Annotated in this window: 51 protein-coding genes and 1 tRNA gene (1 of these 52 running past the window's edge); 32 read left to right on the forward strand and 20 right to left on the reverse strand. The window is 61.1% G+C overall.

The genetic code is table 11. The features are described from left to right. Positions 1-191: 191 nt before the first annotated feature. Complete coding sequence (locus DW661_RS06225) at positions 192-1,955, reverse strand: hypothetical protein (protein ID WP_118935047.1); 1,764 nt, start codon at positions 1,953-1,955, stop codon at positions 192-194. A 294-nt stretch (positions 1,956-2,249) separates the two neighbouring features. Here DW661_RS06225 and DW661_RS06230 point away from each other — a divergent pair, with 294 nt between their 5' ends. The 5 genes from DW661_RS06230 (at position 2,250) to DW661_RS06250 (ending at position 6,340) form a co-directional block, all read left to right on the forward strand. Continuing rightward, the gene (locus DW661_RS06230) at positions 2,250-3,050 is read left to right on the forward strand and encodes an SDR family NAD(P)-dependent oxidoreductase (protein ID WP_006235414.1); all 801 of its coding nucleotides are present in this window, start codon (positions 2,250-2,252) and stop codon (positions 3,048-3,050) included. Between the two features lie 454 nt (positions 3,051-3,504). Beyond that, positions 3,505-4,644 (forward strand): tRNA guanosine(34) transglycosylase Tgt, encoded by a 1,140-nt coding sequence (gene tgt, locus DW661_RS06235; protein WP_055250876.1) that lies wholly within the window; start codon positions 3,505-3,507, stop codon positions 4,642-4,644. A gap of 213 nt (positions 4,645-4,857) precedes the next feature. Continuing rightward, on the forward strand, positions 4,858-5,616 hold the full coding sequence (locus DW661_RS06240) for a TIGR00730 family Rossman fold protein (RefSeq protein ID WP_118935049.1): 759 nt from the start codon (positions 4,858-4,860) through the stop codon (positions 5,614-5,616). Between the two features lie 113 nt (positions 5,617-5,729). Next, the gene (locus DW661_RS06245; RefSeq protein ID WP_055250873.1) at positions 5,730-6,029 is read left to right on the forward strand and encodes a type II toxin-antitoxin system RelB/DinJ family antitoxin; all 300 of its coding nucleotides are present in this window, start codon (positions 5,730-5,732) and stop codon (positions 6,027-6,029) included. A gap of 2 nt (positions 6,030-6,031) precedes the next feature. Continuing rightward, entirely contained in the window at positions 6,032-6,340 is a 309-nt protein-coding gene (locus DW661_RS06250; RefSeq protein ID WP_118935051.1) for a type II toxin-antitoxin system YafQ family toxin, read from the forward strand. 93 nt (positions 6,341-6,433) lie between these two features. On the opposite strand, the gene DW661_RS06255 is transcribed toward DW661_RS06250, so the two are convergent. Further along, positions 6,434-7,294: a DegV family protein gene (locus tag DW661_RS06255; protein ID WP_118935053.1), complete on the reverse strand. Its 861-nt coding sequence runs from the start codon at positions 7,292-7,294 to the stop codon at positions 6,434-6,436. 123 nt (positions 7,295-7,417) lie between these two features. Between DW661_RS06255 and DW661_RS06260 the strand changes: the two genes are divergently transcribed. The 9 genes from DW661_RS06260 to DW661_RS06300 all read left to right on the forward strand — a co-directional run bounded on the left by DW661_RS06260 (position 7,418) and on the right by DW661_RS06300 (position 17,024). Further along, positions 7,418-8,113, forward strand: a complete 696-nt coding sequence (locus DW661_RS06260) for an HAD hydrolase-like protein (protein WP_233547467.1) — start codon at positions 7,418-7,420, stop codon at positions 8,111-8,113. Positions 8,114-8,167: 54 nt separating this feature from the next. After that, the gene (locus DW661_RS06265; RefSeq protein ID WP_118935055.1) at positions 8,168-9,604 is read left to right on the forward strand and encodes a M20 family metallopeptidase; all 1,437 of its coding nucleotides are present in this window, start codon (positions 8,168-8,170) and stop codon (positions 9,602-9,604) included. Positions 9,605-9,905: 301 nt separating this feature from the next. Then, on the forward strand, positions 9,906-10,862 hold the full coding sequence (locus tag DW661_RS06270) for a phosphate ABC transporter substrate-binding protein (RefSeq protein WP_233547468.1): 957 nt from the start codon (positions 9,906-9,908) through the stop codon (positions 10,860-10,862). 25 nt (positions 10,863-10,887) lie between these two features. Continuing rightward, positions 10,888-11,796, forward strand: coding sequence for a phosphate ABC transporter permease subunit PstC (pstC, locus tag DW661_RS06275; protein ID WP_118935057.1), 909 nt, complete (start codon positions 10,888-10,890; stop codon positions 11,794-11,796). Continuing rightward, positions 11,789-12,715: a phosphate ABC transporter permease PstA gene (gene pstA / locus DW661_RS06280; RefSeq protein WP_117564462.1), complete on the forward strand. Its 927-nt coding sequence runs from the start codon at positions 11,789-11,791 to the stop codon at positions 12,713-12,715. Before pstC ends, pstA begins: the two co-directional genes overlap by 8 nt. Further along, on the forward strand, positions 12,712-13,587 hold the full coding sequence (gene pstB / locus DW661_RS06285) for a phosphate ABC transporter ATP-binding protein PstB (protein WP_117564461.1): 876 nt from the start codon (positions 12,712-12,714) through the stop codon (positions 13,585-13,587). The genes pstA and pstB overlap by 4 nt, the downstream gene beginning before the upstream one ends. A 203-nt stretch (positions 13,588-13,790) precedes the next feature. After that, positions 13,791-15,650 (forward strand): ABC-F family ATP-binding cassette domain-containing protein, encoded by a 1,860-nt coding sequence (locus DW661_RS06290; protein ID WP_118935058.1) that lies wholly within the window; start codon positions 13,791-13,793, stop codon positions 15,648-15,650. A 6-nt stretch (positions 15,651-15,656) separates the two neighbouring features. Then, complete coding sequence (locus tag DW661_RS06295; protein WP_118935059.1) at positions 15,657-16,427, forward strand: Cof-type HAD-IIB family hydrolase; 771 nt, start codon at positions 15,657-15,659, stop codon at positions 16,425-16,427. 207 nt (positions 16,428-16,634) lie between these two features. Beyond that, positions 16,635-17,024 (forward strand): metal-dependent transcriptional regulator, encoded by a 390-nt coding sequence (locus DW661_RS06300; protein ID WP_055252669.1) that lies wholly within the window; start codon positions 16,635-16,637, stop codon positions 17,022-17,024. A gap of 279 nt (positions 17,025-17,303) precedes the next feature. On the opposite strand, the gene DW661_RS06305 is transcribed toward DW661_RS06300, so the two are convergent. The 5 genes from DW661_RS06305 to DW661_RS06325 form a co-directional block, all read right to left on the reverse strand. Further along, positions 17,304-19,256, reverse strand: coding sequence for a heavy metal translocating P-type ATPase (locus DW661_RS06305; protein ID WP_187361843.1), 1,953 nt, complete (start codon positions 19,254-19,256; stop codon positions 17,304-17,306). Positions 19,257-19,355: 99 nt separating this feature from the next. Continuing rightward, positions 19,356-19,574, reverse strand: a complete 219-nt coding sequence (locus DW661_RS06310) for a cation transporter (protein ID WP_089572082.1) — start codon at positions 19,572-19,574, stop codon at positions 19,356-19,358. Between the two features lie 63 nt (positions 19,575-19,637). Then, positions 19,638-20,003, reverse strand: coding sequence for a helix-turn-helix transcriptional regulator (locus tag DW661_RS06315; RefSeq protein WP_055252065.1), 366 nt, complete (start codon positions 20,001-20,003; stop codon positions 19,638-19,640). 389 nt (positions 20,004-20,392) lie between these two features. Further along, positions 20,393-21,514 carry a hypothetical protein gene (locus DW661_RS06320; RefSeq protein ID WP_118377124.1) on the reverse strand — a complete coding sequence of 374 codons (1,122 nt, stop codon included), beginning with the start codon at positions 21,512-21,514 and terminating at the stop codon, positions 20,393-20,395. A gap of 639 nt (positions 21,515-22,153) precedes the next feature. Then, entirely contained in the window at positions 22,154-23,122 is a 969-nt protein-coding gene (locus DW661_RS06325; protein WP_118935060.1) for a 3'-5' exonuclease, read from the reverse strand. Positions 23,123-23,293: 171 nt separating this feature from the next. Here DW661_RS06325 and DW661_RS06330 point away from each other — a divergent pair, with 171 nt between their 5' ends. After that, positions 23,294-24,382, forward strand: a complete 1,089-nt coding sequence (locus DW661_RS06330; RefSeq protein ID WP_117800473.1) for a putative manganese transporter — start codon at positions 23,294-23,296, stop codon at positions 24,380-24,382. Between the two features lie 164 nt (positions 24,383-24,546). Here the strand turns inward: DW661_RS06330 and DW661_RS06335 are convergent, their stop codons facing one another. After that, a complete protein-coding gene (locus DW661_RS06335) occupies positions 24,547-25,029 on the reverse strand; it encodes a DUF188 domain-containing protein (RefSeq protein WP_055252057.1) in 483 nt (160 codons plus the stop codon). Continuing rightward, complete coding sequence (locus DW661_RS06340) at positions 25,030-25,632, reverse strand: HdeD family acid-resistance protein (RefSeq protein WP_118935061.1); 603 nt, start codon at positions 25,630-25,632, stop codon at positions 25,030-25,032. Positions 25,633-25,866: 234 nt separating this feature from the next. Between DW661_RS06340 and DW661_RS06345 the strand changes: the two genes are divergently transcribed. The 3 genes from DW661_RS06345 to DW661_RS06355 all read left to right on the forward strand — a co-directional run bounded on the left by DW661_RS06345 (position 25,867) and on the right by DW661_RS06355 (position 27,817). Then, positions 25,867-26,538, forward strand: a complete 672-nt coding sequence (locus tag DW661_RS06345; RefSeq protein WP_199584859.1) for a nitroreductase family protein — start codon at positions 25,867-25,869, stop codon at positions 26,536-26,538. An 83-nt stretch (positions 26,539-26,621) separates the two neighbouring features. After that, positions 26,622-27,164, forward strand: a complete 543-nt coding sequence (locus DW661_RS06350) for a histidine phosphatase family protein (RefSeq protein WP_117800476.1) — start codon at positions 26,622-26,624, stop codon at positions 27,162-27,164. A gap of 17 nt (positions 27,165-27,181) precedes the next feature. Then, the gene (locus DW661_RS06355) at positions 27,182-27,817 is read left to right on the forward strand and encodes a histidine phosphatase family protein (protein ID WP_117800477.1); all 636 of its coding nucleotides are present in this window, start codon (positions 27,182-27,184) and stop codon (positions 27,815-27,817) included. A 129-nt stretch (positions 27,818-27,946) separates the two neighbouring features. On the opposite strand, the gene DW661_RS06360 is transcribed toward DW661_RS06355, so the two are convergent. Together DW661_RS06360 and DW661_RS06365 are read right to left on the reverse strand one after the other, a co-directional pair. After that, positions 27,947-28,636, reverse strand: coding sequence for a DUF1015 family protein (locus DW661_RS06360; protein WP_118935063.1), 690 nt, complete (start codon positions 28,634-28,636; stop codon positions 27,947-27,949). Positions 28,637-28,675: 39 nt separating this feature from the next. Beyond that, on the reverse strand, positions 28,676-29,896 hold the full coding sequence (locus DW661_RS06365; RefSeq protein WP_118935065.1) for a M20 family metallopeptidase: 1,221 nt from the start codon (positions 29,894-29,896) through the stop codon (positions 28,676-28,678). Positions 29,897-30,119: 223 nt separating this feature from the next. Here DW661_RS06365 and DW661_RS06370 point away from each other — a divergent pair, with 223 nt between their 5' ends. Continuing rightward, entirely contained in the window at positions 30,120-31,100 is a 981-nt protein-coding gene (locus tag DW661_RS06370) for a hypothetical protein (RefSeq protein ID WP_147356433.1), read from the forward strand. A 347-nt stretch (positions 31,101-31,447) separates the two neighbouring features. Here DW661_RS06370 and DW661_RS06375 read toward each other — a convergent pair whose 3' ends face one another. The 3 genes from DW661_RS06375 to DW661_RS06385 all read right to left on the reverse strand — a co-directional run bounded on the left by DW661_RS06375 (position 31,448) and on the right by DW661_RS06385 (position 35,633). Beyond that, entirely contained in the window at positions 31,448-32,611 is a 1,164-nt protein-coding gene (locus DW661_RS06375; RefSeq protein ID WP_118935069.1) for a phosphoglycerate dehydrogenase, read from the reverse strand. A 69-nt stretch (positions 32,612-32,680) separates the two neighbouring features. Next, a complete protein-coding gene (gene serC, locus DW661_RS06380) occupies positions 32,681-33,805 on the reverse strand; it encodes a 3-phosphoserine/phosphohydroxythreonine transaminase (protein WP_118935071.1) in 1,125 nt (374 codons plus the stop codon). A gap of 226 nt (positions 33,806-34,031) precedes the next feature. Continuing rightward, the gene (locus DW661_RS06385; RefSeq protein WP_117800444.1) at positions 34,032-35,633 is read right to left on the reverse strand and encodes a potassium/proton antiporter; all 1,602 of its coding nucleotides are present in this window, start codon (positions 35,631-35,633) and stop codon (positions 34,032-34,034) included. A 253-nt stretch (positions 35,634-35,886) separates the two neighbouring features. Between DW661_RS06385 and DW661_RS06395 the strand changes: the two genes are divergently transcribed. After that, the gene (locus DW661_RS06395) at positions 35,887-36,726 is read left to right on the forward strand and encodes a metallophosphoesterase family protein (RefSeq protein WP_118935073.1); all 840 of its coding nucleotides are present in this window, start codon (positions 35,887-35,889) and stop codon (positions 36,724-36,726) included. Positions 36,727-37,040: 314 nt separating this feature from the next. Here DW661_RS06395 and DW661_RS06400 read toward each other — a convergent pair whose 3' ends face one another. Further along, positions 37,041-38,615: a lipopolysaccharide biosynthesis protein gene (locus tag DW661_RS06400; RefSeq protein WP_233539936.1), complete on the reverse strand. Its 1,575-nt coding sequence runs from the start codon at positions 38,613-38,615 to the stop codon at positions 37,041-37,043. A 379-nt stretch (positions 38,616-38,994) separates the two neighbouring features. Between DW661_RS06400 and pckA the strand changes: the two genes are divergently transcribed. The 5 genes from pckA (at position 38,995) to DW661_RS06425 (ending at position 43,609) form a co-directional block, all read left to right on the forward strand. Beyond that, positions 38,995-40,665 carry a phosphoenolpyruvate carboxykinase (ATP) gene (pckA, locus tag DW661_RS06405; protein WP_199584860.1) on the forward strand — a complete coding sequence of 557 codons (1,671 nt, stop codon included), beginning with the start codon at positions 38,995-38,997 and terminating at the stop codon, positions 40,663-40,665. A 227-nt stretch (positions 40,666-40,892) separates the two neighbouring features. Then, complete coding sequence (locus tag DW661_RS06410) at positions 40,893-41,612, forward strand: B3/4 domain-containing protein (RefSeq protein ID WP_117758343.1); 720 nt, start codon at positions 40,893-40,895, stop codon at positions 41,610-41,612. Positions 41,613-41,785: 173 nt separating this feature from the next. Further along, positions 41,786-42,235, forward strand: coding sequence for a MarR family winged helix-turn-helix transcriptional regulator (locus DW661_RS06415; protein WP_022093866.1), 450 nt, complete (start codon positions 41,786-41,788; stop codon positions 42,233-42,235). Positions 42,236-42,354: 119 nt separating this feature from the next. Next, a complete protein-coding gene (locus DW661_RS06420; protein ID WP_117641033.1) occupies positions 42,355-43,209 on the forward strand; it encodes a DegV family protein in 855 nt (284 codons plus the stop codon). Positions 43,210-43,288: 79 nt separating this feature from the next. After that, complete coding sequence (locus DW661_RS06425) at positions 43,289-43,609, forward strand: MGMT family protein (RefSeq protein WP_118935075.1); 321 nt, start codon at positions 43,289-43,291, stop codon at positions 43,607-43,609. A gap of 384 nt (positions 43,610-43,993) precedes the next feature. On the opposite strand, the gene trpS is transcribed toward DW661_RS06425, so the two are convergent. Then, positions 43,994-45,043: a tryptophan--tRNA ligase gene (gene trpS / locus DW661_RS06430; RefSeq protein WP_089572045.1), complete on the reverse strand. Its 1,050-nt coding sequence runs from the start codon at positions 45,041-45,043 to the stop codon at positions 43,994-43,996. A gap of 161 nt (positions 45,044-45,204) precedes the next feature. Then, positions 45,205-46,404: an MraY family glycosyltransferase gene (locus tag DW661_RS06435; RefSeq protein WP_117646362.1), complete on the reverse strand. Its 1,200-nt coding sequence runs from the start codon at positions 46,402-46,404 to the stop codon at positions 45,205-45,207. 524 nt (positions 46,405-46,928) lie between these two features. Between DW661_RS06435 and DW661_RS06440 the strand changes: the two genes are divergently transcribed. From DW661_RS06440 to proB, 5 genes are all read left to right on the forward strand, one after another. After that, the gene (locus tag DW661_RS06440; RefSeq protein ID WP_118935077.1) at positions 46,929-47,867 is read left to right on the forward strand and encodes a radical SAM protein; all 939 of its coding nucleotides are present in this window, start codon (positions 46,929-46,931) and stop codon (positions 47,865-47,867) included. 194 nt (positions 47,868-48,061) lie between these two features. Beyond that, positions 48,062-48,134 (forward strand) — tRNA-Ala (locus DW661_RS06445). 64 nt (positions 48,135-48,198) lie between these two features. After that, positions 48,199-48,639, forward strand: coding sequence for a hypothetical protein (locus DW661_RS06450; protein ID WP_118935079.1), 441 nt, complete (start codon positions 48,199-48,201; stop codon positions 48,637-48,639). 84 nt (positions 48,640-48,723) lie between these two features. Next, positions 48,724-50,229 carry a nicotinate phosphoribosyltransferase gene (locus DW661_RS06455; protein WP_118935081.1) on the forward strand — a complete coding sequence of 502 codons (1,506 nt, stop codon included), beginning with the start codon at positions 48,724-48,726 and terminating at the stop codon, positions 50,227-50,229. A gap of 79 nt (positions 50,230-50,308) precedes the next feature. Beyond that, positions 50,309-51,436 carry a glutamate 5-kinase gene (gene proB, locus DW661_RS06460; RefSeq protein WP_118935083.1) on the forward strand — a complete coding sequence of 376 codons (1,128 nt, stop codon included), beginning with the start codon at positions 50,309-50,311 and terminating at the stop codon, positions 51,434-51,436. A 101-nt stretch (positions 51,437-51,537) separates the two neighbouring features. Here the strand turns inward: proB and DW661_RS06465 are convergent, their stop codons facing one another. After that, the gene (locus DW661_RS06465) at positions 51,538-52,956 is read right to left on the reverse strand and encodes an alpha/beta fold hydrolase (protein ID WP_118935085.1); all 1,419 of its coding nucleotides are present in this window, start codon (positions 52,954-52,956) and stop codon (positions 51,538-51,540) included. A gap of 112 nt (positions 52,957-53,068) precedes the next feature. Between DW661_RS06465 and DW661_RS06470 the strand changes: the two genes are divergently transcribed. Next, positions 53,069-54,355, forward strand: coding sequence for a glutamate-5-semialdehyde dehydrogenase (locus DW661_RS06470; protein WP_117770210.1), 1,287 nt, complete (start codon positions 53,069-53,071; stop codon positions 54,353-54,355). 71 nt (positions 54,356-54,426) lie between these two features. Here DW661_RS06470 and DW661_RS06475 read toward each other — a convergent pair whose 3' ends face one another. Next, positions 54,427-55,026, reverse strand: coding sequence for an HD domain-containing protein (locus tag DW661_RS06475; RefSeq protein WP_118935087.1), 600 nt, complete (start codon positions 55,024-55,026; stop codon positions 54,427-54,429). Between the two features lie 117 nt (positions 55,027-55,143). Then, positions 55,144-55,629 carry a CarD family transcriptional regulator gene (locus tag DW661_RS06480; protein WP_022094807.1) on the reverse strand — a complete coding sequence of 162 codons (486 nt, stop codon included), beginning with the start codon at positions 55,627-55,629 and terminating at the stop codon, positions 55,144-55,146. Positions 55,630-55,971: 342 nt separating this feature from the next. Between DW661_RS06480 and argS the strand changes: the two genes are divergently transcribed. Continuing rightward, positions 55,972-57,460, forward strand: partial view of an arginine--tRNA ligase gene (gene argS, locus DW661_RS06485; protein WP_117635048.1) — the 5' portion only. It continues 365 nt past the right edge of the window; the window shows 1,489 of its 1,854 coding nt (coding positions 1-1,489); its start codon is at positions 55,972-55,974; its stop codon lies off the right edge, out of view.

A 57,460-nucleotide genomic window follows, 5' to 3' on the forward strand; every position in this document is an offset into this window, starting at 1 on the left:
TATGTCCTGCTCATATCGTCTGTGTCGGCACTTGGGGACAGTCCTTATGTCAAGAGATTGGTGCAAGAGGGATAGGTTGCCTTGCGTCGATTTAAATAGGTTGCGGTGAGATAGTTCTTGAATTGGCCTTATTGAGGACTAAACAGGAACTATCTCACCGCAACTGCGTTGAACGTTTTTTGGCAACTGGTTTACTTGCTCGCGAAGAGCCAGACCAGGATGATCGCTAGAATCACGGCGACGATGCAGACGATGGCACCGGTGAATTTGATGCGTGAGTCGCGGGTGCGCTCTCGTACGTCATCCTCGGTAGCCTCGAGCTGGGCCACTTCGCGCTCGGTTTCGGCGTGTTCGGCCTTATCTCGTGCCAAGGACCCGGCGAGCGATTCAGTGATCTCTGGGTGGTCGTGTACTTCGGTCGCCTGTTCGATGATCGACTGTGCATGTGCGGCATCTGCTTGGGCGTTGGCGATGGTCTGCTCCTGGTCGCGGCGTGCCTTGTCCTCCGCGGCGATCTTCTCGCGCAGTTCGCGCTGACGAGTCGCGGCGGCAGTCTTCGCCGTCTGCAACTCGTCGCGCGCGGCATCGGCTTCGGTCGTCACGGCTTGGTGCGCGCGTTTTGCGTCGGCGATAGGGGCTTGAGCCTGCTCGACGGCCTGCTCGGCTGCGGCAAGTGAATGCTCAAGGTCGGCGGTGATGCGCGGGACATCTTCTTCGGCTTTACGCAGGGCATCTGCCGTGTCGGAAATCTGCATCGAGAGCTCGCTGGTGCGCACCGTATAGTTGGCGGGATTTGCCGAGGGATTGCGTTGCAGCTCGGCATACTCATGACGCAGCGTCTCGAGCTGGGCGCGCGTGGCGTCGACGGTTTGTTGTGCGGCGGCAATGCCGGTGTCTCGCTCTGCCTTCACCTTGTCGCGGATGCGCTTGGAATCCTCAAGACGTCGAACGAGGCGGTTGCCGGTCTCGCGCGAGCTCGCCTCGCGGGCCTCCACGGCATCGAGCGCGGCCTTCAGGCGGAGCTCAGTCGCGTCATCCTCTGTCTTCATTTGTTCGAGCTGACCCTTGAGCTCTGTCGCTTTGGAGGCGTGGGCATCACGGTCAATCTCGGCGGCCGCTGCAGTCTTTTGGGCCGTGGCAATCGCCTGGCGCTGGTCGGCGACGATCTGATCGTAGCGGCCTGCGATATCCTGGCGTGTCTCGAGTTCCTCGGCCTGATCGGCAATGCGCTGCTCAAGTTCGGCCAGGTGGGCGCGGGCATCGGCAAGTGCCTTTTTCGCGGCGTTCATCTCGCGCATGGCCGAGGCACCTTGGGCGATAAAGGTGCCCACGGCGTTCGCAGTGTTCGAGACAGCGGTCCCCAGATCGCGGCTCGCGGCGGGGGAGTGCGGGGCAGTCGGGCGAGCGGTGTCGGCAGCGTCAACATCGGTAGTTTGTGGCGCGGCGATATTGCCGGTGCCGCCTTCGATCACGGAAAAGCCCGCTGCGTGCGGGTCGACTGCGTCGGCGCCGATCGTGGGGTGCTCGAGTTGCAGGAACGAGGGCATGGTGCTGCCCTGGTCGGCAACCGGAGTCTCGCCGGGTACGAAGGTCGAGGCTGCCTCGGCGGCCTCCTCTTCCCCGGCGTCAACGTCAGCGTCGGCCACGGCGTCTTTCATCGCTTTGACGGCATCCATCATGGAGTCCATGACGGCGTCGAGCTCTTCTTCCGAAGAAACCTCGATAGGGCCCGCAGCTTGCGGAGCAGCATCCTGTACAGGGGCGTCGTCCTGAGCGGGCACATCGTCATTTTGCTCGCCTGCATCTTCGGCGCCGGGGGTTTCCGCCGTAGCGCTTTCGTCCAAGATGGGGTCGTCGAGGTCAATATCATCGCAGGTCACAGCGTCAGCATCTGCGGTGACGTCTGCGGAATCATCAATATGCTGTTGAGTCTGGGGGTCCAGCTCGTCTGTCATAGGCATGTGCTCCTCATCGTTGTTTGTCACCCTATGATAAAGTCTCGCGCCGACATCCCGCGCGCTGCAGCAAAGTTTCAAAACGTGTTCGATGGCTCGCGTCGATAGCAAAAACTCGGCCACTTTATCCAGTTTGTACTTGACAATCCCTTCGCCGAAAGACGTTATGCCGTTCGCCTGCCGAGGCCTTTTCTTTTCACTTGAACCCGTTAAAGTTGCATTTCAGCTTTTGTCGCGTTTATTTGGATGCGCGCAGTCGGCGGGTGCGCCCGTCGCGATTTGAAAGGACTTTATATGGGACTTTTCACTGGTAAGACCGTGATCGTCACCGGCGGCGGCAAGGCCACGCTCAAGGACGGCTCCGCTGGCTCCATCGGCTACGGTATCGATATCGCTTTTGCCAAGGAGGGCGCAAACCTCGTCATTACCGGCCGCAACGTTGCCAAGCTCGAGGCCGCCAAGGAATCCCTCGAGGCCGAGTACGGTGTCAAGGTTCTGCCTGTTCAGGCCGATGTCTCGGCTGGTCAGGACAACGAGGCTGTCGTCCAGAACGTCATCGACAAGGCCATTGAGGAGTTCGGCCGCATCGACGCCGTCGTCAACAACGCTCAGGCCAGCGCCTCGGGCGTGACGATCGCCGATCACACCATGGACCAGTTCAACCTCGCCATTTACTCCGGTCTGTATGCCACCTACCTGTACATGCAGAAGGCCTACCCGCACCTGAAGGAGACCAAGGGCTCCGTGGTCAACTTTGCTTCGGGCGCCGGCCTGTTTGGCAACTATGGCCAGTGCAGCTACGCCGCTGCCAAGGAGGGTATCCGCGGTCTGACCCGCGTCGCTGCCAACGAGTGGGGCAAGGACGGCATCAACGTCAATATCGTTTGCCCGCTTGCTTGGACCGCTGCGCTCGAGAACTTCCAGGATGCCTATCCTGAGGCGTTCAAGGCCAACGTCCACATGCCGCCGGCTGGCCACTACGGCGACGTCGAGAAGGAAATCGGCCGCGTTGTCGTTCAGCTCTGCGGTCCCGACTTTAAGTATATGAACGGCGAGACCGTCACCCTCGAGGGTGGCATGGGCCAGCGTCCGTAGGGTTACGCGGTTTTACCAAACCGCGTAACGGGTCGACGCTGCGCGGTCACCAGGGCGACAACTTGTCATTCAAAGAGGGCGGCATGACCAGAAGGTCAATGCCGCCCTCTTTTCATGCCAATTTGTTCGCCCTGGTGACCGCTCGCTGACGTTGTCAAAACATCGGCGTTGCCAAAACATCGGCGTTGGCGTGGCTGGTAAATAGCTCCACTCATCGGGGACGTACTTAAATGAGTGCCCGCAGAATGAAAGTGGATAATCTCCCGTTTTTGGGCTGTGCTTTGGGCAAAAGTGGGAGATTATCCACGCTCATCCGGTAAGCGTCCAAAAATTCACGCTCATTTGCCGTGTCCCTGCCGTATCCTCCTCGCGCCAGTTTCTGTCGAGTCGGTGCTTCTTGCGGGTTGCCCGTATAATGGTTTGCGTATGAACCGCAACCAAGGAGTTCCAGTTTATGGACCAGAACCTTTTTAAATTCGACCTGATTGCCGAGGATCCGACGACGCACGCGCGCGCCGGCGTGCTGCACACCCCGCACGGCGACATCGAGACGCCGATCTTTATGCCCGTGGGCACCAAGGCAAACGTCAAGGGCATTCCTACCGAGACTGTCAAGAAGCTCGGCGCCCAGATCGTGCTCGCCAATACCTATCATCTGTCCATGCGTCCCGGCGAGGATACCATCGCCGAGCTGGGCGGCCTGCACAAGTTCATGAACTGGCACGGCCCCATCCTCACCGACTCGGGCGGTTTCCAGGTCTTCAGCCACAACGATGCCGTCAAGCTCACCGATGAGGGCGTGCGCTTTATTGTCAACGATTACGACGGCCGCCACGTGTTTTGGACGCCCGAGGACAACATGGAAATCGCCATGAAACTCGGCTCCGATATCTGCATGCAGCTCGACCAGTGCCCGGGCTATCCCGCCACGCGCGCCTACGTTGAGCGCGCCGTTGAGCTGTCGAGCATGTGGGCCGAGCGCTGCTATAAGGCGCATACCCGCGATGACCAGGCGCTCTTTGGCATCGTTCAGGGCGGCATGCACCTGGATCTGCGCCTGCGTTCGCTGCGCCATCTGGAGGAGTGCGGCGACTTCCCGGGCTATGGTATCGGTGGCTATTCGGTGGGCGAGGATCACGAGACCATGTTCGAGACCCTGGCGCCGCTCGTGAGCGAGTACATGCCCAAGCATAAGCCGCGCTACCTGATGGGTGTCGGCAACCCCACCACGCTCGTACGCGGCGTGGGCGTGGGCATCGACATGTTCGACTGTGTGCTGCCGACGCGCACCGGTCGCATGGGTACGGCGTTCTCCAGTGAAGGTCGCCTTAACTTCCGTAACGCGCGCTTTGCGCACGACGACGGCCCCATCGACCCCACCTGCACCTGCCCGGTGTGCACGGGCGGCTACAGCCGCGCGCTCATTCGCCACATGGTCACGCAGAAGGAGATGCTCGGCGGCATTTTGCTTTCGATGCACAATATCTACTACCTGCTCAACCTTATGCAGCGTGCCCGCCAGGCCATTATCGAGGGCCGCTACGGCGCATTCGTGAGCGATTGGATGAATAGTCCTGCCGCGGTGGATTACTAAGGGCGACAGACACGCTTGCAGAGCGTGGGCAACGGCAATGGTCGGGCGCCAGCCGGTCGTCACATTCGTTGACACCGGCTGCGCGACCGCTGACCGATAGCTTGCAAGTGCTTGATGCGTCGTGGGTACCATACCGAATAGTTGATGCTCGGGCGGGTGTTTGACGCATAGCGTCGACCCCGCCCGTTTTTCTTTTTCTCGATAGGAGTACCCATGATTAAGAATGAGAACGTCGAGGGCGAGCCTGCCTACGACGAGACGTACCGCCGCGGCCCCGTGGTCATGCGCGGCCCCATGATTCCTAAGGACAACACCTACGCCAACCTGCTGGCGCCCGAGGAGTCGACTGACTGGCTGCACGCCGACCCCTGGCGCGTGCTGCGAATTCAGGCAGAGTTTGTCGATGGCTTTGGCGCACTTGCCGAGCTTGGACCTGCGGTGACTATCTTCGGTAGCGCCCGCACGCCCAAGACCGATCCGCTCTACAAGGCGGCGCGCACCGTCGGGCGCAAGATCGCGCAACGTGGCGTGGCGGTCATCACCGGTGGCGGCCCCGGCATCATGGAAGCGGCCAACAGGGGAGCAGCGAGTGTCAACGGCAAGTCAGTTGGCCTAGGTATTGAATTGCCGCACGAGCACGGGCTCAACAAATATGTGAACCTTGGCATGGACTTCCGTTACTTCTTTGTGCGCAAGACCATGTTCGTCAAATACAGCTCGGGCGCCATCGTATTTCCCGGTGGCTTTGGTACGCTCGACGAGATGTTCGAGGTGCTCACGCTGGTGCAGACGCACAAGGTCAAGCGCATGCCGCTCGTGCTGGTGGGCAGCGAGTCCTGGCAGGGCCTGTTCGACTGGCTCAACGGTCCGGTGATGGACGCCGGCATGATCAGTCCGCTCGATCCGGATCTGGTACACATTACCGACGACCTCAACGAGGCCGTTGACATTGCGCTCAGCGGGCTGATGTAGATCAATCGTGCCCACGCGACATGAATACGCATGGCAATCTGATGTTATCTAACATCAGATTGCCATTTATATTGGGTATACTGGTGTAAAAGACGAGGGCGAGGAGGTCGCAAATGTCTACAGCAACAGTTAAGCCTACGACGGTTCGAATCGAAGAGGGGCTCAAGGAGCAGGCGACTGAGTTCTTGGATTCGGTCGGCCTCAGCCTCAATTCCTATCTCAATCTTGCCGTTCGGCAGCTGGTAAATCAGCGAAAGATTCCTTTTGAGATTGTAGGAAGGGCGGAGGTGCCCAACGAGGTGACGAGGCGCGCCATGGTGATCGCCGAGGCTCATGAGCTGGGGATTTTGCCGGACGATAGCCTGTCATTCAATAACGCTGATGAGCTTATGTCATTCCTCGATGAGGAATAGCGATGTTCGAGATTAAAGTCGAGGCTCAATTAAAGGTGGACTACAAACGAACGATGCGCATGCATCCGCAGCTAAAAAGTGAGTTTAAAGCGGCGGTTGCAGAGCTTGTGGCTCATGGGTCACTTCCGGCGGAGTATGGCGCCCACGAGCTCTCAAACCCGGGCGGAAACTACAACGGCCACATCGATTTCCACCTATCCGATGGCTTGGTCGATGTGGTCGTTCTTTATCTTCCCCATAAGACTAATCCAGTGATTAGGCTGGTGAGAATGGGCACTCATCAGGAACTGTTTCAGGGTTCGCTGGGCTGATCGCCGATTTCTAAGTTGCGGTGGAATAGGGATTGATTTGCGGCTGATAAGCCAAAAACAGTTCCTATTCCACCGCAAGTGGTAAAGGTGCCCCTAGTGGATGGGCTGGTAACGAGGACAGTAGCTGATGGCGATGGCGTCGACGCCTACATGGGTGGCGATGGTGCAGCCGATGGGGCCAGTGCCGGCGTCTACGTAATCCCGGCCTGCGAGCGCCTGGTTAACAAGTTCCTGCTCCTCGGCGGCGCCGGTCGTGAGCACACGCACGCTTGAGCCCGGGTGCTCGTCCAAAAACGCGAGGCAATCTGCCATGGTGTTGGCGACGATGCGCTTGGCGCCGCGGCCCTTTTTGATGGCCTTGATCTCGCCCGATTTCCACTCCGGCGAAACGGCCAGGCGAATGTTGAGCATCTGCGTGAGCTGGCCGGCGAGCTTGGGCGCGCGGCCGTTCTTAACGAGGTTCTCGAGCGTGCGGGGAATCAGCAGCAGGTGGGCGTCGGGCAGGGCCGCGCGGATCTGCGCCTCGGTCTCGTCCAGGCTGCGGCCGTCCTCGCGCATAGCCAGCGCGTACTCCACCAGCAGGCCCTCGGCACCCGAGCCGGTGCGCGAGTCGATGCAGCGCACGTCGAGCTCGTGCGTTTCGGCCGTCAGGCTGGCGTTGGCATAGCAGGCGGACCACTCGCTGCACAGCGAGATGAAGATGGCGCTATCGTGGCCGTCGGCGAGCACGCGGTCAAAGAGCGCCTTGAACTCGCCGGCGCTCGGCTGCGAGGTGTGCGGCAGCTGCTCGGAGCCAGCCATGCGGGCGACGTACTCCTGGGCGGTGATCTGTACCTGGTCGAGCAGGTCCTCGCCCTCGATAATCACATGCAGCGGAATCACGTAAATGCCGAGCTCTTGGGCGCGGGCGGGGGAGATGTCCGACGTGGAGTCGGTTATGATGGCAAAAGACATAATTGCACCTTTCGTTGGGGCGCTTGCGCGCCGCCTTCTGAGAGCAAAGTGCGACAAGTATAGTGGAGTCGTTCCACATTACTAGGTTCAATTGTTGAATAGTCAACAGTTTGAAGTGTCGGTGTGGAAATCATCAACTGGGGAAGAGGAATGCCGATGGAGGCGTTGGAGATAGGCAGACGGCCGGTCGTGCTGTTCGATTTTGACGGCACGGTGGCCGATACGGGCCGGGCGGTGATGACCTCGACGCGCAAGACGCTGGCTGCGCGCGGGTTTTCGGAGGCGCAGATGGGTGATCTGCGCCGCATGATCGGGCCGCCCCTGTGGAAGAGCTTTCACGACTTTTATGGCTTTTCCCGCGAGGAGTCGCTTGTGGTGGCCGATGAGTACCGCGCCTTTTTTGATGAACTGGGACCGGAGGAGTATCCTGTGTTCAATGGGGTCCCCGAGCTGCTGGATGGGTTGGTCGCCCAAGGCAAACGTATGGCCGTGGCGACGTCGCGCATGGAGGCCAAGTGCATCGACATGGTGCGTGAGCTCGGGCTCTCTCAGTTCGAAGCCGTGGTTGGCATGAATCCGCCGCTGGGGCGCGAGACCAAGGCCGATTCGGTCCGCGATGCCCTGGCGGCGCTCGGCGCGACGGCCGACGATGCCGTGATGATCGGCGATCGCTTTAACGATGTGGAGGGCGCGCACGCAATGGGCGTGCCGTGCATCGGCATCTATTCGGGCGCGGCGGCGCCGGGCGAGCACGAGGCGGCGGGTGCCGATGCGGTGGTGCACTCGGTGGCCGAGCTTGCTAAACTTTTCGCTATCTAATGACGTAATGTGAGGGGCGAGCGCGCTCGCCGCTCATTGGTAAGGAGGTCGTCCATGAATCAGGTGGAGCAGAGCGTTGCCGAATATGTCGACGAGGTCTGGGAAGATGTCGTCGCCGATATCGAGCAGCTGGTGAGCTATCCGTCTGTGGCCGTTGCTGCCGATGCGGAGCCCGGTGCGCCGTTTGGCCGCCCGGTTCGTGATGCGCTCGATTGCGCGCTCGGCATTGCGCAAAAGCTCGGCTACCAGACGAGCGATGACGAGGGCTTTGTGGGCATCGCCGATATTCCGGGCCGCGGCGATAAGCAGCTCGCGACTATCTGCCATGTGGACGTGGTGCCTGCCGGCCCCGGCTGGAATACCGACCCATTTGCGATGGAGCGTCGCGAGGGCTGGCTGCTCGGCCGCGGCGTGATCGACGACAAGGGCCCGGCGGTGCTGTCGCTCTACGCTGGCGCTTATCTGCTCAAACGCGGCATTGTGCCGCGCTATACCTTCCGCGCGCTGCTGGGCTGCGATGAGGAAGTGGGCATGTCCGACGTTCACCATTATCTGGAGAACCACGCAGACCCCGACTTTCTGTTTACGCCCGATGCCGAGTTCCCGGTCTGCAATGCCGAGAAGGGCCAGTTTGGGGCGACATTTGTGAGCTCCAAGATCGACGGCGGCCGTATTGTGTCCTGGAGCGGTGCCGAGGCGAGCAACGCCATTCCGTCGCAGTCTATCTGCGAGCTTGCGATTGACGCCGATGAGCTGCCGGCACCGGTCGAGAACGCCGACCGCCTGGAGATCACAGCACTCGACAACGGACATGCCCAGATTTTCGCCCACGGCATTGGCGGTCATGCCTCGATGCCCGAGGGAACGATCAATGCCGTCGGCCTCATCGTGGCGTATCTGCGCGAGGCCGAGGATGCGTTTGGCGCCCGTGACGAGCGCCTGTTGACGCCTGCGGAGCACGAGTTTGTCAAGTTTTTGGCTTTTGTGCATGCGGACGCCTATGGTCGCGGCCTGGGAATCGATGCGACGAGCCCGGCGTTTGGCCCGCTCACGTGCAGCCCCGGCGTGATCCGCGTGGCGGGTGGTCACATTGAGCAGGTCATCGACGTGCGCTTCCCCGACAGCACGAGTGCCGATACCATCCGCGAGCAGCTCGAGCCGCTCGTGGGCCGCTTTGACGTGACGTGCCGTGTGGGTCGTGCCAAGGTGCCGTTCTCGGTGTCTGCCGACGACCCGGCCGTGAAGGCGCTGATTGACACCTATAACGAGTTTACGGGTAAGCATGCCGAGCCTTTTGCCATGGGCGGTGGCACCTACGCGCGAAACTTTGCGCGCGCCGTCTCGTTTGGCCCCGAGGAGACCGGCCTGGAGCTGCCCGCATGGGGCGGCCAGATGCACGGCCCCAATGAGTGCGCCAACGAGGAACAGCTCAAGCAGGCGCTCAAGATCTACATCGTGGCAATCTTACGTTTGAACGAGCTTGAGCTTTAAGGCTGCAGCGTTTTAACAACTTAGCACCCCTTTCGTCCGGGCTTTTTAAGTTGCGGTGGAATAGTTCCTAGAATGGGCCATTTGATGGCCAAGCAGGAACTATTTCACCGCAACTTTGTTTTTATTGGTGTAAAAGGCGGGTCATGCTTGGTGGCGGGTTTGTTATTCGTTTGTAAAGCCGAGCCGCGCTTGCGGTAAGGGTCTATCAGATGCCCGTAAAAAACCGCAGTTGGCGCGGGCGCTGCCCGGTCGGGGCCGTATCTTTCCAAACAGCAAAGCGGGCAGGGTGCCCGCGAGTCGCATGTATGAAAGGAAGATCATGCTCGATCAGGCTTATTCTCGTCGTCAGTTCCTCGGCCTCGCTGGTGGTCTTGCCAGCATCGTCGGTCTCGGTCTCGTTGGTTGCGGTGGCTCCAACGCCGCCAACACCGCTGCTGAGGGCAGTGCCGCTGCTGCCGAGTCCGTCTCGGGCGAGGTGACCTACGACGGCGCTTCTTCGTTCCAGGCTCTCGTCGAGGCTGCTGCCGAGAAGTTCATGGATGCCAACCCGGACGTCTCCGTCTCCGGTTCGGGTAACGGTTCGGGCAAGGGCCTGACCGCTGTCGCCGCCGGCACCGTCACCATCGGTAACTCCGACGTCTTCGCCGAGACCAAGCTCGAGGCCGACCAGGTCAAGAACCTCGTCGACCACGAGGTCGCCGTCGTGGGCATGGGCCCCGTCGTCTCCAAGAACGTGACAGTCGACGACCTGACCCTCGAGCAGCTCAAGGGCATCTTCTCCGGCCAGATCACCAACTGGAAGGAGGTCGGCGGCGACGACGCCACCATCGTCGTCCTCAACCGCAAGGCCGGCTCCGGTACCCGCGCCACCTTCGAGGCCGCCGTCTTTGGCGACGAGGCCGTCGACTTTAAGGGCGACGCCGAGCTCGACAAGTCCGGCGACGTCCAGACCCAGATGGGCAGCACCGACAACGCCATCTCCTACCTCGACTTCTCGCACTTCGATGACTCCAAGTTTAACGCCATCAAGGTCGAGGGCGTGGAGCCCAAGAGCGCAAACGTCACCGACGACTCCTTTAAGATCTGGGCGACCGAGCACATGTACTGCGCTAAGGACGCTGACGACGCCACCAAGGCCTTCCTGGAGTTCATGCTTTCCGACGACGTCCAGGGCAAGCTCGTCGAGGAGCAGGGCTTCATCCCCGTCTCTGCCATGAAGGTCGTCAAGGACGCCAGCGGCAAGGTCTCCGCTAAATAAGTAATCGCCCCCGGAAAGGTTTGCAATGGCAAAACAGCTGCCAAAGCGCGACCTTGAGAACGTGGGCCTGGGCGTCACGGGCGCGTGCGTAGCGCTCGTGACGCTTGTCGTTGCCGCGCTCATCTTTATGGTCGCCCAAAAGGGCCTCTCGGCTTTTGTCAAGGACGGCGTCTCGGTCATCGAGTTTTTTACCGGCACCAAGTGGGACCTGGCCAACACGGCTGATAACGGCCTGCCTTATACCGGCGCCCTGCCCCTGATCATCACCTCGTTTTCGGTCATGGTGCTCTCCACGCTCATCGCGCTGCCCATCGCCATCGGCTCTGCCATCTTTGCGGTCGAGATCCAACCCAAATTTGGTTCCAAGATCTTTCAGCCGCTTATTGAGCTTTTGACCGGTATTCCCTCGGTCGTCTTTGGCCTGATCGGCTTCCACGTGGTCGTCGGCCTTATGAAGAGCGTTTTCCACGTGAGCACGGGCCTGGGCATCCTGCCCGGCGCCATCGTCCTGGCTGTTATGATCCTGCCGACGATGACCACGCTTTCGGTCGACGGCCTGCGCGCCGTGCCCGATAGCTACCGTCAGGGTTCGCTCGCGCTGGGCTACACTCGCTGGCAGACCATCTGGCACGTGGTACTCAAGTCCGCCATGCCGTCGCTCATGACCGCAGTCATCCTTGGCATGACCCGCGCCTTTGGCGAGACGCTCGCCGTGCGCATGGTCATTGGCGGCATCGAGGCCATGCCGACGTCGCTGCTGTCGCCGGCGTCTACCATCACCACCACGCTCACCACGTCCATGGCGGTCTATGCCGAGGGCTCGGCCCAGGACGACGTCCTGTGGGCGCTCGGCCTGCTGCTGATGGGCATGAGCCTCATCTTTATCCTGATCATCCATCTCATTGGCCGCAAGGGGGCGAAGGCTCGTGGCTAGCACGCGCATCCATATCGACGAGGCGAGACTCGGGCGTGTCCAAAGGCAAGACCGTATCGCCACGGGCGTGCTGACGGCGATTGTCGCCATCGTCATGCTTATCGTCGTCTCCATGGTGGCCTACATCCTGTTCGAGGGCATCTCGACGCTGTTCCAGCCGGGCTTTCTCACGCAGCCCGCACGCGCCAACGGAACGCAGGGCGGCGTGCTCTACCAGCTGTTCGACTCGTTCTATCTGCTGCTGATTACCCTGATAATCTCAGTGCCCATCAGCCTGGGCGGCGCGGTCTTCCTAGTTGAATACGCGCCCGACGGTCCCATTCGCGACATCGCCTCGACCGCCATCGAGACGTTGTCTTCGCTGCCCTCCATCGTCGTCGGCATGTTCGGCTTTCTGGTGTTCTCGGTGCAGCTGGGCTGGAAGTACTCCATCATCTCCGGCGCCGTCGCGCTCACCATGTTCAACATCCCCATCCTGGTGCGCGTGATTCAGCAGGCGCTCGAGGACGTGCCGCAGGCCCAGCGCGATGCGTGCCTGGCCATGGGCCTCACTCGCTGGGAGGCCACACTGCACATCCTGATTCCCGAGGCCATGCCCGCCATCGTGACCGGCATCGTGCTTTCGGCCGGCCGTGTCTTTGGCGAGGCCGCGGCGCTGCTCTTTACCTCGGGCATGAGCTCGCCGGTCCGCCTCAACTTCTTGAGCTTTAACCTGTCGAGCCCCACCTGCGCCTGGAACGTGTTCCGTCCCGGCGAGTCGCTGGCCGTGCACATCTACAAGATCTATGGCGAGGGCAGCCCCGAGGCCCAGCAGATCGTCTGGGGCACCGCGGCACTGCTGATGATTTGCGTGCTGCTGTTTAACGTAGTCGCCCGTATCGTGGGCAAGCAACTGGCAAGGAAGATGACGGCCGAATGAGCGATATGAATGCAACGCCCGCAACCGAGGCGGCCACGTCCGACACCCCCCAGGACTTTCTGTCGAGCGTGGGGGAGAGCGAGAGGCGCGTGCGCGTGAGCGGCAAGGCCGTGAGCGACGAGGTCGTGCTCTCCGCCAAGGACGTCAACGTGTACTATGGCGACCACCATGCGCTGCACAATACGTCGCTCGACTTCCACAAGGGTGAGATCACGGCGCTCATCGGGCCTTCGGGCTGCGGCAAGTCGACCTTCTTGCGTAGCCTCAACCTGATGAATCGCGAGATTCGCCGCTGTCGCGTGGAGGGCGAGATCAACTACCGCGGGCGCAACGTGAACACCAAGACCGAGAACACGTACGAGCTGCGTCGCTCCATCGGCATGGTGTTCCAGCAGCCAAACCCCTTCCGCAAGTCCATTCGCGACAACATCACCTTTGCGCCCAAGCGCCACGGCATCACCGACCGTGACGAGCTCGACCGCATGGTCGAGGAAAGTCTGCGCGGTGCCGCGCTGTGGGACGAGGTCAAAGACAAGCTCGACAAGAGCGCCTACGCGCTTTCGGGCGGTCAGCAGCAGCGTCTGTGCATTGCGCGCACGCTGGCGCTCAACCCCGACGTAATCCTGTTTGACGAGCCCTGCTCGGCGCTCGACCCCATCTCGACGCTGGCGATCGAGGACCTCATGTCGTCGATCGTGGCCGACCGCGCCATCGTCATCGTGACGCACAACATGGAGCAGGCGTCGCGCGTGTCCAACCGCACGGCGTTTTTCTACATGGGCGATATGGTCGAGTACGACGAGACCGACGAGATTTTCCAACGGCCCAAGGATAAGCGGCTGAATGATTACCTCACCGGCATGTTCTCCTAGTCCGGGACATGCTTGAGGCCCGCGGCGGCCACGGTTGCCGCGGGACTGATTGGAGAGGCGGGTCATCTCTTGCGGGAGATGGCCCGCCTTTTTGTGTCGTGTGCTGGTGCGCTTGCCCAAAACCACCACGAAGGCGCCCGTCCCCTTTGTGGTGGTTTTCGCTATCATGGACAACGTTGAATCTCTACGAAGGAGCAGGGCATATGGCGATTCTTTTGGGATGCGATTCCGTCAGCCTAGAGTTTCCCACCAAGCATATTTTCGATAGCGTGACGCTCGGCGTGGGCGAGGGCGCCCGCATTGGTATTGTCGGTAAAAACGGCGACGGCAAGTCGACGCTGCTGAGCGTGCTCGCCGGCACGCTGGAGCCCGATGACGGACGCGTGACGCACCGCCGCGGCACCACGATCGGTCTACTCGGCCAAAAGGATCAGCTTGTCGACACCGATACCGTGCATCATGCCGTTGTGGGCGACACGCCCGAGTATGAGTGGGCGTCGAGTCCGCGTACGCGCCAGATTCTGGCCGGTCTTATTAGCGATGTGCCCTGGGAGGGCATGGTGGGCGAGCTCTCGGGCGGTCAGCGCCGTCGCGTGGACCTCGCGCGCCTGCTGATTGGCGACTACGATGTGCTCATGCTCGACGAGCCCACCAACCACCTGGACATGCGCACCATCAACTGGCTTGCGCGTCACTTAAAGGCCCGCTGGCAGCGCGGCCAGGGCGCCATGCTCGTGGTCACGCACGACCGCTGGTTCTTGGACGAGGTCTGCACCAGCATGTGGGAGGTCCACGACGGCCAGGTCGATCCCTTCGAGGGCGGCTACTCGGCATATATCCTGCAGCGCGTGGAGCGCGACCGCATGGCCGCCGTTACCGAGGAGCGCCGTCGCAACATGGCGCGCAAGGAGCTCGCGTGGCTGAGCCGCGGCGCCCAGGCGCGTTCCACCAAGCCCAAGTTTCGCGTTGAGGCTGCTCGCGAGCTGATCGCCGACGTACCGCCCGTGCGTGACGAGCTGGAGCTCAAGCGCCTTGCCGTGAGCCGCCTAGGCAAGCAAGTCATCGATGTCATCGACGTGGATGCCGGCTATGCGGATACCGATGGTGCGCCCAAGCAGGTGCTCACCGATGTGACCTGGCTCATCGGCGCGGGCGACCGCTATGGTCTTTTGGGCGAGAACGGCGCCGGCAAGTCGACCTTGCTCGACGTGATTCAGGGCAAGATTGAGCCCACGCGCGGCCGTGTGAAGATTGGCCAGACGGTGCGCTTTGGCGTTCTGTCGCAGCAGCTCGAGGAACTCGAGCCCTACATGGGTGACACGATCCGCGAGGTGCTCGGCAACTATAAGAAGTACTACGTCATCGACGGCAAGGAGACTTCGCCCGAGAAACTTTGCGAGCGCCTGGGCTTTACGACACAGCAGCTCTGGAGTCGCATCGGCGATCTTTCGGGCGGCCAGCGCCGTCGCCTGTCGCTGCTGCTGACGATCCTGGACGAGCCCAACGTGCTTATCCTGGACGAGCCCGGCAACGACCTGGATACCGATATGCTGGCGATTGTCGAGGACCTGCTCGACGGCTGGCCCGGCACGCTGATCCTGGTGACGCACGACCGCTTCTTGATGGAGCGCGTGACCGACCAGCAGTGGGCGCTGCTCGACGGCCACCTGACGCATATGCCCGGCGGCGTGGACCAGTACCTGCGCCTGTGCAACGCTACTGCCGAGGGCGAGCCCGTGGGCGCACCGAGTGCCAAGACCGGCACGTTCGACACCGGCGCCGCAGCGGTTGCGGCCGAAAAGCCCAAGACGAGCGGGCAGCCCAACGGTCTTTCCAACGCCGAGCGTCAGAAGCTCCGCCGCGAGGTGAGCTCGCTCGAGCGCAAGATGGAGACGCAGCGCGCTCGCGTGGAGGAGGCCGAGGCTGCGATGGCTCAGGTCGATCCCACCAACTACACGGCGCTGGGCGAGCAGCAGGCAAAGATCGACGAGGCCCACGCCGCCATGGACGAGCTGGAGATGGCATGGCTCGAGGCGAGCGAAAAGCTCGAGGGCGAGGAGTAGACGAGGATGATCAAAGCCGCGTTTTTCGATATCGACGGCACGCTGCTGAGCTTTAAGACGCACCGGATTCCGGCGTCGGCGCAGCGGGTGCTCGATAGCTTTCACGAGCAGGGGATCGCATGCGTGATTGCTACGGGTCGCCCGACCTACCAGATGCCCGATTGGCTGTTCGACTTGGGTTGGGATGCGTACATTACGCTTTCGGGCCAGCACTGCTTTGATGCCGAGGGGGTTTACCGCAGCTGTCCGATTGACCCGGACGACGTTGCGGTGATCGTGGGCCAGGTGGCCGAGGGGCGCTACGACTCGCTGTGCATGCAGGGCGAGAATTCGTTTGTGAACCGCCTGTCCGAGCGCGTGGTGACGGCTGGCAGTAACGCGGGGATTGTCTACCATGAGGAGCCGTTTGAGCACGCCTTTGACGCGCCGGTCTACCAGTTTTGCGCCTTTGTTGATCCGGCCGACGAGCATATCGTGACCGATTCCGTGTCGCATTCGCTCACTACGCGCTGGTGCGATCTGTTCTGCGATATTATTCCCGCTAACGGCGGCAAGGACCTGGGCGTGGCGGCGACGCTGGAGCGCTTGGGTATCGACGCGAGCGAGGCGATCGCCTTTGGCGACGGCGAGAACGACCTGTCGATGTTCTCGGCCGTGGGCACAAGTGTGGCCATGGGCAACGCGCAGGATACCGTGAAGGCCGCGGCGACCTACGTTACGACCGCCGTAGACGACGACGGCATTTACAACGCCGCCAAGCACTTTGGGCTACTGTAGCTGCGGCCGGCACTTAGGGACGTTCCTTTTCTGCCGGCAGCTGGGGACACTCCTTGCGGGGCGTCCCCATTTTGTTTTCGTCCCGCATGTTTTGTGAAACACGGCTAACTTTTAGGCAAAGTAGTAAGACATGGGCAACTTTTGCGGTAAAGTAAATCAAGCAAAAGTATCCAAAGGCTAACTAGCAATCATCGCGAAAGGCGGCCCATGGCCCTACGTGAATCCGGAGAAGACTATCTCGAATCGATCTACGTCCTATCGGAACGTCAGGGCATCGTGCGCTCGATCGACGTTGCCGAATACTTGGGCGTAACCAAAGCAAGCGTCTCTAAAGCCATGGCGGCCTTGGAGAGCACCGGCTACGTGGAGATGGGCAAACGCGACGTGCATCTGACGGAACGCGGTCTTGAGGTTGCCCGTCAAATGTGGGAGCGCCACTGCTTTTTTGTAGGTCTGCTAGAGGACGCAGGCGTAACGCCCGAGGTCGCGTCGCAAGAGGGCTGCCACATGGAGCACTGCCTGAGCGAGGAGAGCTTCGAGAAGCTAAGATCGATGCTGAGACGGGAAGATGTAGCGGGTCCAACAACAGAAGCCTAACTGACCAACAGTAGCGCGGAGTTCACGCAAAGCGCGAACCAGCGACCGGGACCAGCGGCCCTTTCGGCCAAGTCCATTTCAGCAAAGGAACCCCGCCAGCAAGCGATGCCCAAGAACCGCCAGCTGTGTCAATGCAGGCCGGGGCCGGGCTTGGTTTTGAAAACACTCCGCAGCGCGAGGCCCGCCTTTCCGTTGCTCCGCAGGAGCAAGAAAGACGGGCCTCATGCGCGAGGACGTTTTCAAAACCAAGCCCGGCCCCGGCCGGAGGGACCACGAGCGCTACAGGTTCTTGACACCCATCGCGCGCATGGCGTTCAGGATGGCGATGATCGCCACGCCTACGTCGCCAAAGACGGCAAGCCACATATTGGCGATACCCAGCGCTGCCAGCACAAGGATCAGCAGCTTAATGCCCAGCGCAAAGATTATGTTCTGCCAAACAATCGACATGGTCTTGCGCGCCACGCGGATCGCGCGGGAAATGTTGGACGGCTTGTCGTCCATCAGCACCACGTCGGCGGCCTCGATCGCGGCGTCGGAGCCCATGGCGCCCATGGCAATGCCCACATCGGCGCGCGTAAGCACAGGCGCGTCGTTGATACCGTCGCCGACAAAGGCGAGCTTGCCCTTGCCACTTTCGGCCGCGAGTAGTGCCTCAACGCGCTCGACCTTGTCGCCCGGCAGGAGCTGCGCGTGGAACTCGTCGAGACCGAGTTGCTTGGCCACAGACGCTGCAACCTCCTCGCGGTCGCCCGTGAGCATGACGGTGCGGTTGATACCGGCGGCATGCAGGTCGCGAATCGTTTGCTCCGCATCGGCCTTAACGGTGTCTGCAATCACGATGTGGCCGGCGTACACGCCGTCAACGAGCACGTGGAGGATCGTGCCGACAACCTCACAGTCCGGTGCTTCAACGCCGGCCGCGGCGAGCATCTTGGCGTTGCCAACGACGACGTGCTTGCCGTCGATGGTTGCCGTCACGCCGTGGCCCGCGTCGTTGGCGGAGTCGCTCACGCGCTTGGGGTCGACCTCGCCCTGGTAGGCGTCGCGCACGGACTGCGCGATGGGGTGATCGGAGAACGACTCAGCAAGGGCTGCGACTTCGAGCAGCGACTGCTCGGTATAGCCAGCCTCGGGGTGCACCGCGACGACTGAGAACGTGCCGTTGGTGAGGGTGCCCGTTTTGTCGAAGACGATGGTGTCCACGTCGGCGAGCGTCTCGAGGTAGTTGGAGCCCTTGATGAGAACGCCCAGCTTGGACGCGCCGCCGATGCCGCCAAAGAAACTCAACGGTACGCTGATCACGAGGGCGCACGGGCAGCTGACGACCAGGAAGGTCAGGCCGCGCAGGATCCAATCGGACCAAGCGCCAGTCACCAGGCCGCCGCCAAGCGCGAGCACCGCGGCAGCGCCAGTGACGGCGGGGGTGTAGACGCGGGCAAAGCGCGTGATGAAGTTCTCGGTGCGCGCCTTCTTTTCGCTGGCATTCTCCACGAGCTCCAGAACACGCGCGACGGTTGACTCGCCAAAGGGCTTGGTGGTGCGCACGTGGATGAGGCCCGTCATGTTGATGCAACCGCTGATGATATCGTCGCCGGTCTTGGCCGGGCGGGGGACCGACTCGCCCGTGAGTGCGGCGGTGTCGAGCTGGGTTTCGCCCTCGACGATGACGCCGTCGATAGGCACGCGCTCGCCGGGCTTGACCACGATCACGGTGCCGACGGCGATGTCATCGGGAAAGACCTGTTCGAGTGTGCCGTCGGCTTGCTCGACGTTAGCGTAGTCGGGCGCGATGTCCATCATGGCACTGATCGACTTGCGGCTCTTGCCCACGGCGTATGCCTGGAACAACTCGCCGACCTGGTAGAACAGCATGACAGCGGCGCCTTCGGCCATGTGCGGGTCGGTGTCGGGGAAGAGCACCATGGCAAACGCGCCGATGGTCGCGACGGCCATGAGGAAGCTCTCGTCGAAGGCCTTGCCGCGGCGGATGTTATTGAATGCCTTTTGCAGTACGTCGTAGCCGGCAATCAAAAACGGCACGAGGAACAGCACAAAGCTGGCGTAGATGTTGCCGGGCTCCCCAAATGCGATAGTGAGGGCGCCGAGCTCGTCGAGGGCATAAACAACGGCAAAAATGCCCAGTGCTACCAGGATGCGGTTGCGCTTATGCTCAAGGGACTCTTTCTTCTTGCGCTTCTTCTTTTTCTTTTTGGGATCGGCGGCTGTCATGATTCAAACCTCTCATTTGAGTTTATGAACACTCGCTCATATAATTTCGCGAGCAAAGGCCGCGGCAAGCGCGGCCTCGCAGGTCAACGTATGCGCGGGTTAGAGAATGATCTCGCAGTCCGGCTCGGCGTCGGCGGTGAACTCAACGACGCGGTCCAGGACCTCGTCGAACTTGGCGTCGTCGGCCTCGAGCGTCAGCTTCTGGGTCATAAAGTTGACCGAAACGGACTTGACGCCCTCGAGCTTGGCAAGTTCGTCCTGAAGCTCGCGCGCGCAGTTGGCGCAATCGATCTCGTCGAGCTTAAACTGCTTTTTCATGGTGGGTTCCTTTCCCTGTGTTAGCGGTCTGGGTGCCGGCCGCGCTGATACCGTGGGTGATTGCTATTCGCAGATATGGCTCATGCCCTGGTTAAGCATGGTGTAGACGTGATCGTCGGCGAGCGAGTAGAGAATGTTGCGGCCGTCGCGGCGGAACTTGACCAGGTGCGACTGCTTAAGCGTGCGCAGCTGGTGCGATACTGCCGACTGCGAGGTTGCGGTCGCCTCGGCGATGTCGGCCACGCAGAGCTCGCGGCCCATGAGGGCATAGAGGATCTTGATGCGTGTGGTGTCGCTGAAGACCTTGAACAGGTCGGCCAGGTCGTACAACAGCTCCTCGTCGGGAAGGTCCTCGGGCGAGCAGGTGGTGGGGACGATCGGCTCGGTGGCCTCGATGCCAGTCTTTGTTTCATCAGCGTGGCTGCTCATTGCAACATCCTTTCATATGAACATGCGCTCATATAAATTACTTCCGATTATATGAGCGCATGTTCATATGTCAATACAATTTACGTTAACTTCGATGACTGCTTGCCGCCTCTGCGATTTTCTGCGGGTTGGGAGACATCGACGCAATGCTCGCCAACATATTTCGAGATGTTCGGCCAGCATGCTAAGAAAGCCACCTTGAGAAGCTTTAGGACTGTTCATATTTGTACTTTATCGTGTTAAATACAGCGAGAATCAGTTCTTCCTCTACGGGAGTTCCTGCAGAATCAGTTTTATCTAAAGTTATATTGAGCATTGCTGCAGCCAATCTGGCACATCGGTGGCCGAATAAGTCGAAAAATGTAGGTGGACATCCGCAGAGATCGCCTTTAGAAGAGCGAATTCTCAATTAGATCAATAATCGTGTCGTCTTCCGTGCGGTTTCCATCGATTTTTGCGAACATGTCGCATTCCCAAGGCCCATTGATTTCCTCAGCAAGGGCCCCGACGTGTTGCATGTCGTCGGGTTCTGGCACATCGTTGATGCTCGGGTCATCAGCTTGCGGATATTGGCTTGCAATTTCGCGCTTGGCGGCCTCTTCTTCTTTGAGTGTCTCCAGGACGCGGCGACCGTATTCGAAGTAGCGCCGCAAGACAAATTGACGAAGAGTTTCTTGCAGGATGGCGAAGTTATCCGGGAGTCGACCGGGCCATATCTTCTCGCGAATGCGAATCGCTTCCATGACCCGCCTAAAAGCGGACTGCTTGAAAAACGAATGACGACTAACTGTGATAACGGCATATCCCATGTTTCGCAGCGTGTTTCGGCGTTCCTCGTCAATTGATTGCTGTTCGGGCTCGTCGTGGTAAAAGCCGTTGTATTCGATATCGGTCATCGAATTTTCGAGCAGCGCGTCGAGGTAGAAAACCGTCCGTCGCGTTAGGGCGGCGTATCTTTTGGGGACTGGGATCGGATAGTCCGTTTTGATAGCGCGTATGGCTAAGCCACCCATTGACTTGGGCATTGTCAGCATCATGACAAACGCCGTTTCGAGTGGGGAGCGACAGCCTTCGCGTACATAAGAAAGTGCCTTAAGTGCTTTATTAGATCCACGATACCCCGATGCCTCTGAAAAGAAGGCTCTGAGCTCTTCAACGCTGGTTAGGGCTGGGCGCTCGCGATATTGAGTTTCGTCGGACGTTCCAAGCGCGTAGGAGCCGCAGATTTCAAAGTAATACTCAACGAGCTCCGAAAGGTTGAGGTCGGCTGCTGCTTCTAACGCGCACAGCTTGATATCGACGATGTAGACGTTCGGCTCGAGTTCTAGGTAGCTTTCTGCATCAAACGTATAGCGCGTGCAGTGGCAGATGCAGCCCTTGCGGTGCCTTTTGGCATTATTGGAAAACGTCAGCACATGGATGCTTTCAGAATCGACATTCTTTCTGTTGAGCCATGCTCGCGCCGCTTCCAGGTTGGACGTGGTCGGCGCAGACACCTTGATCTTTTCCATAGATATGGGATCGGTCGCGTGGCTTGCGAGCGAGTTGACTGTTTGGTATACAGCGCGTGCCGTGGTATGTGACAGAACGATTCCCATACGCGCATGATGGCATAGCGGACGCCATATACGCTCGAAACTTCGGGCAACGGTATTGGGGCGCGGCTTATCTTCTGCGAACGGTGGGTTTTTGAGCTGTCGTATTGAGGGGGGCAGCTTCGGCTGGGGAGGTTTCTGTCGGCTGCCCCATTTTGGTGAACTTTAGTTGCGGATTCGTAGCTTCTAAGCGTTTTTGCCGACCGCTCAGATGCCTCACCAACATAATTTGAGTTATTCGGCCTTATCCTATACGAATGGTGCGATCGCAACGTCCTATTCGAATTGATTCAGGTAGATTTATAGGGCTTGGTTGCGAAATTGGGGCGACTATAGCGCTCGATTGCGGTTCAAGGGGCCTTGACTAGTGGTTCAGCTGGCCGAACAACTCGAAAAATGTAGGTGGGCCAACCTGCCGACTATGTGAAGCACGCGTATTTGCTCGTTTTGATGAAAACTAGGGTGCAGCCATAAGGCTGCGCCCTAGTTTACTGCGTGCCGGTGTGCCCAGACGGATTGCGCTGTGCCTGGCAGGCGCTCCCGCAGATGGATCGGTTATTTCGCGAATAGGTTCTTGAGGTTGAACTCGGCTTGGACGGTGCGGAGCATGAGGTCGGTGTCGTCCAAGCCCAGGTGCTGCTCGTTGGCGTCGGCGGCGAGGGTTCCACGGCGGCGCGCCCAGTTCTCGAGCGCGGCTGGGGCGGACTCGCGGGGGAGCGAGCGCACGTCGGCGTCCAGGCTGCGGCAGATCTGGCGCGAGTCGATGACGATGATCTTGCCGGCGCGGCGTGCCTCGGCGTAGCCGTCCAGGTGGATCTTGAACCAGCTGTCCTCAAAGGCGGCGTTATGCGCCATGTACGGGTACTTCTTCATAAGCTTGAGCAGCTGCTTTTGCAGCTCCTTGTTCTCGCGGAAGGGCGTTTTGCCGTCGATGTCGTCCCAGGTAATGTGGTGGATATTCGACAGCGGCACATCTTCGCCGCGGTAGATGTCGGGCAGGCCGCAGTAGTGTGCCTCGGCGTCATGCGGGACGGCGTCGCTGGTGAGCTCCATGATCTCCCAGCCCACGTTGATGATATAGCCGCGCTCGGGTGCACGGCCGGTGGTCTCGATGTCGATACCGAGCACGGTGCCCTGGATGGGCTTGCGGGCGTAGGCCACGCCGAGCGCGTCGCGGTCGCCGCGGATTTCGCGCATAACGGACGCGGCGGTGCGCTTTTGCATCTTGCCGATGGCGGCGCAGGTGTCGGCATCGGACAGGCCGCGCGAGAGCGTCGCGGGCGTCACGTTGCGCAGACGCGCCTCGCCAATCTGGTCGCACAGGTCGCGGTTGCGGTCGGCCAGGTCGCGCACGGTGGCAAAGTCGAAGCCGGGGTCGCCCTCGGCGGTAAAGTACTCGGTCTCGAGCACCTTGAGGGCCTCCTCGCCCTTCTGGCGCTCGGACTCCATGGCGCCGTGGTCGCCGTAGATAAACATGGGGATAAACGGCTGGCGCTCGTATTCGAGTGCTTGCGATACGTTCATATGCTACTCCTTGGACGGGCCGCGTTGTGCGGCTCGAGGTTACTGAGTTATGGCGAGATGATAGTTTACCATAGGCAACTATTGGCACCGCGCCCGGGACAACTACAATACCCTAGTTGACCGCTAGGACTTTTACAATGCTGCCGAAAGACACGAAAGGTTCCATCCGTCATGGATTTACTGATTGATATTCTGCTCGACGCCGGCAAGGACACGCTGTCGCTGGTGCCGTTTTTGTTGGTGACGTATCTTGCTCTCGAGACACTTGAGCACGTTGCGGGCGACCGCGTCAACGGCGCTATCAAGCGCGCCGGCGCTGCGGGTCCCGTGGTTGGCTCGCTGCTGGGCATGGTGCCGCAGTGCGGCTTTTCGGCCATGGCGGCCACGCTGTACGCCGGCCGTGTCGTGACCTTGGGCACGTTGGTGGCGGTGTTCCTTTCGACCTCCGACGAGATGCTGCCGCTGTTGCTTGCCGAGCAGGTTCCCGTGCAGACTATGGCGATGCTTTTGGCTTCGAAAGCGCTGATCGCACTGGTCACGGGTTTTATCGTGGACGCTGCCATTCGCGGCCTGCGCCGTAACGCCCGCGCGCACGCGGCGATTCGCCGTACCGTGCTGGGAACCGCGGCCAATCCGGCCCACGTGAACTGCGCGCACGACGACCGCAGCGGCGGTGACATCATCGACGAGGTGGCCGAGGCGGGCGTGAGCGCCGACCACATCCACGAGCTGTGCGAGCGCGACCATTGCGGATGTGATGAAGACGAAGACGAGCACGAACACGGACATGGCCACGATCACGGTCATGAGGGCGAACATGAACACCATGATGGTCACGGTCACTCTCACTCCCACGAAGGGACGCCTGTCCTGTCGATCATCCGCAGTGCGATCTCGCACACCGTGCAGGTCTCGGTATTCATTTTTCTGGTGACGCTGATTCTGGTCGCCGTGCTCGAGACGTTCGGCGAGTCCGCGATCGAGCAGTTCCTGCGCGGCAACGAGACACTCGCTGTCCTGGGTTCGGCGCTTGTCGGGCTGATTCCCAATTGCTCGGCGAGCGTGGTCATTACACAGCTGTATCTGGAAGGCGCGCTGCAACTGGCGCCGATGCTCGCCGGCACGCTCATTTCCGCCGGCGTGGGTTATCTGGTGCTGTTCCGCACCAACCGCAGCGCCCGCGAAAATGCCGTGTTCCTGATCATGATGTACGTCATCGGCGCTGGCTGGGGCCTCATCCTCTCCGCCGTTGGCCTCTAAGTAGGCCTAAAAAATGGGCTTCAAATAGCCATGCTCAGCGCCTGCGCAATGCGGCGACGCATGGCATTTTGAAGCCCGTTTTTTGTTGAGCCATGGATTCCGAGCGCTCACACCGCTCAAAACAAAAAGGTAGATTTTAGGCATGTCTCAAAAATCTACCTTGGTTAGTGCAGCAACTCGGTGAGGTTGCGTTTAAAGCGGGCGCGGTCTTCGCTGGTAAATGCCGCCGGCCCGCGAGTGCGTCCGCCGGCGCGGCGCACCTTCTTTTCCTCGTGGCGAATAAACAGCTGCATGTCGATGGTTGCTTTGTCGTAGACGCGCCCGCGCACACCGATAGCGGCGGCATCGCGCCCGAGCACCATGCTCGCCAAGCCAATGTCCTGCGTCACGACCACGTCGCCCGCCTGCAGGCGTTCGACAATGGCAAAGTCGGCGCTGTCGGCGCCCACGCTCACGTCGAGCGTCGTGACCCAAAAGCCGCGTCGCGCGTGCTCGGCATCGCGCGGGTCGTCGCGGCGAATGTGCCGTTCCAGGTTTTGCGTGCTGTTGCCGGCGATAACAACGGCGACGCCCGCCCGCCGCGCGCAGTCAATCGACTCGCGCGTGACCGGGCAGGCGTCGGCATCAATAAAGAGCGTTCGCGGCATCTAGTGCACCAGTTTGCCAAATTGAATAGCGCGAACAATCAGCGTTACGCCAAACACCAGCAGCGCGGCGCCGCTAAAGATGACGAGCATCTTGGCCGACCACAGCGGATAGATAAACACGAACATGCCGGCGATGATGGAAAGTGCGCCGCTCAGGATGGCGAGGGCGCGGTTGGACGAAAGCTCGGACTCCAGAATGGACATGACACCTTCGACAATCCAGCCAAAGCCGGCCACGATAACCACCATCGTGGTGAGCGTCGCGGTCGAGAAGGCCTGGTTGCGCAGGATTATGACGCCGCCCAAGATAATGAGTAGGTTGGAGATGATGCTCGTCACGCGCCAGCCGGTGGGCAGCAGCGGCTCAAAAATGGCAGTGAACAGTCTGATGGCAGCAGTGATTACAAAGTAAAAACCCAGGACGGTCGTCAAAAAGACGAGGGACTTGGCGGGTGCAAAAAGCAGCGCGATACCAGCAATGAGTGCTAAGACGCCCGTGATGGCGTAGATCCAGCGTACGGCCTTGACGGCTTTGCCCGCCATGCTTTTCTCGTCAAATCCAAACTGGCTCGATTGCTTATCATCGTTCTTAAAGATGCCCATGATGTCTCCTTTCCGCGCGGCGTAAGCCGTATGTCTTGCAACCAGTATCGCCCAAGGGCGCCGCTGCATGGGGCGGGGAGGGCGAAATGCCGTCCCATCTTCCCGAATTGTTACCTTTGTTCCCGTTTGGATGTGGGATATTCAACAGCTGTGGAACATTGTTCGGCTGTGTGAAATTGCCTACGTTTTAGGTTAGATTTTCCTAAGAACAATTGACTTTAATTGGGGGTTCCTATGAACGAAACAGTTCCCGCGGCGCCGGTAGGCGCTGAGTCGATGGCAAAGCAAGGTTGCGAAAAGCTCGGCCTGGACACGTTTGACGCGCTGGTCCGCCGCGCCCGCACGTGCCGCCGCTTTGACGAGTCTATGCGCGTGCCGCGCGAGTTTTTGCTCGAGTTGGCGGAACTGGCGCACCTGGCTCCCTGCGGCGCCAACGCTCAGCGTCTTCGTCTTCATGTGGTGAGCGGTGCCGAGGATTGCGCGCGTGTATTTGACGAGCTCGCATGGGCCGGCGCACTTAAGGATTGGCCGGGTCCTGCTGAGGGCGAGCGCCCGACCGGCTACATCGCGATTCTGGCTGAGCGCGCCGTTCCGGGCAAGCCTGCCGCTCCCATTACCGAGGTCGACACGGGCATTGCCGCGCAGACGATGATGCTCGCCGCCCGCAGCGCCACGCCCGAGGTGGCAGCCTGCATGTTCAAGGCCTTTACGCCCCATGCGATCGATGCTATGGGGCTCGATAACGACAAGTATGAGCTCAAGCTGATCATGGCGTTTGGCGTTCCGGCCGAGACACAGGTGATCGATGCGATCGATTCCAACCCCGACGGCTCCATCAATTATTGGCGCGACGAGGCGCGGGTGCACCACGTACCCAAGCGTTCGCTCGCCGACGTGCTGGTGTAGTTGAGCGTCGCCGCGGTGCAATCCGGCGGCAAAATCACCACAAAGGCTCCTGTCCCCTTTGTGGTGGTACGAGGGGAGGGTGTGTGGCAGATCTGTATTTGGTGCGGCATGGGCAGACTGAGCTCAATGTGCAGAGCATTTTGCAGGGCTGGCACGATTCGCCGCTTACGACGCGCGGGCGCGAGCAGGCGCTGACGGCGCGTACGGCGTTTGCGGCGCGTGGCGTGGTCTTTGATCATGTGTATTCCTCGCCGTTGGGCCGGGCGCGGCATACGGCCGAGCTTATCGTTGGCGAGGGCCGTTCCATTGAGCTGGTCGATGACCTGCGTGAGTGGCATTTTGGCTCGTTGGAGGGCACATCAAATCGCGAGATGCCGCCGCAGCCCTGGGGTGATTATCCGGTGGCCTTTGGCGGCGAGTCGGAAGTGCAGCTTCAGTCGCGCATGGTCGCGGCGCTGTCCCGCATCATGGCCAGGCCGCAGCACGACTGCGTGCTGGCGGTTTCCCACGGCTCAGCCTGCCAGGAGTTTCTTGAGTATGTGACTGGCGGGGGAGAGCTACCCGACAACGGTGCCGTGCTTCATTTTGGCTATTGCGACGGGGCGTTTTCGCTCTTGGGTTGGTAACGAACGAAAGGACCCCTATGAATAAAGATCTGTATCTGGTCCGTCATGGACAGACGATATTCAACCTTAAGCGTATCATTCAGGGGTGGAGTGACTCGCCGCTCACACAGCTGGGCTGCGATCAGGCGGCGCGTGCCGGCATGTTCTTGCGTGCGCGCGGCATTGAGCCCGACCACGCCTACACCTCTACGCTGCACCGCACCGAACAGACCATCGCCAACCTGTGGTCGGGCATGACGTACGAGCGCCTGGACGGCCTGCGTGAGTGGTTCTTTGGCGACTTTGAGGCCGAGCGCGTGATGCTTATGCCCGAGCGCCCGTGGCGCGACTTCTATCGGCAGTTTGGCGGCGAGGGCCAGATCCAGGTGCGCACGCGCATGGTGGCGACGCTGACCGATCTTATGCAGCGTCCGGACCATACGTGCGTGCTCGCGGTGAGCCACGGGTCGGCCATCAAGGAGTTTTTGGACCACGTGCGGGGCGCGGCGGCCGACGAGCGCGAACGCGTGCCGGGCAACTGCTCAGTGCTGCATTTTGCGTTTGACGATGCGGCCGATACGTTTGAACTGGTCGAAGTCTTTACGCAGGAAGACTACGCGCGCGAGCTGGGGCTAGAGCCGCTCGTGGCGGCGGCAGGTCCGCAGCGTGGATAACGCTGACGTTGCGGCCCGGTTTACCGGCGTAATTGTTTGATGCGAAAAGGGCGGAGGTGCATGCGTTTGCTGCATCTCCGCCCCTTGTTTGTTTGGATGCTGGGTTTTCCAGCTTAGCGTTTGAGTTCGCTAGAACCGTGAGACCTGGTGAGTGAGCAGACCCGTCGGAACCTGCGGCGCGCTGCCGCTGACCTGCGCGGCGGGGAACAGCACGGCTACAGCAAAGTTGAACGGCTCTTTGCCAGAGTAGGCGCCGGCAGCGCGGGCCTCGTCGGCCAGAATCTGCGATGCCCCAGCCAGTGCGGCGACATAGGCGGAGTCACCGGCGAACACCGGGTCGGGCGCCTGATCGAGCATAGCGCGGATGGCCCCGACGGCGTCCTCGCGCTTGACCTCCCACGCGCGGTGCGTAATGCCCGCGGGGTCGGTGACGGCGTAGAGCGACGCGCCCTCTTTGGCGGCGCCCAAGATGATATCCATGACGGGCGAGGCCTCGTAGGCGAGCGACACGGGGCGTGGCTGCACCTTGAGCTCGGCGATCGCGCGCGCGGCGGCGAGTGCGTCGACGCTCTCGGCGGCAGCCTCGTCGCTACCCGTCAGCACGTTAACCGGGCAGATTGCCACGACACCCGTCACACGTCCCGGCTCGCCCGAGCATTCGTACACGTAATACGCCGCACCCGGGTCTTTGAGCATCAGACCATCGGCAATGGCTCCGCGCAGGGCGTCGTTGCCGCTCAGGATGCTGCCCATTGCAGGCAGCGCCTCGAGCACGCGGTCCTGAGCCGGGCGGATGCAGGGAAACGGAAGTGCTTTCATGGGCGGTCCTAACGAGCGAGTCGGTTTGTTCGCGGCTTATTATGCCCCAACTTGGCTGCTCGCGTCCCAGAGCGTGTTGTCGGCAAGCGCGATCAGCACTTGCTGACAACGAACGATATCGGCGTGGGGCACATATTCGTTGGGCTTGTGCGCGAGCGCGAGCGACCCGGGACCGTAGCTCATGCAATTGCGGTTGCCTGTCTTGCTGGCAATGACGGCGGTGTCGGTGTAGCCGGTAAAGAAGCCGACGGTCGTGTCCGCGTCCGTCACGTCATCGGCGGCACGCTTGAGCGCTGCTAGAAGGGGAGAGTTCGGGTCGCGCTCGATGGCGGGGCGGTCGCCCGTCACGGTGTAGCTGCCATGGCAACCGGGAACGGCGGCTTCGGCGACGGCGATGGTCTGCTCTACCATGCGCGTCGCGGCGGCCGTATCGGTCGGCGGGGTCAGACGCATGTCGACCCAGACTTTGGCGCGGTCGGGCACGACATAGGGGCGATATCCGCCCTCGATTTGGCCAAACGTGATGGTCGAAGACCCCAGCTCATCGTGCGCGGGCAGCGCCACAAACGCGCGACGGAGCGAACACACGACCTCGGCCATGGCGGCGACGGCATCCGCGCCCTTCCAGGGCTGGCTCGCATGCGCCGTCACGCCAGCCATTTCAATCTCGAACCACGTGCGTCCCTTGTGCGCCACCTGGATCTGTCCGTCGGTGGGCTCGGTGTCCAGCACCCATTCACGCGAGCCGACCCAGCCGGCATCGATCGCGGTCTCTGAGCCGCGCATAAAGTCTTCCTCGTCGACCGAGCAGATGAGCGAAAAGCCGCGGCGGGGCAGCTCGCCTTCTGCCGCCACGCGCTCGAGCGTATGGACCAGTGCGGCAATGGCGCAGGCCAGGCCACCCTTCATATCGCAGGCACCGCGGCCATAGAGTTTATCGTCACGCACGATTGCCCCGAGCGGCGGAATGCCTGCGTCCCAGCCGTCGCCCAAGGTGACGGTATCCATGTGGCAGATATAGACCAGCCGCGGCTCGTCGCTTTGGCCCGGCACGGTGACTTTAAGGTTGCGGCGCCCGGGCAGCACTTCGAGCTCCTCAATCTGCACGGCATCGAGCGCAGAACTATCAAGTTGTGCCAGCTGCTGCTCAATGAGCCTCTTAATGAAGCGCTCAATTTCATCCTCATACGCGCCCGGGTCTGAGCTGTCGATCCGCACGAGTCCTTGCGTAAGCCGCCAGGCAAAGTCCTCATCAACCATATGCAACCTCACAATCAGTTTGCTTTCCAAACCGATTGTAAGCCTCCTGAGAGATCCGCGACGTGGGCGTGGCAGTATTTACCGTTCGCAGGCCGAGCCAGCGCGTTTGCCGTCCGAGCGGGTTCACAAGCGACGCAGCGGGTACGTACCCTTCATGGACGACATGCTGTGCGACATATCTGCCTTTCGGTATCACCGGATACCTCCACAGGTCTTGGCAATAATGCCGGACCTGCCCGATTCTGCGGACGATCCGCGCAGGGAGCACCTATGTGAGCATCCGCTCGTCACGCATTTCCTGGGCACCCCGTTACACGTGTTGGCGCAGGGCAGCTGCGGACGTAAGGGCGATCGCATTGTCAGGCATGTTTGGAACGGGGAGAGGCCGTTTGATTCCGTGCGGCAGACGGAGTTTGGCCTCGATGTTGCGTCCCCACTCTTTACCCTGCTGACCCTGGCTTCCTCGGTCTCAAACGAGCGTCTAATCATGTGCATGTATGAGATGTGCGGCACCTTTGCCGTGTGCAAGATTGCACCTCAGGTAAAGTCGGCACTTGAGCAGGCATACGGGGGCCGGTGGGGTGACGCACGGTCGGGCTGGGAAAACGTAAAGGATGTCTCGGGGAATCCAACGGACTTGTGGAAACGACCTCCCTTGATCGAGCTCTCTGAGCTTACAGAGTTCGTCGATAAGGTCCGGGGGCTCCGCGGCGCTAAAACGTTCATACGAGCCGCGAAATGCATTACGGGGGTGGCAGCATCGCCGCTCGAGGTCCAGGCTTCGATGCTGTTTGGCCTTACGAGGTTGCGCGGCGGCGAAGGGCTGAGCCTTACCAATAACGTTGAGATTCGTATGACGCGCAGCGCCCGCCTGATTTCGGGGCTTGATAGGCGCTATGCCGATATCCTGCTGGCAAATAAGGACGGCAGCCGAGAGTGTCTGGTTGAATGCCAGGGTAAAGCCATTCACGGATCCATTGAATCCAAGATTTCGGACTCCGATCGAACGACGGCCTTGCAAGCCATGGGATATCCCGTCGTTCTGATGACCTATGGTCAGCTGGCCGACTTCGATGCCTTCCGCGTGGTGATGGAGCTCATCATGTCCTATCTCGATGTGCCGCTGAAAGACAAGACGCCGCGACAGCAGGAGCTCGAACGGCGGCTTCGTGAGGAGATTTTTATCGATTGGGCGGGAATGTAGTCGCGCGGTGGGTAAACGGTAGCGCGAGCTAGAGTTCTGGTCGCAAAAAGGCTTCAATTTTGCCTTGGAGGGACCCTAAAAATGCTATCTAGAATAAGTTGTTTCGGAAAATAGACAGTCAACTTACATTCGGCACATAGAGACCGATTTTTACCTACTAAAGTCCCTGATAAAGCTGTTTATCAAAGCGGGCGTGCTTAGCGACTGGAGCCTCACTATCGATTATCTGAAAAAACTTGTTCTGGGTATCATTTTAAAGTCGTCCGGAGCAACAAAATCGCCCCCCGTTTCGTGAAAACGGGGGGCGAATGGGCTTCGTGGTCTGTCTGGCAGGTTTGGCGCCGGCGCTACTTAATCACGCGCACGCGATACATCGACGGAATCTGCTTGAGCGCCTCGATCGTGCTGCCGTCCAGGTGCTCATCGGTGTCGAACATGGTGTAGGCGTTCTCGCCAGCGGACTCGTTGGTCATGCGCTGCACATTGGCGTTGTCCTTGGCGAGAATGGCCGTGATCTGGCCGATCATGTTGGGCACGTTGGCATGCAGGCAGGCAATGCGGCTTGCGGCGCGCGCCTTGCCCATGCTGCAGGCGGGGTAGTTGACGCTGTGCGCGATGTTGCCGTTTTCCAGGTAATCCTTGAGCTCGCTGATGGCCATGTCGGCGCAGTTGGCCTCGGCCTCGCCGGTGCCGGCGCCCGAATGCGTGGTGATAAACGTATTGGGCATCTTGACGGTCTTGGGCGTGGCAAAGTCGCAGCTAAACCAGCTGAGCTTGCCCTCGCGCAGGGCGGCGTCGACGGCGTCCTCGTCAATGATGGTCTCGCGCGCGTAGTTGATGAGCACGGCGTCGGGCGCCAGCAGGTTAATCTGCTCGGTGCTGATCATACCGATGGTGTCGGCCTTGCTGGGCACGTGCACGGTGAGGTAGTCGCAGCCGCGGCACAGATCCTCGAGCGTGCCCACGCGCTGCACCTCGCGGCTCAGCACCCACGCGTGCTCGACGGAAATGAACGGATCGTAGCCGTAAACGTCCATGCCCAGGTCGACACAGGCGTTGGCGACCTTGGAGCCCACGTTGCCCAGACCGATGACACCGATGCGCTTGCCCTTGAGCTCGCGGCCCACAAAGGCCTTCTTGGCCTTTTCGGCATCGACCTGAATCTCGGGGTCGTCGGCGTTGTTGCGCACCCAGTTCATCGACTGCACGACGCCGCGGCTCGAAAGCACCAGCATGCCCAGGACGAGCTCCTTGACGGCGTTGCTGTTGGCACCGGGGGAGTTAAAGACGACGACGCCCTTCTTGGCGTATTCCTCGACGGGAATGTTGTTGACGCCGGCGCCGCAGCGGGCGATGGCGCGAATGCCCTCGGGCAGCTCGTAGCCGTGCAGGTCGGTCGAGCGCATCAGGATGGCGTCGGCCTCCTCGGCGGTGGCCACAAACTCGTAGCCCTCGCCAAACTCAACCTTGCCGTCTTTGGTGATGTCGTCGATGGTCTTAATCTTACGCATGGAAAACTCCTTAGCAGGTTTGTTGTAAACAGATGGTTTGAAGTGGCTGGTCGGCCCGCGCGTTGCGGGCTAGTTAGATCGCGGACTCAAACTATGCTGTGCTTCGAAGTCCTTCATGTATGTGGCCAGTGCCTGCACGTCCTCCATGGTGACGGCGTTGTACACGCTGGCGCGCATGCCGCCGACGAGGCGATGACCCTTGACGTTTTGAATCTGGTGCTCGGCCGCGCCTGCGACAAAGGCGGCGTCGAGGTCGGCATCGCCGGTGCGGAACGTGACGTTGGCGATGGAGCGGCTGTCGGCCTGCGTGGTGCCATGGAACAGTTCGCTTTGCTCGAGCAAGTCATAGAGCAGGTTGGCTTTGGCCCAGTTGCGCTCGGCCATGGCGGCAAGTCCGCCGGTCTGCTCAACCCAACGGAACACCTTGCCGCACACGTAGATGCCAAAGGTGTTGGGCGTGTTGAGCATGGAGTCCTTGGCGGCTTGGGTCTTAAGGTCCATGTACTGCGGCGTCTGCGCATAGGCCGGGCCTTCGGCGATAAGGTCGTCGCGCACGATGACCACGGTCACGCCCGCGGCGCCGGCGTTTTTCTGCGCGCCGGCGTAGATGAGCCCGTAGCGCTCAACGTCGAGCGGCTGCGACAGAAAGCAGCTCGAGACATCGGCGACCAGCGGCACGTCGCCGCAAGCGGGCAGCTCGTGGTACATGGTGCCAAAGATGGTGTTGTTCTGGCAGATGTAGACGTAGTCGAGCCCGTCGCCCGTGGCCTCGGCGGCAATGCGCGCGTTGACGTCGGCCATGGTGGGAATGCGGTCGAAATTGGTGTCCTCGGAGCTCGCGAGCAGCACGGCCTCGCCGTACTTGGCGGCTTCTTTGTATGCCTTGTTGGCAAAGTTGCCGGTCACGATGTAGCTGGCGCGGCCGCGGCGCATGAGGTTCATGGGGATGCCCGCAAACTGCAGCGTGGCGCCGCCCTGCAAAAACAGGACACGGTAGTTGTCGGGGATGCTCAGCAGGCGACGCAGGGTTGCCTCGGAGTCGTCGATGATCTGCTGGTACATGCTAGATCGATGGCTCATCTCGAGCACGGACATGCCGCAACCGCGGTAGTCCATCATCTCGTCGGCGATCTCGGCGAGCACGCTGGTGGGCAGTGCGGCCGGGCCTGCTGAGAAGTTGTGCACACGCGCCATCTTCTAAGTCCCCTCGTAGTCGTTTGAACGTTCGGGATACTTTAGCACAGTGGAGCGCCAGGCGCGACCGCATCACGGTAAAACTCGAGTGCGCCGCTATGATTTACAGGATGGTTACATGGGGGAGGGGTGCTTTACTCCTCGGGCAAATCCAAATCTGCGAGCGAAGGCATGAGGTTCTCTAGGCGCTTGATTTCTTCGTCGCAAATTAGCTAACCCCTGGTCACTACGACGCCAGCGTGGCGATGACGGCTTCGTCGCCGGCGTATATTAGGGTGTCGCCGTCGGGGATGATCGTTTGGCCTTCGCGCTTGAGCATCACCACGATAAACGGGTGCTTGCCCTGCGGCACGTCGCGCAGGCGCTGACCGGCCAGGCGACCGTGGGGCGTCACGGTGACCTCGCGCAGCGTAACCTCGGCACGCTCTTCGAACGTTGGGGCTGCCATCACCAGAAGGTCGCCTTCCTCGATGACGGTATCGCCGTTGGGCAGTACCGGGTGCGCCCCGTCGCGCAGCACCAAGACCACGAGCATGTCCGTCGCGCTGCCAATATCGGCGAGCGAGCGCCCGGCAAACGGATGGCCAGCGCCCACCTTGAGCTTTACAAACGACATGCCGTCCTCGTCGCGGTAGTCGTTAAAGGTGCGGCGTACGTCGCCGGCCGCATCGATCATATCGAGTTTCTTCGCCACCGCCGGCAGTAGCGAACCCTGCACCACAATGCTCGATACGGCAATCACAAACACCAGGTCAAACAGGTCGTGACCGCCGGGAACGCCGGCTACCACGGCAAAGAGGCTAAAGACGACCGAAGCCGCGCCGCGCAAGCCCGCCCAGCTTACGAGTGCAACCTGGCGAGGGTTCGTCTTAAAGGGCGCTAGGAGCACGCCGACGGCGATGGGGCGGCTCACGAAGAGCATGAACGCCATGAGCGCCAGGCCCGGCAGCAGCATCTGCGGCAGGCGTGCGGGCGTTACGAGCAGGCCGAGCAAGAAGAAGATGGTCATCTCTGCCATCTCGGTGAGGGTGTCGAAGAAGTGCGCCATCTCGACCTTACCGGTGATGTCGCTTGCGCCCAGCACAATGCCTGCAAGGTATACGGCCAAAAAGCCGTTGCCGCCCAGGTAGCTCGGCAGCGCGTAGGCGACGATGGCCACGGCGAACAAGAAGATGGTCTGCGCGCCCTCGGCCGTTGCGTGCGCTCGATCAATCAGGCGGCCCGCCGCCCAGCCGATGGCAAGGCCCAGGCCCGCGCCCAGGATAATCTGCTTGGCCAGCAGTGCGGGAATGTTGATGTCGCCGCCGGCCGCGAGTGTGGCGAGCACGGCGGTGAGCATGTAGGCGACGGGGTCGTTGGAGCCCGATTCGACCTCGAGCAGCGAGTCGGTGCCGCCCCTCAGCGAAAGGCTGTGCTCGCGCAGAACGCTAAAGACGCTGGCCGCGTCGGTGGACGCCACGACCGATCCCAGCAGCAGGCCGCCGATCCAGTCGAAGCCCAGTACAAAGTGCGCGAACACGCCGGTAATGCCGGCAGTGATGACGACGCCGAGCGTGCTCAGCAGCACCGCAGGCGCGGCGACGGGCTTGGCACGGTCGATGTTGGTGTTAAAACCGCCGTAGAACATGATGAACAGCAGCGCCGTGCTGCAGACGGTTTCGGTGAGCGCGTAGTCGCTAAAGTCGATGTGAGCCGGCCCGTTGACGCCCAACAGCATGCCGAGCGCGATAAAGATGAGCAGGGTGGGGAAGGGGAGTTTTTTGCCGACGGGCTTGATGGTCAGGCACAGAATAATAACGAGGCCGATAAAGAGAAGGATCTGGTTCATGGATGGTGTCCGCTCCTGGGTGGTTGGCGTGGCACGGTCAGTTGTCTGCGGTTATTTGTACCCAAAGATGGTGGGTTTATGGGGTTGGATTGCGGGCGTGCGCGATATCGTCATAGACGGCTGCCGTCTTTGCCTCTGCTCGGAAACCCTTTCCAGCTTTATTGCAACGGAGTACAATGGGTAACATTTAAGTTCAACTTGAAGTTTTAGTTGCGGTTCCGGGCTTCGGTCGCAAGGTAGGGAAAGGCGTTCCATGGCGATCTATGTGACATCTGATGCTCACGGACACGTGCATGCGCTTGACGAGGCCCTGTCTAAGATCTCGTTGACGTCCGACGACACGCTGTACGTGCTGGGCGACATGATCGATCGCGGGCCCGATCCGGTCGGCGTTATTAAGTTCGTGCGCTCGCTGCCTAACGCCCGCGTTCTCAAGGGCAATCACGAGCAGATCATGCTCGATGCCATCATTGGCCAGGATCCGCTCGATGCCGAGACCTGGGATATCAACGGTGGCTGGACGACGCGCGAGCAGCTCAACGACATGGAATTTGAGGCATACGAGGAGCTCGTGCGATGGATGGCCGCGCTGCCGCTCTACGCGGTGGCCGAGACCAAGGAGCGCCCGTATCTGCTGGTACATGCTGGAATCGAGATGAAGGCGGCGCGCGCGTTTTTACTTGAGCATGGCGTCGATTGTGCCGATGGCGTCGGAGCGGTGGGTGCCGATCGCGAGCTGCTGCAGCAGATGCTCGCGGTGCAGTCGTCCGATGACCTACTGTGGATTCGTCACGGCTATTGGGATGCGCCGACGGGACTGCTTTCTGCCGAGGGCGAGGGCCCGGTCGTGGTGAGCGGCCACACGCCCACGGTGTCGCTTGGGCGCTATTGCGAGGTTGGCGGCCTGGCGGGGCTCGATGAGGAGTCGGGCCGCGGGCAGATTGTGCGCCTGGGTGGCGAGGATACCGCCGGCGTGCCCGATCGCATCGATATCGACTGCGCCGCCGCCACCGGCTCCGAGTTCGGCCGCGTCGGTATCCTGCGGCTCGATGATGGGGCGGAGTTCTACGCGAACATCAACCCGGGCGAATAACGGGTGCAAGGGGTAGCTAATTTGGGAAGGGTTTTTGACTACTTTTGCCCTTCTGCCCGCTAATTGATTTCTCTGGGACGGGGATTAAATAATCATTTGGCTGCCCGCTGGCTAAGTGAGTAGACTTTTTTGGAAATGCCGAGCACCCAACATATTTGCCTCAATAAAACCGCAGGTCACAGACTTGTGCTCTGTCGGTGTGGTCAGGGATTCGGTAAAAATCTACTCACTTAGTTTTACGTGATGCATATTGTCTTCAACGAGGCTCCAGCCGGGGCGATTCCATCGCAAATTCCGGTGACCGGGGCAGCTAATTAGGCGCCGTAGGGGTTGCGGTCGCGCTCGATGCGTTGGCGGATGTGGGCGTATTCGATAATCAGCAGCACCAGGAGTAGGGCCATGATGGCTAGGTAGCTCACCACGGCGCCCATCAGACCCAGCAGGTTGATCAGGATCACCGGCAGCACTACGCTTACGGCGAAGCAGATCAGGTAGATTTTGGTGACGTCGCCGGCATGGCGCAGCACCGTGATGATGGCGTAGAGAAAGTCGATGGCCGCGGTGACGCCGCCGGCGACAACCATCAGCAGTGCCAGCGTGCGGTAGCGCTCAAAATTGAGGCCGTACATGAAGCTCATGAGGGGAATACCGGGACCTGCCATAAATGCGGCGCACACGCTGGTGATGACCACGATCAGTGCCATAACGGCAACAATAATCAGGTCAAAGCGACGACGCTTGCGAGGATTAGCCCAAATGCTCGACAAACGCAGAAGCTGCGGTTTATAGATAAATCCAATGCTCAACAAAATAGCCTGCGCCGGAAAGAACAGGGCATTAAAGTACAGCTGATACTTGTAGGCCAGCGTGCCTTCCATCACGAACTTGGGCATGCTCTCGATAAGGTTGAACAGGAACAGCGCGCCAAAAAGCGGGGCGCACTGGATAAACAGGTGACCGACCTCGCGCAGGCTCACGCGGCGCGATTTTTCGGTTTCGAGCAGGGCGAGCGGCGCGGTGACCAGAACGAGCGAGGCGATCGCGGTAACACCCATGGCCATGGCGGCGATGGGCATGCTGCGCGTGAGGAACAGTACCACGCTAAAGACCGCGATGACGCCGACGGATCGTAGCGTTTGGCTCATGCCGGCCAGGTAGAGTTTGTCGGCCTGCTGCAGGCGGCCCTCGTACACGTCGGCAATGCCGTCGATCACCTTATACAGGTAGACGCCCAGGCCGATTGTGGCCATCTGCGCATCGTAGCCGCGGGCGCTGCTGTATACCAGGCCGCATGCCAGCGCGAGCGCTCCGCAGATCAAGCGGTTGAGCTGGTAAGAGGCAAAGGACGTCTTTTCGTCGATATCCGAGACCTGGAAATTGCGCACGCCGTAGTTGCACGCGATCATGATGAGCGTGCCGGTGACAAAGGCGATGGAGAATTTGCCAGCCTCCTCGGCGCCCACGAGCTGTGTGGACACGATGGTGAGCAACGGAAACGCCATGCCCCACACGGCGGTGCCCAGGGTATTCCAAAGGTAGTCGCGACGGGTGGCGTGATCTTCGTACTCGGCTTCTTGCGTGGAGAAGCCGCCGCCGTAGACGGCTCCGAGCAGGCGGTTCCACCAGGCATTGACCATGCGGTGGATGGGGCCGGGCTGGCGATCGCGCTCGCGGCGACGGCGTGTGGCCTGGCTGCTGTCGGGACCGCCGGCGTTACGCTGGCTTAGCTCTTGGATTCGTGCGAGCTCCTCGGCGGTGTGCGATGCGGGGAACAGGCCGTTCTCGATGCGTCCGCCCTGCCCGTGCGCCCCGTCCGATACGGTGGGGTCGGCGACGCCATTGCGGCGGGCGATGGCGCGACGAATGCTATCGATGGGCGTGATGCTCAAAGCGGAGTCCTTTCTATTGCTGCGCTCTAGTATAGACGCGACGGTGTTCGTTCGTGTTTTTGAACAGGTTGTTCGATAATTTCGGCGGCGCCATTCAGTAGACGGCACTTAGGGACGCTCTTTTTGTGCCGGCACTTTGGGAACGTCCCTAAGTGCCGGCATCCGGGGACGCTCCTTGGTTGTTGCCTGTTCAAGAGTGTCCCCAACGATTAGTCGTTTAAAAACGTCCCCAATGACTAGGCCGCTTGCCTGCGATTTTTGACCGTTGGGCGGGCTTGCCGCCCTTGCCGCAAAAACGTTTTTGCATATCGGGTACAACGGGCTTTACGTGAGTAAAGTGCGCGTCGTGTCCTCGTGTCGCGTTTTTAAAGGAGGCCCCATGCCTGGTGTTACCCCTGCAGATGTTTTGTCCAACTTTGGTATTACGCTGGTCGTAGATCCCGCCGAGAATCAGCCCCGTCTGCTGGTCGATCTACCCGCCGCGGAGCTCGTCGAGCACGCCATCCGTCGCAACGAAGGTCGTATGGCCTCCAACGGCGCGCTGGTGATCGAGACGGGGGAGCGCACTGGCCGCTCGCCTAATGACCGCTTTATCGTTGACACCCCCGATGTTCACGACAAGATTGCCTGGGGTGCCGTCAACCGCCCGCTGTCTGTCGAGAGCTACGAGGCCATCAAGGCCGGCATCGTCGACTATCTCAACGAGCGCGACGTGTTCGTCACTCGCGGTATGGCCGGTGCCGACCGCAACCATACGCGTCGTCTGCTTGTCGCCTGCGAGCGTGCCAGCCAGGCGCTCTTTATTAAGCAGATGCTCGCCCGCCCGCTTGCCCGTGAAATCGCACGCACCGGCGAGCCGGACTTCTGTGTGCTCGCCGCGCCGGGCTACCAGTGCGATCCCGCCATCAAGGGCCTCAACTCCAGCGCCGCCGTGGTCATTAACTTCCAGGAGCGCGTGATTCTGGTCGCCGGCACCGGCTACTCCGGCGAGATCAAAAAGTCCATTTTCAGCGTCATGAATTACCTGCTGCCCGTCGAGGACGACGTGCTGCCCATGCACTGCTCGGCCAGTATGGATCCCGTCACGCACGAGACCGCCGTGTTCTTTGGCCTGTCCGGCACCGGCAAGACCACGCTTTCGGCCAATCCCACGCGCCTGCTGATCGGCGACGACGAGCACGGCTGGTCTGACATGGGCATCTTTAACATCGAGGGTGGCTGCTACGCCAAATGCGAGGGCCTGGACGCCTTCCACGAGCCCGAGATCTTCAACGCTGTCCGCTTTGGCGCGATCTGCGAAAACGTGGTGCTCGACGAGAACCGCAAGCCCAACTACGACGACATCTCGATCACGCACAACACGCGCGTGGCATACCCTGTGGAGCACATTCCCAACGCGTGGACCAAGGGCATGGGCACCACTCCGAGCGTCGTGCTGTTTTTGACCTGCGACGCCTTTGGCGTGCTGCCGCCCATCTCGCGCCTGACGGCCGACGCCGCCATGTATCACTTTGTGACGGGCTTTACGGCCAAGATCCCCGGCACCGAGGTCGGCGTCACCGAGCCCACGCCCACGTTCTCTTCGCTGTTTGGCGAGCCGTTTATGCCGCTCGACCCCATGGTCTATGCCAAGATGCTCGGTGAGCGCATCGCCGACGGCCGCACGCGTGTGTACCTGGTCAACACCGGCTGGATCGGCGGCGGCTACGGCGTGGGTCATCGCATCGAGCTTGCCTACACGCGCGCCCTGGTGGCCCGCGCCCTCGACGGTACCATCGAGGACAGCGAGTTCGTGCACGACGACATCTTTAACGTCGACATTCCCACCACGTGCCACGGCGTACCCGACGGCATCCTGGTGCCGCGCCAGTATTGGCAGAGCACCGCTCGCTACGACGAGGCCGCGCACAACTTGGCCGTGATGTTCGAGGAGAACTTCGAGAAGAAGTACTCGCACCTGCCCGAATCCGTCAAGGCCGCCGGTCCGCACGCTCAGGTGCACGCCGACGCCCGTCATCGCGGCCACGGCCTGCTGGGACTTCGCCACTAGCGTCGCCTCAGACCCAAAACCATCATAAAGGGGACAGGCACCTTTGTGGTGGTTTTACTCGCGCGGATGACTCGGGTTATAATACGCCTAACATATCGCTCCCTTCTCCGGATGGGGGCAGCGTAAGCGCTCTTGTGGCGGCACCGTAGGACTTTGAAGGTGGCCGTCGTAAGGGCGCTTTTTGTTTAGGCACCCGGGCTCGGGCGCATGCTATGAAGGGAGAGCACATGAAGAGTTTCGTTGCCGAGGATTCGTTTTGGGAGCTATTTCCGCAGGCGGCTGTCGGTGTTGTGGTCGTAAAGGGCATGAAGCCCGCGGCTCAGATTCCTCAAGAGGACGTGGACGCGATTGCGGCGTTGCTCGACCGCGCCAATATCGACGCGGAGCGTCATCTGACCAGCGATACTATCAGCGAGAATGCGCCGGTTAAGGCATGGCGCGAGGCATATCGCCTATTCAAGACCAAGAAGGGCGCGCGTTGCTCAATTGAGAACCTGCTCAAACGCGTGCTCAAAGGCAAGCCGGTGGGCCACATTACGCCCGCGGTGGACATTTACAACACGGTGTCGCTGACCTACGCGTTACCCGTAGGCGGCGAGGATTTGCATGCGATCGAGGGAGACCTTCGCTTGAAGGTGACCGACGGCGGCGACGCGTTCCTGCCGCTTGGCGAGGAAGCGGATGACCCGACGCTGTCCGGCGAGCTGGCCTACGTCGATGATGCGGGCGCCGTGTGCCGCTGCTGGAACTGGCGCGACGGCGTTCGAACGGCCCTGTCCGACGATTCGGCGGACGCGTTCCTGGCGATTGAGTGCGTAGAGCCCGAGCGAATGGGGGACTGCCAGGCCGCCATCGATCGTCTTGCCGATTTGCTCGAGCGCTATCTGGGAGCGACGGTTGTCGTTAAGACGCTTGTGACCCGCGACAATCCCTGCGTGGAACTGTAACGACGCCTGCGGATCATGTTCGCCGGTCAAAACCACCACAAAGGTGCCTGTCCCCTTTGTGGTGGTTTTTATGTTGATGGGTTAACAAATGGGATATTTGGGTATGGGTGTTGCCTCGTGCGGCTAAGATGTTTACCCGTTAGCATCATGTAAGCGAAAGGCGGTCGTCTCCCATGCAGCAGAACGACGAGACACGTTTCGAGGACTTTGTCGGACTGATCAGCGGGCTCTACAAGGAGATCCAGCGCATTAAGACATCCGAGGGCGCAAGGCTGGGCCTCAAGGGCTCCGACGTTATGTGCCTGTACTATCTTGAGCGCAGCAAGGACGGCCTGACTGGCGCTGACCTGGCTCGCATGGCAGGCGTGACCCGTGCCGCCGTCTCGCGCACGCTCGCGCATCTGGAGGAGGGCGGCTACGTCGAGGTCGACGACTCGGGTGATGCGGCCGTTAAGTATCGTGCCCCGGTGCGCCTGACCGCTCTGGGCGGCGAGAGCATGAGCGAGGCGGACCGCATCATTCGCGAGGTGCTCGACACCACCGGTAAGGCTATGGGTGTGGAGCAGCGCGAGCAGATGTATGCGTCGCTGCGTACGATTCTCAACACCCTGCGTGAGATCTAAGGCCGCCAAGGCATTTGCTTCCCATTAAAAACTGCATAGTCCCGTTTGAGCGCGTATGCCGTGCCGGGGCATTGCTGTCAAAATTCCCCGCGCGGGACCTGCGCAAGAAAGGATTCGTTATGTCCGTCCGCATTATTACCGATTCCGCAAGCGATATGTCGCCGGCGGAGCACCCCGCTCTGCGTGTTCTGCCGCTGTCCGTCACCTTTGGCACCGATGTGTATATGGATGGCGTCGACATCGATCACCAGCGCTTTTACGAGATGCTTGTGGAGCGCGATGAGCTGCCCAAGACCGGTCAGGTCAACCCGTACGCCTTTTCGCAGGCGATTGCCGAAGCGCGTGAGGCCGGCGATGAGGCCGTGATTATTACCGTGGGCGCCAAGCTCTCGGGCACCAACCAGAGTGCTCGTACGGCACTTGCCGAGGCGCCGGGCGGCGACATGTTCGTCGTGGACAGCAATAACGTGACCTTGGGCGAGCGCGTGCTGGTCGAGTATGCGCTGCGCCTGGTGGACGAGGGCCAGGGCGCGGCTCAGGTTGCGGCGGCTGTCGAGGCCGTGCGCGACCGCGTGGTCGTCATCGGCCTGCTCGAGACGCTGGAGTACCTGGTGCGCGGCGGTCGCCTGTCTGCTGCGGCCGGTGCCGTGGGTACGCTGCTCAACGTAAAGCCCGTGGTGGCTGCCGAGGACGGTCTGATCGTGCAGCTGGGCAAGGCGCGCGGTTCCAAGAACGGACGTAACCTGCTCAACCAGAAGGTCGAAAAGGCGGGCGGCATCGACTTTTCCATGCCGCTGGCGCTCGGCTATACGGGCCTTTCGGATGCGGTGCTCAAGAAGTATATCGAGGACAGCGCGGCACTGTGGGCTGGCCACACCGAGGGCGAACTGCCCGTTCACACCATCGGCGCCACCATCGGCACCCATGTAGGCCCCGGCGCCGTAGCCGTAGCCTTCTTCCAGCCCGTTAACTAGCCCACCTGCCAAAACCACCACAAAGGGGACAGGCACCTTTGTGGTGGTTTATGCTATTCCGGTTGGAAGGGAGCGAGCAATGGCGTCTGAGGGCTTTTTTGAGCGGGTGTACGAGGTGGTCGAGCAGATTCCCGAGGGGATGGTCGCCACCTACGGTCAGGTGGCGCTGCTCGCCGGTCGTCCGCGGAGTGCGCGGTACGTGGGGTATGCCCTGCATAGCAATCCGCGCCCTGGTCAGATTCCCTGCCATCGTGTGGTGTTTGCCGATGGCCGCATTTGCGAGGGCTTTGCGTTTGGCGGCCCCGATGCTCAACGTGAGCTTTTGCTAGGGGAGGGTGTGGCGTTTAAGGATGACATGCACGTCGACTTGGCCGTCTGTCGCTGGCCAGTGGGGCTCTAGCGGCTCTGCCGTGGCGAAAACCACCACAAAGGTGCCTGTCCCCTTTGTGGTGGTTTAGTTTACTGGGGCTAACTTATGGAGAAGCTATGGCGGGCGATATTGATGCAGCAAAGTAAACCACGGTGAACTATATTGGTTTCAGCAACGGAGCAGGCAATAGGCGATGAAAAAGCCTGCCCTGTTGAGTTTGATTCGCATTCCTCCCCTCTGTGCGATTCAACGGTGTACTTCGGGAACAGGCCCGCTGGCAACTAACTGCCAGCGGGCCTGTTCCTGTTTGTCGGGGGAGTGCAATGGGCAGAGCCGAACCGGTCGGGCACCAAAAAAGGCGGACGCCGTAGCGCCCGCCCTATAGCAATCGAAAGTTCTAGCCAGCAGATCGATCTAGTACACCATGCCCATGGCGTCCTGAACCTCGGCCAGGGTCTGCTCGGCAATCTCGTTGGCGCGACGGTTGCCCTCGTGCAGCACGTCCTTCACATAGTCCAGATCGTTCTCATAGCGCTGACGACGCTCGCGGATCGGCGCGAAGTACTCGTTGACGGCCTCGGTCACGTACTTCTTGAGCTGGCCGGAGCCGCCCATGCCAATCTCCTCGGCAATCTCGACCTCGGAACGGCCAGTGCAGATGGCGGCGGTTGAAAGCAGGCCGGACACGCCGGGGCGGTTCTCGGGATCGAACGTGATCATGCGCTCAGAGTCGGTCTGGCTCTTCTTGATGCGTTTGGCCGTCTCCTCGGCGGTCATCGAAATATTGATGGCGTTGCCGTAGCTCTTGCTCATCTTGCGACCGTCCAGGCCGGGCAGCAGCGGGGTCTCGGACAGCAGCGCGTCGACCTCGGGGAACACCTTGCCGTAACGGTTGTTAAAGCGGCGGGCGATGGTGCGGGTGAGCTCGATGTGCGGCAGCTGGTCGCGACCGACGGGCACCACATTGCCCTTGCAGAACAGGATGTCGCAGGCCTGGTGCACCGGGTAGGTGAGCAGAAGGCCGGTGAGCTCGTGGCCCGAGGCCTCCATCTCGGCCTTGACCGTGGGGTTGCGCGCCAGCTCGGCCTCGGAGACCAGCGACAGGAACGGCAGCATGAGCTGGTTTGCGGCGGGTACGGCGGAGTGCGCGTAGATCATGGTCTTGTCGGGGTCGATGCCGCAGGCAAGGTAGTCCATGACCATGTTGTACACGTTGTCCTGGATGTGCTCGGTCGTATCGCGGTCAGTGATGACTTGGTAGTCGGCGATGAGCACGTTGGTCTTGGCGCCCATGTTCTGCAGCTCAACACGGCCCTTGAGGGTGCCGAAGTAGTGACCCAGGTGCAGACGGCCGGTGGGGCGGTCGCCGGTGAGCATGGTGAACTTCTCGGGCGTTTTGGCCAGGCCCTCGCGAATGGCGTTGCTCTTTTGCAGCGCGACTTCGTAGCTGTTCTCGTTTGGCATGATTGCTCCTAACGTATGTTCATGGGTCAAGATGATAACGCGTTTATTGGAGGGTCGGGGCGTAAGTACGCGAGGGGCGGGAGAGCGGCGGCATGTGCGATGGGCGCGGCGTGGCTGCGCGTTTGGCCGGCGGCGCCTGGGCGCATCCTCGGCAGCTTACCCTAGCGCCTGTGGTGGCGCTCCTCCCTGCGTTCTTCTGCCGCCTGCTCCTCCTGCTTAAAGGCGGGATCGTCGGGGGTGACGAGCTCGTCCTCGTGCGTGCGCTTGTTGTAATGGTGGCGCAGCACGGGCTCAAACAGGTGCAGGTGCTTGGCAAAGGCCGCCGAGCCAATGGCGAGCACGGTAAAGATGAGCACGCGCATGGGCACCTCGACCTGGTTAATCGCGGCGGCGCCGGCCGAAAGCATGATGCACCAGGCGTAGATGAGGAGCACTGCCTGCTTTTGGTTGTAGCCCTCTTGGATCAGGCGGTGGTGGATGTGGCCCTTGTCGGCCTGCCCGATGCTAATGTGGGCGCGCTTGCGGCGCACGATGGCGCTAAACGTGTCGATGATGGGCACGCCGGCAACGATGAGCGGGATGATAAGCGAGGTGAGCGCGGCGGTGCGGCTCACGTTGAGCAGCGAGATGGAGCCCAGTGCAAAGCCCAGAAGCAACGACCCCGAGTCGCCCAAGAAGATGCTTGCGGGGTTGAAGTTGTAGCGCAAAAAGGCCAGGCAAGCGCCAAAGAGCGCAATGGAGAGCGCGGCGGCGTCGATGCGGCCCGAGAGAACGGCCATCGAAAACATGGTGAACGACGCGATGCCGCAGATGCCCGTGGCCAAGCCGTCGAGGCCGTCGATGAGGTTAATGATGTTGGTGAATGCCACCAGATAGATCACGGTGATGGGGTAGGCGAGCCATCCGAGCATGATCTCGCCGGGGGCAAACGGGTTGACGATGACGCCGATCCGCAGGCCGCCGATACAGGCGATAAGCGCGGCGAGGACCTGTCCGGCTAGCTTTTGCTTGGGCTTGAGCTGGAAGACGTCGTCGATAGCGCCGGTCGCAAAGATGACGGTAAAAGAAAGCGCAAGTATGGGGTAGCTGATGTGCAGACGGGGGTGGGGCACCAAAACGGGCGGCCAACCCAGGTACCAGGTGCCTAGGATTTGCACAATACAGGCAACGACCAGGCCCAAAAACACCGCCGTTCCGCCCAAACGCGGGATGGGCTTGGTGTTGATGCGGCGCTTAGAAGGATAGTCGACGGCGTCGAGCTTAATTGCCAAGCGCTTGACCAGGGGCACCGTGAGGAAGGTCGTGATAAAGGCCGCCGCTGCCACGCATAGATACGGTATGTAGCTCGGGGATGAAGCCATGAATCTAAAAACCGCCAAGCGTCGAAGGAAAAGGTCAAAGGTTGCTAAGCGCAAAGGGCATAGCCGAACCATGATACTCGACCAAGGGGGGTGCATGGAATTGCACGCAGCGATAATCACGCGCTTACCAGATATTGGGATGTTGTCGATGGATTGTTGGGATACCGGCGGGGATCCATATGGGCTGTAATGGTGGTTTTCGGCAAATAAAAACCACCCCCCACGTTACGAAAATGAACCCACCTAAAACAGGTGGGTGCCCTCATCGACTGTTCCAGCGTCCTTAACAACGAAGGATACCTGTACTAGGTACGACTGTGTGGGCTCCCTAAATAAACGCGACGGTTCACCCAGTTGCTCCGCGGGGGGCGGAATACCTACATCATAAAGCGGCACTTTGTCGATTCCAGTCTTGACATTATAAAAAACGTGTCGGACGATTACGGCGCCTTGGGCTCGAGCCGTCTGTGCGGTTGGTCCCTTTACGTTTGAGCTGCTGAATCATTGTTTTGGAGCATGTTTTTATGCCGACGTCGTTGACCGAACTTTTTTCGCCCGCCTGCCATTTGTGTCCGCGCCGTTGCGGTGCGGCGCGCGACGAGGGCGCGCGTGGCGTGTGCGGCGCCGACAACACGCTTAAGGTCGCCCGCGCGGCGCTCCATATGTGGGAGGAGCCGCCCATTTCGGGCGAGGCCGGCTCGGGTACGATTTTCTTTAGCGGCTGTTCGCTCAAATGTATCTACTGCCAAAACCACGAGATCTCGACGGGCAATTTTGGCCTTGAGATTTCGCCTGAGCGCCTGGTCGAGATTATGCTGGAACTGCAGGACCAGGGTGCCAACAACATCAATTTGGTGACTGCGACGCACTATGCACACCTGTTGCCTGCCGCGATTGCCGCGGCACGGACGCGCGGGCTGGTCATCCCGATCGTCTACAACACGAGTGGTTACGAGCGCGCGAGTGCCGTGGCGGCGCTGGGCGACCTGGTCGACGTGTGGCTTACGGATTTTAAATATGCCGATGCCGGGCTTGCGCAGTCGCTTTCTCATATTAAGGACTACCCGCGCGTGGCCGTGTCGGGTCTGGCCCAGATGGCGCGCGAGATCGATCGCCGCGGGGGAGAGCTGGTGGATGAGGGCGGGCTCATGAAGCGCGGCATCATCGTGCGCCACCTGGTGCTGCCGGGGCATGCGGATGACTCGTGCCGCGTGTTAGACCTGGTGTGGCAGACGGTGGGCGACGTGCCGATCTCGGTCATGAACCAGTACACGCCCAATGCGCTCATGCGCGAGCAGGGCGGCGACCTGGCACGTGCCGTGACGCGCGAGGAGTACGAGCAGGTGCTCGACCATGCCGACGACCTGGGCTTTACGACGATGTTTTGGCAAGAAGGCGGCGCGGTAGACGAGAGCTTTACCCCGGCGTTCGACACCACCGGCGTCCTCACCAGCGCAAAGTAGCGCGTTCGCCGATGATTTTTCTGGGACGGGGATTAAAAAATCATTCGGTACACAATGTTTTTTTAATCCCCGTCCCAGAAAAATCATCGAGAGGATCGCCTGCTCGAAAAGTTGTCAAAATAGCCGTGCCCCAAAAAGACTGATTATTGGTCGTTGACAGTTGGCGAGCCGTAGGTAAAATATCAACTTGTCCTGGGGACGTAGCTCAGTTGGGAGAGCGCTGCCGTCGCATGGCAGAGGCCGAGGGTTCGACTCCCTTCGTCTCCACCCTTGGATTTGATAAGCCGCTGACATTGTGTCGGCGGCTTTTTTTAAAAGAAAGGGCTGTACCATGGCCGAGCTTGAGTCCCAACCACTGTCTGCCGAGGAACGCGTCGAGTTGGAAGAGCTCCGCGCCGAGAAAGCTCGTCGCGAGGCCCAGGAAGAGGCACGCCGCGAGCGTGAGGAGCTGGCCGCCCTGCGTGCCGAGCGTGCGAAGGCCGAGGAGGCTGCTGCGAAGGGCGCATCCGAGCCCAAGCCCGCCGCCGCGAAGCCCGCGCCCGCCGCACCTAAACCTCAGCCTAAAAAGACCGCTCGTCCCAAGTTCGTCGATCCTAAGCCGAGCCGTGACGAGATGAGCTTTGCCCAGCGCATGGTTACCTCCAAGGAGCCTACGGGCGAGAACGAGATCCCTGGCATGGCGCCGGCTCAAAAAATCATCATTGTCCTTGCCCTCATCGCGTTTGTCATCTTTATGGGCTACACGATCCTGACCAGCATGGGCCTGCTCTAGCCGATTCGCGCCGGGTGTCATGCCCGAACACTCTGCCCTTCTCCAACCCTCAACCTCTGCACAACGCATCCGAAAGGTCGCCCCATGGCTTTGACCGACATCTCGCATCCCACCGACATCGCAATGCTCACTGATCTGTACGAACTCACTATGGCCCAGGGCCTGTGGGAGAGCGGCAAGGCCAATGAGCAGGGTTGCTTTACGGCGTTTTACCGCGACCATCCCTTCGGCAGCGCGTATGCCGTCATGTGCGGCACCGCCGAGCTGCCCGAGCTTGTCGAGAATCTGCGCTTTACGCCCGAGGATATCGACTACCTCGCCTCACTTCAGGCCCCGGCCGGCGGCGCGATGTTCAAGCCTGCATTCCTCGACTACCTGCGCAACTTCCGCGCGCATGTAAACATCGACGCCGTGCCCGAGGGCGAGCTCGTCTTTCCGCGCGAGCCCATGGTTCGCGTCACCGGCCCCGCGCTGGAGTGCCAGCTGCTCGAGACGGCGCTGCTCAACATCGTTGGGTTCCAGACGCTTGTCGCCACCAAGACGGCGCGCGTGGTGCTGGCGGCGGACGGCCGTCCCGTTGCCGAGTTTGGCCTGCGCCGCGCTCAGGGTCCCGATGGCGGCTTGGCCGTCGCGCGCGCGAGCTACGTTGCCGGCTGCTCCTCTACGTCCAATGTGCTCGCCGGCCGCCGCTACGGTATTCCCGTCTTTGGCACGCATGCGCACAGCTGGGTGATGAGCTTCGATTCCGAGCTCGAGGCCTTCCGCGCCTTTGCCAAGTCGAGCCCCAAGAACTGCACGCTGCTCATCGACACCTATGACGTGCGCGAGGGCTGTGAACATGCCATTACGGTTGCCAAGGAGATGGAAGCGGTGGGCGAGCGCCTGTCGGCCATTCGCATCGACTCCGGCGACCTCGCCAAGCTCTCAAAGTATGTGCGCGGCCGTTTTGATGCCGAGGGCCTGCCCTATGTGGGGATCTCGGTTTCTAACGATTTGGATGAGTACACGATTCAGTCGCTGCTCGACCAGGGCGCGCCCATCGACAGCTTTGGCGTGGGCACCAAACTCGCGACCTGCTACGATCAGCCTGCGCTGGGCGGCGTGTACAAGCTTTCGGCCCGTCGTGCGAGCGACGCGGAGCCGTGGACGCCGGTGGTGAAGCTTTCCGAGCAGCCCTACAAGCGCACGATCCCCGGCGTGCAGCGCGTACGACGCTATTACGACGGCTTTGGCGGCCCGGTTTGCGACATGATTTATGACGAGGACCATCTGGCAGGGGAGGGCGTCGCGCGCGGCAATACCCTTGTGGCCGTGAACGATGCCGCCCTGGTGACCGACGTGTCCGAACTTGAGTATCGCGAGCTGCTGGTGCCGATCGTGCGCGATGGCAGTGCGGTGGCTCCGCGTGAGAGCATCCAGGACGCGCGCGAGCGCTGTGCTTGGGCGCTCGACCATCTGGACGCAGCTTTCAAGCGCTTCCTGTACCCGCAGACCTATGTGGTGGGTATGGAGCAGGGCCTGGCTCAGGTGCGCGACGAGCTCGTGCGCAAGAACATGGCCGCGGCCTCTGCCTTTCCCTGGGCTCACTAATTCCTTGGGCGGTAGGGGCGAGTCACGCTTCCCTGGCCGCCGGCTCGGCCGTTCGCTGAACAGTTGATTGGTTTGACGTATGACGACTTCTTATAAAACGATGGTGGTAAAGATCGGTTCGTCCACGGTGGTGGGCGCCGACGGCAAGGTCAACCGCGCCTTTATCGGCGGGCTTGCCGACCAGGCCGCAGCGCTGCGCGAGCTTGGCTGGCGCCTGGTCGTGGTGAGCTCGGGTGCCATTGCCTGCGGCTATCCCGTGCTGGGCTTCGACCGTAAGCCGGTCGGCGACCTGCCGAGCCTGCAGGCCTGCGCCTCGGCCGGTCAGTGCATCATCTCGTCGGCCTACGACGAGGAGTTCCATGCGCGCGACCTGCTCACCTCGCTCGTGCTGCTCACGCGTCACGACACGGCGCGCCGCACGTCCTACCTGCACGCGCGCGACGCCCTGCTTCGCCTTGTGGAGCTTGGCGTGGTGCCGGTCGTCAACGAGAACGATACCGTCACCGTCGATGAGATCAAGTTTGGCGACAACGACACGCTGGCGGCGCTTGTGAGCTGTCTGGTTTCCGCCGATCTGTGCGTGACGCTCTCGGACATCAATGGCCTCTATACCGCCAATCCGCACGAGGACCCCACGGCCGAGTTCGTCCCGGTCGTGCATAAGATCGACGCCAAGATCATCGCCTCGGCGGGCGATTCTTCCACATCGGTGGGCACGGGCGGCATGATCACCAAGATCCGTGCAAGCCGCATTCTCATGACGGCCGGCATTCAGAGCGTGATTTGCTCGGGCGAGGAGCCCGATGCGCTCGTGCGTTTGGCCCGCGGCGAGAGCGTGGGCACGCTGTTCGATCCGCCGGCGGAGCGCCTGGACATTGCACCCCGCAAGCTGTGGATTGCACTGGGCGACAAGGCGCACGGCTCGGTGACGGTTGATGACGGCGCCGCGAAGGCGCTGGTCAGCCGCGGATCGTCGCTGCTCGCGGTGGGTATTCGCGAGGTCGATGGCCAGTTTGCCGAGGGCGATGTGCTCGACGTGTGCGACCCGAGCGGCATGGTTGTCGCCCGCGGTATCGCCGAGGCCGATTCGGACGTGCTGGAGCTCGCCGCCGGCCGCCGCCAGGACCAGATTGCCAGCAACCGCCTGCTCGCAGACCTGGCCGAGAAGCCCGCAATCCATAGGGACAACTTGATAGTGTTTGCATAAAGAGAGGCAGCGCTGCGGCTCGTTTTGCCAGCAGTGCTGCCTCTCCTTTTCCGGCACTTGGGGACGTTCCTATTGTGCCGGCAGGTGGGGACACTCCTTTGCTAGAAGATTCGGCGCAGGTCTCCGCGGTTGAGGGACTCGTCGAAGAGGTGCTTGAATACCACACTGCCGTGCAGGCCGTCGTGCTCGAACTCGTTGGTTACCCAGGCGTGCGAGTTGCCCACGCGGCTGAGCGTGTCGAGCTGCAGACTCGAATCGACGTACATGTCATCGAAGTACACCGCGGCCTGGAGCGGCACCTCGTTGCAGGCCAGGCGCTGCGGGTCATAGATCTTGTCCCAGCTGGTGTCTTCCATCAGCAGGTCCATGGCGGGCTTGAAGGGCTTGAGCTCGGGCATCTGCTCGAACATCCACGGGAACATGGCCTCGCCGGTAAACATGAGCGGGCGCGCGAGGGTGTCGAACTCGGCGTGGTGTGCCTTCTCTTCAGCTGCGGCCCAGCCAATGGGCATAGTGTCACCGTCGGCGTATATGAACTCCTGCAGCGTCCAGTACAGCGGATTCGTGCGCGTGTTGGTGCGCTCGAAGGCGCGCATCAAAAAGCTGTCGGATACCGAGGAGCCGCAGCTCAGCGTACCGTCGCCTGTAACAAACGCGTGATCGATAATCCAATGCATGCGCTCAAAGCTCGGCTTCATGCCAAAGTCGCTGCCCATGAGCTGTAGGCGCTCGACCGTCATTGGCGAGCCGTCGGGCAGTACGGGCTTCTGAGCCTCGAGCGCATCGGCCAGGGCTGCCACGCGCTCGACATCGGCGGGGTAACGGTCGTAATACTGCTGCGTCTTGGCGGCCATGCGCGGGAAGGTGTGCGCGTAGACCTCGCTGGCGCTCGCCGGCACGTGCGGAGTGCCGCCGCAGGTAAAGCTTGCCGCCACGCCCTCGGGGAAGAGCGACAGATAGCTCAACGTCAAAAAGCCGCCGTAGCTCTGCCCGAGTGTGACCCAGGGCTTGCCGCCAAAGCCCACCAGGCGCAGGTACTCAAAATCGCGCACGATGGAGCTGGCGAGGTGACGCTTGAGGAAGTCCGCCTGCGAGCGGGCCGCATCGGAGCCTGCCGCCTCGGCGCGCTCGCCCAGTGCGGCAATCGTGCGCCCGTCTACACAGCTGCTGCGCCCGGTACCGCGCTGGTCGGGCAGGACCACGCGGAAGTGCTTGACGGCCTCCTCGATCCAGCCATCGCTTGTGGGTGACAGCGGACGCGGGCTCTCGCCGCCGGGGCCGCCCTGCAAAAACAGAAGCAGCGGCAGATCGTCGTTGATGCGGTCGGGCGCGCAAACCACGCGGTAGAAGAGCTTGATGCTCTCGGGCGCGCCGGCGATTGGTGCCGGCATAGCGCCGCGGCGCATGGTGCTGCCGACGGCCAGGAGCATTGGCTCCAGGCCGCGCCAGTCGAGGGGGACGTCGATGCTGTGGTCCTCGACATACAGGCCGGGGACGTGGTACGAAGTAATGAGGGCCATGTGAGTCTTCCGTTCGTTGCGGTGTTTCGGGTTGACCAATTCTACCGCCGCGGGCGAGGCCATGCGCAAATCGGCTACCATGGTTGCAAACTTCTAGGAGAAAGGGCCGTCCATGTCGGTCGATATAGCCACGTATGTCCACGATCTTGCCGTTGCCGCTAAGGCAGCGTCGGCCTCGCTTGCCACGGCGAGCGACGAGCAGCGCCAGGAGGCCGTGCGCGCCATGGCCGCAGCACTGCGCAACGGTATCGACTCCATCGTCGCCGCCAACGAGCTCGATATGTCCGCTGCGCGTGATGCGGGCACCTCGGTCGGATTGCTCGATCGTCTGCTGCTGACGCCCGAGCGCGTCGAGGGCATGGCCGCCGGCCTGGAGAAGCTCGCCGAGCTGCCCGATCCCGTGGGCCGCGTGCTCGATCACCGTGTGCTTGCGAGTGGCGTGGACCTTACGCGCGTGAGTGTGCCGCTGGGCCTGGTTGCCATGGTCTACGAGGCGCGCCCCAACGTGACGGCCGATGCCGCGGGCATCTGCATCCGCACCGGCAACGCCTGCATCCTGCGCGGCGGTTCGCTGGCCTACCACTCGTGCGCCATGATTGCCGAACTGCTGGCCGATGCGCTTGAGGCCCAGGGCTTTCCACGCGAAGCTATCTCGATGATCGAGTCCACCGACCGCGAGGCCACCGGCGAGCTCATGAAGCTCCGCGGTATTGTCGATGTGCTCATTCCGCGTGGCGGTGCGGGCCTGATCCAGCGCTGCGTGCGCGAGTCGCTTGTGCCGGTGATCGAGACGGGCACAGGCAACTGCCACATCTACGTGCATGAATCCGCCGATTTTGACAAGGCGCTCAACATTATCGTCAACGCTAAGACGCAGCGCGTGGGCGTGTGCAATGCCGCCGAGTCGCTGCTGGTCGACCGTGCCGTGGCGGATTCGTTTTTGCCGGCGGTCGTTGCCGTGCTGCACGACCACGGCGTGCTGATTCACGGCGACGAGGCCACGTGCGCCGCATGCGCTGCCGCCGGGCTTGCCGAGGGCGACGACTATGTAGCCGCGACTGAGGAGGACTGGGGCCGCGAGTATCTGGCGCTCGAGATGAGCGTGAAGGTCGTGGCGAACGAGGACGAAGCCATCGCGCACATCAACCGCTACGGCACCATGCACTCCGAGGCCATCGTTGCCGAGGACGAGGATGCCTGCGAGCGCTTCCTGGACGCGGTCGATGCCTCGGCCGTATACGCCAACGCCAGCACGCGCTTTACCGACGGCGGCGAGTTTGGCCTGGGCGCCGAGATCGGCATCTCGACCCAAAAGCTCCACGCCCGCGGCCCCTTTGCCGCCGAGGCCCTCACCACCTACAAATACAAGCTCCGCGGCACCGGCCAGGTCCGTCCCTAAACCTGTTGCAAACGAAAAACCACCACAAAGGCGCCTGTCCCCTTTGCGGTGGTTATAGGTGGCGTGGGCGGTTAGGCCTGGAAGGTGTCGCGATCGGGAGCGAAGGATTGCATGGCCGCGATGGTACGGTCGAAGAGCTCGGGAAGCTCCCAGCCCAGCATCTCGGCGCCCTGCGAAATCACGTCACGCGAGCAGCCGGCGGCAAAGCGCTTGTCCTTGAACTTCTTCTTGAGCGACTTGGTCGTAAAGTCCATGACGCTCTTGCTCGGGCGCATGACGATGGCGGCTCCGATCAGGCCGGTGAGCTCGTCGCAGGCGAACAGTATCTTTTCCATCTGCAGTTCGGGCTTGGGCAGCGAGGTGTTGAAATCGGACGTGTGCGTCTGGATGGCGCGAATGAGCTCGGGAGAGGCGCCCTCGCCCTCGAGGATCTCGGCCGCATAGATGGTGTGGTTCATGGGGTCATCCTCATGCTCCTCCCAATCCAGGTCGTGCAGCAGGCCGACGATGCCCCAAAACTCCTCGTTCTCGGGGTCGAACTCGCGCGCAAAGTAGCGCATGGTGCCCTCGACCGTTTCGCCATGGGTGATGTGGAACGGGTCCTTGTTGTGCTCGTTGAGCAGTTCGAACGCACGGTCGCGGGTGATTCCGGCGGTAAGTGGCTCTGCCATAAGAGGCTCCTTGTGCTCGTAGGTATCGCTAAGAATGAATACTACTAGAACGACTAGAACGAAAAAACCACCACAAAGGTGCCTGTCCCCTTTGTGGTGGTTTTTGGCGCGGATGGGTTAGTTGAGGGCGGCTTGGGCTAGGCGGGCTTCGGCGTCCTCTTCGGTGACGCCCAGGGCCACGGCGAACTCCTCGATGGAGCGGCGCTTGGCCTCCTTGAGTACGCGCATGTAGTAAGAGCTGGGCTTTTTATCAGCTTCCTCGGCCTGGCGAATGCGGTGCATCATGGTCTTTGCCACGCGGACCGTCTCGGGCGCGCCCAGCTTGAGCTGCTGCTTAAAGTGCGTCTCCTCAAGCGAGCTGTTACGCTCGGTAAAGGTGTCGCACTCCAGCTCGTCATAGTGGCTCAGCAGGTGCTCGGCATCTTGCTGGGAGATGGCGGCATGCAAACGATCGGCCTGCGCCACGGGGTACATGAGGATCGTCTGCGCATGTCCCTGCTTGGTCTCGAGCAACAGCATGGGCTGCGGCGTGTCGTCCCTAAAACCGACGACGGTGCAGACTCCCTGACCCGGATGAATGACGTGTTGACCGATTGAGAACATGCTACCTCCAACTTATACGAATTTACGTATGTCTAGAATAACACGCTGACGTGCGCAAACCCTTACTTTATGCAGGAAAAGCACACAATTCTGATAGGTAAGAGTATTCGATAACAGACGCAGCTCATTCACACCTTTATGCATTTTCAACGCCTGCATAATCTGCAGGCAGACCGGCATCTTTGAGTGACTCCATGCAAGCTGTAGTCATTTTTGTGCATATGCAATATCTATTAGCTTTACCCTGCGACAGTGCCCGTCGCTTGTGATAGAGTGCTACAAACTCTGGCTTTTGCCCTACGAGTGACCAAGAGCTCGGGGGCTTTAACACAAGGAGGATCTATGCCCGAGAAGATTGAAGAGCTGGTACGCGCTGCGCTTGCTGCGGCCCAGGAGGCCGGCGACCTTTCCGCATTTGAACTTGACGATTGCGCTATCGAGCGACCGGCTGACACTTCTCATGGCGAGTGGACCTCTACCATGGCCCTGAAGTCCGCCAAGCTGGCCCACTGCGCCCCGCGCAAGATCGCCGAGGTCATCGTTGCCCATATGCCCGAGGACCCCGCGATCGAGAAGGTCGAGATCGCAGGCCCCGGCTTCATCAACTTCTACCTCTCCGTTGCCGTCAAGAATGCCATCTTTGGCGAGGCTCGCGAGAAGGGCATGGACTTCGCTAAGTCCAACGTCGGTGGTGGCCTGAAGACCCAGGTCGAGTTCGTTTCCGCCAACCCCGTCGGCCCCATGCACATCGGCCACGGCCGCTGGGCCGCGCTGGGCGATTCGCTCTGCCGCGTTATGGACCACGCCGGCTATGAGATCCAGCGTGAGTTCTACATCAATGACCACGGCTCTCAGATGAACACCTTCGGCAACTCCATCAGCACGCGCTATATGCAGCTTGCCGACATCATCGCCAAGCAGGGCGTTGATATCGACGAGGCTCACAAGCTGCTGATCGCCGACCGTGACGCCTTTGTTGCCGACGAGAACGACGAGCACCCCGAGACCCATCCGTATCAGGACAACTTTGCCGAGACCTTGGGCAAGGACTCTTACGGCGGCGACTACATCATCGACGAGGCCGCCGAGTTCTGGCGCACCGACGGCGACAAGTGGGTCGACGCCGATCCGCAGGAGCGTATGGAGAGCTTCCGTGAGCGCGGCTATGTAAAGATGGTCGACAACATGCGCGACCTCTGCCACGCCGTCAACTGCGACTTTGATCGTTGGTACTCCGAGCGCTCGCTGTACGTGAAGGACACCGAGGGCGAGACCGCCGGCACCTCTGCCGTCGACCGCGCTTTTGAGAAGCTCGACAAGATGGGCTACCTCTACACCAAGGACGGCGCCCTGTGGTTCCGTTCCACCGACCTGGGCGACGACAAGGACCGCGTCCTGATCAAGTCCGACGGCGAGTACACCTACTTCGCCTCCGATGTTGCCTATCACTGGGATAAGTTCCAGCGCGTCGATCACGTCATCGACATCTGGGGCGCCGACCACCACGGTTACATCGAGCGCGTCCGCTGCGTCTGCGACGCTCTGGGTTACCCCGGCAAGTTCGAGGTTCTACTGGGCCAGCTCGTCAACCTGCTGCGTAACGGCAAGCCCGTCCGTATGTCCAAGCGCAAGGGCACCATGGTGACCCTGCAGGAGCTCGTCGACGAGGTCGGCTCCGATGCCGCTCGCTACACGCTCATCTCCAAGAGCTCCAACCAGATGGTCGACTTCGATATCGAGGCCGTCAAGAAGCGCGACAACTCCAACCCGGTCTATTACGTGCAGTATGCTCATGCCCGCGTGTGCTCCATCCTGCGCCGTGCCGCCGACG

It is taken from the genome of Collinsella sp. AM24-1, from assembly GCF_003470325.1.
In the GTDB taxonomy this organism is placed as follows: Bacteria; Actinomycetota; Coriobacteriia; order Coriobacteriales; family Coriobacteriaceae; genus Collinsella.

Coding starts and splice junctions, on each gene's coding strand:
- DW661_RS06480 (WP_022094807.1), bottom strand. CDS start 55,629: ATGTTCTCAATCGGTCAACACGTCATTCATCCGGGTCAGGGAGTCTGC.
- DW661_RS06415 (WP_022093866.1), top strand. CDS start 41,786: ATGCAGCAGAACGACGAGACACGTTTCGAGGACTTTGTCGGACTGATC.
- DW661_RS06255 (WP_118935053.1), bottom strand. CDS start 7,294: ATGTCTTTTGCCATCATAACCGACTCCACGTCGGACATCTCCCCCGCC.
- DW661_RS06345 (WP_199584859.1), top strand. CDS start 25,867: ATGAACGAAACAGTTCCCGCGGCGCCGGTAGGCGCTGAGTCGATGGCA.
- DW661_RS06320 (WP_118377124.1), bottom strand. CDS start 21,514: ATGGAAAAGATCAAGGTGTCTGCGCCGACCACGTCCAACCTGGAAGCG.
- DW661_RS06455 (WP_118935081.1), top strand. CDS start 48,724: ATGGCTTTGACCGACATCTCGCATCCCACCGACATCGCAATGCTCACT.
- DW661_RS06335 (WP_055252057.1), bottom strand. CDS start 25,029: ATGCCGCGAACGCTCTTTATTGATGCCGACGCCTGCCCGGTCACGCGC.
- DW661_RS06355 (WP_117800477.1), top strand. CDS start 27,182: ATGAATAAAGATCTGTATCTGGTCCGTCATGGACAGACGATATTCAAC.
- DW661_RS06230 (WP_006235414.1), top strand. CDS start 2,250: ATGGGACTTTTCACTGGTAAGACCGTGATCGTCACCGGCGGCGGCAAG.
- tgt (WP_055250876.1), top strand. CDS start 3,505: ATGGACCAGAACCTTTTTAAATTCGACCTGATTGCCGAGGATCCGACG.
- DW661_RS06315 (WP_055252065.1), bottom strand. CDS start 20,003: ATGAGCAGCCACGCTGATGAAACAAAGACTGGCATCGAGGCCACCGAG.
- DW661_RS06240 (WP_118935049.1), top strand. CDS start 4,858: ATGATTAAGAATGAGAACGTCGAGGGCGAGCCTGCCTACGACGAGACG.
- DW661_RS06420 (WP_117641033.1), top strand. CDS start 42,355: ATGTCCGTCCGCATTATTACCGATTCCGCAAGCGATATGTCGCCGGCG.
- DW661_RS06450 (WP_118935079.1), top strand. CDS start 48,199: ATGGCCGAGCTTGAGTCCCAACCACTGTCTGCCGAGGAACGCGTCGAG.
- DW661_RS06440 (WP_118935077.1), top strand. CDS start 46,929: ATGCCGACGTCGTTGACCGAACTTTTTTCGCCCGCCTGCCATTTGTGT.
- DW661_RS06270 (WP_233547468.1), top strand. CDS start 9,906: ATGTATGAAAGGAAGATCATGCTCGATCAGGCTTATTCTCGTCGTCAG.
- pstC (WP_118935057.1), top strand. CDS start 10,888: ATGGCAAAACAGCTGCCAAAGCGCGACCTTGAGAACGTGGGCCTGGGC.
- DW661_RS06425 (WP_118935075.1), top strand. CDS start 43,289: ATGGCGTCTGAGGGCTTTTTTGAGCGGGTGTACGAGGTGGTCGAGCAG.
- DW661_RS06250 (WP_118935051.1), top strand. CDS start 6,032: ATGTTCGAGATTAAAGTCGAGGCTCAATTAAAGGTGGACTACAAACGA.
- pckA (WP_199584860.1), top strand. CDS start 38,995: ATGCCTGGTGTTACCCCTGCAGATGTTTTGTCCAACTTTGGTATTACG.
- DW661_RS06435 (WP_117646362.1), bottom strand. CDS start 46,404: ATGGCTTCATCCCCGAGCTACATACCGTATCTATGCGTGGCAGCGGCG.
- DW661_RS06370 (WP_147356433.1), top strand. CDS start 30,120: ATGCCGGACCTGCCCGATTCTGCGGACGATCCGCGCAGGGAGCACCTA.
- DW661_RS06375 (WP_118935069.1), bottom strand. CDS start 32,611: ATGCGTAAGATTAAGACCATCGACGACATCACCAAAGACGGCAAGGTT.
- trpS (WP_089572045.1), bottom strand. CDS start 45,043: ATGCCAAACGAGAACAGCTACGAAGTCGCGCTGCAAAAGAGCAACGCC.
- serC (WP_118935071.1), bottom strand. CDS start 33,805: ATGGCGCGTGTGCACAACTTCTCAGCAGGCCCGGCCGCACTGCCCACC.
- pstB (WP_117564461.1), top strand. CDS start 12,712: ATGAGCGATATGAATGCAACGCCCGCAACCGAGGCGGCCACGTCCGAC.
- DW661_RS06365 (WP_118935065.1), bottom strand. CDS start 29,896: ATGGTTGATGAGGACTTTGCCTGGCGGCTTACGCAAGGACTCGTGCGG.
- DW661_RS06265 (WP_118935055.1), top strand. CDS start 8,168: ATGAATCAGGTGGAGCAGAGCGTTGCCGAATATGTCGACGAGGTCTGG.
- proB (WP_118935083.1), top strand. CDS start 50,309: ATGACGACTTCTTATAAAACGATGGTGGTAAAGATCGGTTCGTCCACG.
- DW661_RS06290 (WP_118935058.1), top strand. CDS start 13,791: ATGGCGATTCTTTTGGGATGCGATTCCGTCAGCCTAGAGTTTCCCACC.
- DW661_RS06225 (WP_118935047.1), bottom strand. CDS start 1,955: ATGACAGACGAGCTGGACCCCCAGACTCAACAGCATATTGATGATTCC.
- DW661_RS06295 (WP_118935059.1), top strand. CDS start 15,657: ATGATCAAAGCCGCGTTTTTCGATATCGACGGCACGCTGCTGAGCTTT.
- DW661_RS06300 (WP_055252669.1), top strand. CDS start 16,635: ATGGCCCTACGTGAATCCGGAGAAGACTATCTCGAATCGATCTACGTC.
- DW661_RS06305 (WP_187361843.1), bottom strand. CDS start 19,256: ATGACAGCCGCCGATCCCAAAAAGAAAAAGAAGAAGCGCAAGAAGAAA.
- DW661_RS06470 (WP_117770210.1), top strand. CDS start 53,069: ATGTCGGTCGATATAGCCACGTATGTCCACGATCTTGCCGTTGCCGCT.
- DW661_RS06385 (WP_117800444.1), bottom strand. CDS start 35,633: ATGAACCAGATCCTTCTCTTTATCGGCCTCGTTATTATTCTGTGCCTG.
- DW661_RS06245 (WP_055250873.1), top strand. CDS start 5,730: ATGTCTACAGCAACAGTTAAGCCTACGACGGTTCGAATCGAAGAGGGG.
- DW661_RS06360 (WP_118935063.1), bottom strand. CDS start 28,636: ATGAAAGCACTTCCGTTTCCCTGCATCCGCCCGGCTCAGGACCGCGTG.
- DW661_RS06310 (WP_089572082.1), bottom strand. CDS start 19,574: ATGAAAAAGCAGTTTAAGCTCGACGAGATCGATTGCGCCAACTGCGCG.
- DW661_RS06475 (WP_118935087.1), bottom strand. CDS start 55,026: ATGGCAGAGCCACTTACCGCCGGAATCACCCGCGACCGTGCGTTCGAA.
- DW661_RS06330 (WP_117800473.1), top strand. CDS start 23,294: ATGGATTTACTGATTGATATTCTGCTCGACGCCGGCAAGGACACGCTG.
- DW661_RS06325 (WP_118935060.1), bottom strand. CDS start 23,122: ATGAACGTATCGCAAGCACTCGAATACGAGCGCCAGCCGTTTATCCCC.
- DW661_RS06395 (WP_118935073.1), top strand. CDS start 35,887: ATGGCGATCTATGTGACATCTGATGCTCACGGACACGTGCATGCGCTT.
- DW661_RS06410 (WP_117758343.1), top strand. CDS start 40,893: ATGAAGAGTTTCGTTGCCGAGGATTCGTTTTGGGAGCTATTTCCGCAG.
- DW661_RS06340 (WP_118935061.1), bottom strand. CDS start 25,632: ATGGGCATCTTTAAGAACGATGATAAGCAATCGAGCCAGTTTGGATTT.
- DW661_RS06465 (WP_118935085.1), bottom strand. CDS start 52,956: ATGGCCCTCATTACTTCGTACCACGTCCCCGGCCTGTATGTCGAGGAC.